Genomic DNA, 55,636 nt, shown 5'->3' on the forward strand with positions numbered 1-55,636 from the left:
CCAGCCGACACCAGGACGATCCTCGGCCTCGCCCTCGAGGTGTGCTCACGTGCGCCATTGCCCGACCCCGGCTTCGGCCTCTTCCGGATGTGAGCCGACCATGACCTCCGTATCGAACGCAGCACCCGCCACCCGCCCCTTCACCTCCGTCCTCGTGGCCAACCGCGGCGAGATCGCCTGCCGCATCATCCGGACACTCCGTGCCCTCGGCATCGAGAGCGTCGCCGTGTACAGCGACGCCGACCGTGACGCTCCGCACGTCCGGCTCGCGGATCGCGCAATCAGACTGGGGCCGGCCGTGGCCGCCGAGAGCTACCTCGACGTGCAAGCGGTCGTGGCTGCAGCCGTCTCCTCCCGCGCTGCAGCAGTGCACCCCGGCTACGGGTTCCTGTCCGAGCAGCCGGCGCTCGCCCGCGCGCTCGCCGCAGCGGACATCGTGTTCATCGGGCCGGACGTCGAGGCCCTCGAACTCATGGGCGACAAGATCCGCGCGAAGGAGCACGTCGCCCTCCACGGGGTGCCGATCATCGAGGGGGTCGCAGACCCGACGCTCGACGATGATGCGCTCGTCGCTGCGGGGGTGGGGATCGGGTTCCCGCTCATCGTCAAGCCGGCGGGCGGTGGTGGCGGGAAGGGCATGCAGTCCGTCGAGCGCGAGGAGGACCTCCCGGCGGCGATCGCATCGGCGCACCGGATCGCCGCAGCCGCGTTCGGCGATCCCACACTGCTCCTCGAACGCCTCGTGACGCGCCCGCGGCACATCGAGGTCCAGGTGCTCGCCGATGCGCACGGCCGAGTGCTGCATCTCGGCGAGCGCGAGTGCTCGCTGCAACGGCGGCATCAGAAGGTCATCGAGGAGTCGCCCTCGCCGCTCATCGACGCCGAGACCCGTGCGCGCCTGGGCGAGGCGGCGTGCACGGTCGCCAGGACGGTCGGGTACCTCGGTGTCGGTACCGTCGAATTCCTGGTCGCGGGCGACCGTCCTGACGAGTTCTCGTTCCTCGAGATGAACACGAGGCTCCAGGTCGAGCACCCGGTCACCGAACTCGTCACGGGCGTCGACCTCGTCGAGTGGCAGTTGCGCGTGGCGGCCGGTGAGGCACTCCCGTTCGCCCAGACGGACATCGTGCTGACCGGCCACGCGGTCGAGGCCCGTCTCTACGCTGAGGACCCGGCGACGGGGTTCCTCCCGCAGACGGGTGTGCTCGAACGGGTTGCACTGCCGAGCGGTGAGGGGATCCGCGTGGACGGCGGGATCGCCGAGGGGCAGCTCGTCGGCCCCTGGTACGACCCGATGCTCGCGAAGGTCATCGCCTGGGCGCCTGACCGCGAGACGGCGATCCGGCGACTCGACACGGCTCTCGCCGACACCGTCGTCTTCGGCGTGCGCACCAACCTGGGGTTCCTCCGACGGCTGCTCGAGGACGCGGACGTGCTCGCGGGGCGACTGCACACGGGCATCATCGCCGAACTGCTCGCCGGAGAGCAGCCTGTCGCCCCGTCCGCTCGGACGCTCACCGCTGCGGCGCTCGTCGACCTCGCCGAACGCGAGGTCGACAGCGCGTCCCGTGCGGGCAGCGCGAGCGGCGAGCTCTGGACCGCTCCGAGCGGTTGGCGGATCGGCAGACCGGCGTCCGACATCTGTCGGCTGCGCGCAGATGACGGCACGACCGTCGAGGTGCGTGTCCAGGGAGCGAGCGGAGACGCCACGGTCACCGTTGGCGTCGACCCGGCACACGCGGCCGCAGTGCTCGCGTCGCCGGATGGGAGCTGGCGGTTCGAGATGGACGGCCAGAGCGTCCGGCTGGCGAGCGTCCGGAGCGGTGACCAACGCTGGATCTCGCTCGACGGTGCTGTGACGGTACTGGAGGTCGTGGGGCGCGAGGCCCGAGTACTCCGTGCGCAAGGCGCAGGAGGCACCGGCGACGATCCTGAGATCAGGACGCCCATGCCGGGAACCGTCACCGCCGTGCACGCGGCGAGTGGCGAGCGGGTGGTCGCAGGCCAAGCGCTCGTCACCATCGAGGCCATGAAGATGGAGCACCTCCTCGAAGCACCCGCCGACGGTGTCCTCACCCTGCATGTCACAGCGGGCGGCACGGTCGCCGCCCGTCAACCGGTCGCGACGATCGTCGCAGACCCCACCGAAGCACCGCAGAACGGAGCATCAGCATGAACACCGAGCTCAGCCCGGAGCACCAGCGGATCGTCGACACCGTCAAGGCCTTCGCCGACGAGGTCGTCGCGCCGGCCGCGTACCAGTACGACACGGAACGTCGGCTGCCGTACGACATCATCGCGCAGATGGGCGAGCTGGGGCTCTTCGGGCTCCCGTTCCCCAAAGAACTCGGCGGCCAGGGCATGGACTACTTCGCACTGTGCCTCGCCGTCGAGCAGCTCGGCCGGGTGGACCAGAGTATCGGGGTCACACTCGAAGCCGGCGTCGGACTCGGAGCGATGCCCATCTACCTGAACGGCACCGAAGCCCAGCGCGAGGAGTGGATCCCGCAGCTCGCGAGCGGGCAGGCGCTCGCCGGCTTCGGACTGACCGAGGCGCGAGCCGGCAGCGACGCAGGCGCCACTGAGACGACAGCAGAACTGGTCGACGGTGAATGGGTCATCAACGGCACCAAGCAGTTCATCACCAATTCGGGCAGCGAGATCACGAGACTCGTCACCGTCACCGCGGTCACGGGCGAGCGTGTACGGTCCGACGGCCGGACCACGAAGGAACTCTCGACGATCCTCGTCCCGGTACCGACACCGGGCTTCACCGCACTTCCGCCGTATGACAAGGTCGGCTGGCACACCTCTGACACGCACCCGCTCGTCTTCGAAGACGTCCGGGTGCCGGAAGCGAACCTGCTGGGCGAACGCGGACGCGGATACGCCAACTTCCTCACCGTGCTCGACGGCGGACGGATCGCCGTTGCGGCGCTCGCCGTCGGGGCAGCGCAGGGGTGCCTCGAGGAGGCGATCCGGTACGCGAAGGAGCGCGTCGTCTTCGGCCGGGCGATCGGCGACAACCAGTGGATCGCCTTCCGTATCGCGAAGATGCAGGCGCGCGTGCACACGGCGCGCCACGCATACTACGACGCGGCATCGCGCATGCTCCGTGGTGCTCCGTACAAGATGGAGGCGTCCATCGCCAAGATGGTCGCCGGAGAGGCGGCGATGGACAACGCGCGCGACGCGACCCAGATCTTCGGCGGGTACGGTTTCCTCAACGAGAACCCGGTCGCCCGGCACTTCCGCGATTCGAAGATCCTCGAGATCGGCGAGGGGACCACCGAGGTGCAGCTCATGATCATCGCCCGCGAACTCGGCTTCGCGTCCTGAGCCGTGACGAGTGAGGAGCGCGACATGAGCGGACAACGAGGGCCCGGTGACGGTCCCGTCATCGAACAGAGAGGTCTCTTCTTTGAGGAGTTCGCGGTGGGGACGATCTACCGACACCGTCCGGGACGCACACTGACGGAGGCCGACAACGTGCTGTTCTCCACGCTCACGATGAACGGACAGTCGTTGCACCTCGATGCAGCGTGGTCGGCGCGACAGCCGTTCGGCGAGCGGCTCGTGAACTCGATGCTGACCCTGTCGACCCTGGTCGGGTTGTCCGTCGCGCAGCTGACCGAGGGCACCATCGTCGCGAACCTCGGCTTCACGAAGGTCGCCTTCCCCCATCCGATGCACCTCGGCGACACGCTCTACGCCGAGACACTCGTGGAGGCCAGACGGCGCTCGTCGTCACGCCCGGGGGAGGGGATCGTGACACTCCTGCACACGGGCCGCAATCAGGACGGTCTGGTCGTCGTGACCGCGGTCCGCAGCACCCTCGTCCACTGCCTGGAGACGTCATGACGGCAGATGCGGGATTCACCCTGGGCCCGGCGATCCTCTTCGTCCCGGCCGATCGGCCTGACCGCTTCGGGAAAGCGGCAGACCGTGCCGACGCGGTCATCCTCGATCTGGAGGACGCGGTCGCCGTGGACGACAAGGCCGCCGGGCGCAGCGCCGTCATGGAGCACGAGCTCGACCCTGCCAGGACCATCGTCAGGGTGAATCCGGCGGGGACGGCGGAGTTCGCCGACGATGTCGCAGCGGTGGTGACGACCGCCTACCGCACCGTGATGCTCGCGAAGACCGAGTCGGCCGCTCAGGTCGACGCACTGGCGCGGGCGGTCGCCGATGTCCGCATCATCGCGCTCTGCGAGACCGCTGCGGGTGTCGTGCGCGCCTCGGAGATCGCCGCGCACCCCTCCGTCGTCGCGCTCATGTGGGGAGCGGAGGACCTCGTCGCATCGCTCGGAGGGTCGAGCAGTCGGCACTCCGACGGCCGGTACCGTGCCGTTGCACAGTACGCCAGGTCCGCGGTGCTGCTCGCCGCAGGGGCCGAAGGCGTCGCCACCATCGACGCCGTGCACCTCGACATCGAGGACCTGGATGCGCTCGCTGCCGAGGCCGAGGATGCGAGCGCGATCGGCTTCTCCGCCACGGCCTGCATCCACCCCGGCCAGGTCGCGACCGTCCGCGCCGCGTACCGCCCTCACCCTGCCCAGCTCGTCGCTGCCCGCGAGCTGCTGGCCGCAGCGGACGACCGACCGGGCGCCTTCCGCCACGACGGTCGGATGATCGACGAGCCGCTCCTGCGTCAGGCCCGTGCCCTCGTCGCCCGGGCGGATGCGGCGGTCGACACCCCCTGAACCAATCCCGGTGCGGAATCGTTACGAATGAGTTGCGTGGACGTCGTGATGTCGTCCTGACGAAGTCACCCGTCTCCTCTAGCCTGGTGAGGAAACACCGAGCTGCGTACTCCCGAGACGCAGTACCCGGCGGTGGACGCGTCATCGGTCAGGCGGACCGAGAGAGGGGCAGCGGATGCCACACCTCTGGCGCTCGTCGAGCACCCGTGGCAGCTCTGTGCTGACGGGCACCGGCGACGGCGCCGACGACCAGCTTCCGCACCCCGAACAGGCCGTCCCGCATCCCTCGTTCCCCATTCCGGTGCAGGATGCCGGCGACGGTCCGCGACGGACGATCGGCGGCTCCGACCTCTCCGTCTTCCCCGTCATCCTCGGCGGAAGCGTCTTCGGCTGGACGGTCGACCCCGACACGACGACCGACATCCTCGACCGCTTCCACGATTCCGGCGGCAACATGGTCGACACCGCCGACAGCTACGCGGGCGGTCGCAGCGAGATCCTCATCGGCAACTGGATGCGGGAACGCGGCAACCGCGACGACATGGTCGTCGCAACGAAGATCGGTCGCCATCCCGACTACCAGGGGCTCGGCGCGGTGAGCATCATCCGGGCGGTCGAGGCCGCGCTGGAGCGACTGCAGACGGACCACATCGACCTCCTCTCCTTCCACGACGACGATCCGCGGGTGCCGCTCGCCGACAGTCTCGGCACCGTCGACTGGCTCATCGAGAGCGGCAAGGTGCGGTACCTGGGCACCTCGAACACGACGCCGGAGCGGCTCATGGAGGCACGTATCCTCTCGGCGAGCGGCTTCACCAAGTTCGTCGCGCTCGAGACCCACTACAGCCTCATGCACCGTGAGCCCTACGAGAGTTCGCTCTCGCTCGTCGCCACGGCCCAGAACATCGGCGTGCTGCCCTACTTCGCGCTCGCGAACGGATTCCTGACGGGCCGCTACCGGAGTCGGTCCGACCTCGACTCGACGACACGGGGCAGTCGTGCCGCGGCGCACCTGCACCGCCGCGGCCTCCGGGTCCTGCACGTCCTCGACGAGATCGCCGCCGAGAACCGGTGCACGATCGCTTCGGCGGCACTGGCCTGGACGATGTCGAGGCCGGGCGTTGTCGCGCCCATCGCGAGCGCCTCGCAACCGGCGCATGTCGACTCGCTCATCACTGCGGCGGACGTACGGCTCAGCCGGGGTCAGATCCTCGAGCTGGACCGGGTCTCCGGGCGTCTGCGCTGACGCCCGGCGGCTGCAGCGGGAACCTCACCCGACCCCGGGCGAGGACATCCTGACGTAAGGTTGGGATGATGAATGCCGCCGTCGACTTTCCGCTCACTCGTCCCGAGCTCGCGTTCACCGCATCCGGAGACGCGCTCGTCCGCCGCACGGTCCTGCCGAACGGCCTCCGCATCCTGAGCGAGCACATGCCGGGCAGCCGCAGCGCGACCATCGGCTACTGGGTCGCCGTCGGTTCGCGCGACGAACTCCCGGCGACGGACAGTCGACCAGCCACCTTCGGCTCGACGCACTTCCTCGAGCATCTGCTCTTCAAGGGCACCGGCACGCGGTCCGCGCTCGACATCGCGATCGCGTTCGACGCGGTCGGCGGCGAGCACAACGCGCTCACCGCCAAGGAACACACCTGCTACTACGCGAAGGTCCGTGATCGCGACCTCCCGATGGCCGTCGAGGTCATCACCGACATGCTCACCTCCTCACTCCTCGACCCGGAGGAGTTCGAGAACGAGCGGGGAGTCATCCTGGAAGAGCTCGCGATGATGGACGACGACCCGGGGGACGTCGCCAACGAGCGGTTCTTCGAGGGTGTCCTCGGCGACCACCCGCTCGGACGCCCGATCGGCGGTCGGCCCCAGTCGATCATCGACGTCAGCCGCGATGCCGTCCTCCAGCACTACCGCGCGAACTACCGCGCGAGCGATGTGATCGTCACAGCGGCCGGAGCGGTCGACCACGACCAGCTCGTCGCCCAGGTGTCGGCAGCGCTCGCGTCCGCCGGATGGCCGGCCGACGCCGTCGCTGCTCCCGTCGAGCGTCGCACGCTCGCAGCGACCGGCATCGTGGCCGGACCCGCGCTCTCCGTCGTCCACCGTCCGATCGAACAGGTCCACCTGCAGATCGGCGGCACCGGTCTCATCGCCGGCGACGACCGCCGATTCGCGATGAGCATGCTCAACTCGATCCTCGGTGGCGGCATGTCCAGCCGTCTGTTCCAGGAGATCCGGGAGAAGCGCGGCCTCGCGTACTCGGTGTACTCGTTCGCGGGAAGCTACTCCGACGCCGGGGTCTTCGGTCTCGCTGCCGCGTGCTCGACGACGAAGGCAGCGACGGTCGCCGAGCTCATGCTCGCCGAACTCCACCGGCTCGCCGAACACGGTGTGACCGACGAGGAGCTCGCGCGTGCACTCGGACAGCTGAGTGGCGCATCGGCGCTCGCGCTCGAGGACTCGGACTCACGGATGAGCCGGCTCGGCCGCGCCGAACTCACGCTCGGCGAGTTCATCGACCTCGACGAGAGCATCCGTCGTCTGCAACTCGTCGGTCCGGGCGACGTCCAGGATCTCGCGCAGTACCTTGCGGCCCAGCCCATCACGGTGTCGGCGGTCGGAGCCGTCGACGAGGACACCTTCGCTCCGATCATCGCGGGGGTGCGTTGAATGTCCCATTATCTCTATCTCGTCAGGCACGGGGAACAGCAGCATGCGGAGCACGGTCTGCCCGATGGCCCGCTGTCGGCCCGCGGCCGACGCCAGGCGCAGCTCCTCGCCGAGCGACTCGGCGGTGTCCCGATGACCGCAGCCTGGCATTCGCCATTGCAGCGTGCGGCGGAGACCGCCCAGATCATCGCCGAGCGCATGCCGGCGGTCACCCCTGAGCCGTCCTCTCTCCTGTTCGACTGCGTTCCGAGCGGTCGCACGCCGGAAACACCGTCGGCCTTCGATCCGTTCTTCGGCTCCATCACCGAGGCCGAGGTCGAGGCCGGCGAGGCACAGATGGCAGATGCCGCCGCCGAGTTCCTGTCACCGAAGCGCGGAGACCATCACGAGTTGTTGATCACCCACAACTTCGTGATCGGCTGGCTCGTCCGCGAGGCGTTGCAGGCTCCCGGCTGGCGCTGGGTGAGTATCAACCAGGCGAACGGCGGGCTCACGGTGTTGCATCAGCGTGCCGGCCGTCCGTGGAGCCTCATCACGCACAACGACCTCGCGCACCTGCCGATGGAACTGCGGACCGGTCTGCCCGAACCACACATCGTCTGAGGGTCAGACCTCTTTCGCGTACCAGTTGGTCGCATTGGGGTTGTCGTTGTAGGGCGCGGTGTCCGCGTACCCGCTGCTGCGGTAGAGCCCGCCCGCGGCTTCGAGCGAAGCGTTCGTGTCGAGCACCAGGCGCGTGGCTCCAAGCAGGACGGCTTGCTCTTCGAGCGCGCTGAGCATGGCGCGTCCGAAACCCTTCCCGCGGGTGGACGGCCGTAACCACAGGTGTTTCACCTCGAACTGCACGGCGCCGTCGGGCGCGTCGGCGATCCGTCGCACGCCGCCGCAGCCCACGGATTCGCCGCCGTCCTCGGCGACGAGGAAGACTCCGGCGGGAGGAGTGAACATCGCGGGATCCGGAGTGAAGACCCGGTAGGAGCCGCCGGTGAACCCGAGCTCGCGGGAGGTGAAGTACTCACCGAGGAGCGTGGCAGCGGGTTCCGAGTCGACGGCGGCGGCGGAGAAGGTCAGCATGCCTTCAGCCTAGGACGAGCCTCGGGCCCAGCACCTAAACTGGGACCATGACGACACGAGTGGCTCTGGCCGGAGCGAGCGGCAAGATGGGGCGGCTCTTCAGCGGCATCATCGACTCGCTCGACGACTTCGAACTGGTGGTGTCGCTCGGCTCCTCCAGCGAACTGAGCGACATGGACGACGCCGATCTCGTGGTCGACGTCACGGTGCCAGGAGTCAGCCAGCGCATCGTCGATCACGCCGTCTCCCGCGGCATCAACGTGCTCGTCGGGACGAGTGGCTGGTCCAGCGACCGCATCCAGAGACTCGAGCGCCGCCTCGCGGACCTCCCCGAGCAGGGCGTCGTCATCATCCCGAACTTCTCGCTCGGATCCGTGCTCGCAACCAGCCTGGCGACCATCGCCGCGCGGTTCTTCGACTCGATCGAGATCATCGAGTCCCACCGCGACACCAAGGTCGATTCCCCATCCGGCACCGCGGTGCGCACCGCAGAGCTCATGATGGCGGCCCGTGGCGACCAGGGGCCGGTCGCGGCGCCGCACACCGATCAGCGTGCCCGCGGCCAGCAGGTCGCGAGCATCCCGATCCACAGCCTGCGGCTCCAGGGCGTCGTGGCCCGACAGCAGGTGGTGTTCGGCGGAACGGATGAACTCGTCACGATCACGCACGACACGATCTCGCCGGCTTCCTACGAACGAGGCATCCGCTTGGCGCTCGACGCCGCGCGCGAGGCGCGCGGCGTCACGGTCGGCCTCGACAGCCTGCTCGATCTCGGGGTGGACCACCCGTCGTCCGGGCGGAAGCCGACGGACGGCGCGCCGGAGCACGTCTCCGGCCAGGCGGCGGCGGCCAGCACACTGTGAAGACCCGCATCATGGTCGCGGTCATGGCGGTCCTGCTCGTCCTCTACATCGTGCTCGTCGGGTATCGAGCCGTCGTCCTCCTCGGGACGGGGGAGCCGGTCGGCATCGCGATGGGGGCTGCGCTCGTCGTCCTGCCGGTGGTCGGCGTGTGGGCGCTGTGGCGAGAGATCGCATTCGGGCTCGGGGCGGAGCGCCTGGGCCTCCAGCTGCAGGCCGAGGGCGGCCTGCCTCCCGAAGAGATCGAGACACGCGAGAGCGGACGCCCGTTGCGCGATGCCGCTGACGCACTGTTCCCGTCCTACCGTGCCGCTGCCGAGGCGGCGCCGGAGGACTGGCGGTTCTGGTACCGCCTGGGCCTCGTCTACGACGGCGCCGGCGACCGCAGGCGAGCCCGCGCCGCGATCCGCCAGGCCATCAAGCTCGCCCGGAGCTGATCCGAGCGGGCCTCACGCCGCGGAGGACCGACCGAGGGCCTCGGCCAGCGCGTCCTCGACGGTCGGCGTGCGGAATTCGAAGCCGTCGTCGAGGAGTCGCTGCGGGACGACCAGTTGGTCGCTGAGCAGGAGACCGTCGGCGGCATCACCGAGCGCGGCGCGCAGCGCGAACTTCGGTGCGCGCAGGAGGTACGGCCGGTTCATGCGGCGGGCGAGTTCGAACATGAGGTCGTCGGCGCGTGCGGCGTTCGGGCCGCAGAGGTTGACGGGTCCGCTGAGGGTGGAGGTCATGAGGTGCGTGATCGCGCGGACCTCGTCCTGGAGTCCGATCCAGGGCCAGTACTGCCGTCCGGAGCCGAGTGGGCCGGCGACGCCGAACCGCGTCAACGGCACGAGGGGCTTCAGGACGCCTTCGGTGTCGACGACGATGCCGTTGCGCAGCAGGACGGTGCGCACCGATTCCGGCGCTGCTGCGGCGTCCTCCCACGCGACGACGACGTCTGCGAGGTAGCCCGAGCCTCGGGATGATCCCTCGGTGAGCGTCACACCGGGTCGGTCGCCGTAATAGCCGACGGCCGATCCGCTCAGGAACGCGGCGGGAGCCTCGTCCGCGCGGCGGATCGCGTCGACGAGGGTCCTGGTCGCGCTCAGGCGCGACCAGAGGATGGTCGACCGGTAGGCGGCCGTCCACGGGAGCTTGCCGAGCGATGCGCCGGAGAGGTTCACGATCGCATCAGCTCCGCTCACCACGTCCGGGTCGAGTGTGCCGGCGAGCGGGTCCCACTCGGCTTCACCCGGCTTCCTCGCCGGGCGCCTGACGAGACGGACGACCTCGTGTCCATCCGTCTCGAGGGAAAGTCCCAGTGCTGTTCCGATGAGGCCGGAGGCCCCTCCGATCACGATGCGCATGTGTGTCGTCTTCCTACTCGTGGCGGGGTCGGAGGTGCCGGGTCAGGCGAGGCTCGCCTCGAGCGTGATAGGGATGCCCGCGAGCGCCTGCGACACCGGGCAGCCATCCTTGGCCGCGGAGGCGATGCGCTCGAAGTCGGCCTCGGAGATGTTCGGCACGACCGCGCTCACGAGGAGGTGGCTGCCGGTGATGCCCGTACCCGGGATGAACGAGACGGCAGCCGTCGCCTGGATCCGCTCGGGCGGGAATCCGGCGGTCGTCAACTCGTTCGCGAACGCCATCGAGTAGCACGAGGCGTGGGCCGCTCCGAGCAGTTCCTCGGGGGTGGTGGTGGTGTTGGAGCCCTCCGACCGCGCCTTCCAGTCCACAGCGAACTCGGCCGCCTCTGAGGAGTCGAGGCTCGTGTGGCCGGAGCCCTCGAACAGTGTGCCGGTCCAGACCGTCGTCGCTTCGCTCGTAACCGCCATGGTGCAGCCTCCATCATCGTCTGGCCGCGCGGGTGTGCTGCGGCGCGTGTACTCGTGGGGTCAGCCTAACCGGGCCGCCCGGTGCGCACACCCGCTTGCGCGCCGTGCTCGGGCGGTTCACCGAGTTGTCTCAGGCGCGGCGACCGATGAGCCGGGTGCGCACCAGCAGGACGTACAGCTGGCAGCCGAGACAGTAGTCGAAGGCCGCGTTGAGGAATGCGGCGACGAACGCTGCGGAGGCGCTGAGGACGAGTGCTCCGGGGACGCCGATGGCGTGGAGTACGAGCCCCACGACGGTCACCAGGAGGCCGACGCCCTGTGCGAAGGTCGGTGGTTCCGGCGCCTCCGGTTCCACCGGAGGAGCGAGTCGCGGCCGGACGACCCTGCGGAAGAGGACACCGTACGGGTGCCGTCGGATGCCGGCGAACGCACCCCAGGCGAACAGGGCGGCGAGGACCAGCAGGAGCAGGGACGCCGGTTGTGTGAGGCGCTCCACGAGCGTCGTCCGCCCTGCGGGCTGCGTCAGCCCTGCGAACACGACGATCAGCAGGAGGGTGGCCGTGATGGAGGCGCCGAACCGCGGGCTGCGCGGATCGATGCCGTCCGTCGTGCGCTGGGTGTCGGTCATGATGGTGCCCTTCCGCGGACGGAGCCGAGTTCGGCTGTGAGGATCGCCCGCGTCGAGGCGCCCGCGATACGACTGCGGACGGCCCCTCCCCGGTCGAGGAGCAGGACGGTCGGCGTCTGCGAGATGGAGAAGCGGTCGGCGAGGTCTGGCCGATGCGCGACGTCGATCTCGATCACCCGCACATCGTCCGTCGGGGTCGCCAGTTCGTCGAGCAGGCGCCTCGTGCCCGGGCAGCTCGAACACCACGGCGTACTGAACTGCACGAGGGTCGCGGAGTCGCCGAGGGCTGGAACGCCGAGGAGGTCGGCTGACACGTCCTCCGTCCCGGACTGCCGACGAGCGCGGCCACGGACCACCCGCATGCGCCAGCCGAGCACGGTCGTCAGGACGACGATCGCGAGGACGACAGCGGAAGCGGTGAGCGGGGGCATGGTGACGTCAGCCTAGGAGCGTTCCTCCCGCGCGAGCGCTGTATGACGCGCGGTGACGCCCGGACGGATGGTGACCCGGGCGGGGGAAACCCGATAGCCTGAGACCGTGTCGCGTCTAGAGAACCCCTTCGGTCAAGTCCTCGTCGCCCTGGTGACGCCGTTCACCGCCGACGGTGAGGTGGACTGGAAGGCCGTCGAGCAGCACATCGACGACGTGGTGAGCGCGGGAGCCGACGGCATCGTCGTGACCGGCACCACCGGCGAGACCTCGACACTGACCGACCCGGAGAAGATCAAGCTCGTCGAGGTCGGCAAGGCCGTCGCGGCAGGCCGCGCGAAGATCATCACCGGAGGCGGCTCGAACGAGACCGCCCACGCCATCGAGCTCGCCAAGAAGAGCGAGCAGGCCGGTGCCGACGGCAACATGATCGTCACGCCGTACTACAACAAGCCGACGCAGGCCGGTGTGCTGACCCACTTCCGCATGATCGCCGATTCCACCGATCTGCCGGTCATCCTGTACGACATCCCCGGCCGCACGGGCATCCCGATCAAGTACGAGACCATCCTGCGCGCCGCGAAGCACCCGAACATCCTCGCCGTGAAGGACGCCAAGGGCGACCTGAGCGAGGTCAGCCGGGTACTCAACCAGACCGACCTCATGTACTTCGCGGGTGACGACGCCAACGCGTTGCCGACGCTCGCGATCGGTGGCACCGGCCTCATCGGCGTCACGGCGAACATCGCCCCGATGCCCTACCGCCACATGGTCGACGCCGTGAACTCCGGCGACCTGGCGGCGGCGACCGCTGCGCACCGCCAGCTCGAACCGCTCGTACGAGCGGTCATGACCCACGTTCCCGGCACCGTCGCCGTCAAATACATCTTGCACGGCCTCGGCCGGATCCAGAGCCCGCGGGTACGTCTTCCGCTGGTCGGTCCGGAAGAGTGGGAGGCCGCGCAGATCGAGGATGAGATCGACCTGGTGAAGGACATCCCAGGCGTCGACTTCCGCAACTTCCGGCCAGACCGCAACGCAGCCGCCGGTGGCGCGTTGCCCAAGGTCGCCGGTACGACTCGCTAGACAACCAGAGGGGGGCTACATGCCCAATATCGTCATCGATCCACCAGCACTCGAGCCGGGGACGCTCCGCGTCATCCCCATCGGAGGGCTCGGTGAGATCGGCAGGAACATGACCTGCTTCGAGATCGACGGCAAGATCCTGATCGTCGACTGCGGCGTGCTCTTCCCCGAAGAGCACCAGCCGGGTGTCGACCTGATCCTGCCGGACTTCACCTCCATCAAGGACCGTCTCGACGACATCGTCGGCGTCGTGCTCACGCACGGCCACGAGGACCACATCGGCGCCGTCCCGTACCTGCTGAAGCTCCGCAAGGACATCCCGCTGATCGGCTCCGGCCTGACGCTCGCGCTCATCGAGGCGAAGCTCAAGGAGCACCGCATCGTGCCGTACACGCTGCCGGTCAAGGAGGGTCAGATCGAGGCGCTCGGTCCGTTCGACCTCGAGTTCGTCGCCGTGAACCACTCCATCCCGGACGCCCTGGCCGTCTTCATCGACACCGATGCCGGAACGGTGCTGGTGACGGGTGACTTCAAGATGGACCAGCTGCCGCTCGACGGGCGCCTGACCGACCTGCGGGCCTTCGCCCGGCTCGGTGAAGAGGGCGTCGACCTGTTCCTGGTCGACTCGACGAACGCCGACGTCCCGGGGTTCACGCCGCTCGAGCGCTCGATCGGCCCGGTCCTCGAGCAGGTCATCGCGAAGTCGGAGCGCCGCGTCATCGTCGCGAGCTTCTCCAGCCACGTGCACCGCGTACAGCAGGTGCTCGACGCGGCCCACGCGCACGGGCGTCGTGTCGCGTTCCTCGGTCGTTCGATGGTGCGCAACATGGGCATCGCCGCCGACCTCGGATACCTCAACGTGCCAGAGGGACTCCTTATCGACTACAAGAAGGCGAAGGACCTCCCCGAGGACAAGATCGTCTACATGTCGACGGGTTCCCAGGGCGAGCCGATGGCCGTCCTCAGCCGCATGGCGAACCTCGACCACGCGATCGAGCCGGGCCCGGGCGACACCGTCATCCTCGCCTCGAGCCTCATCCCGGGCAACGAGAACGCCGTCTACCGCGTGATCGACGGCTTGACGAAGCTCGGCGCGAACGTCGTGCACAAGGGCAACGCGAAGGTGCACGTCTCCGGCCACGCCGCAGCGGGCGAGCTGCTGTACTGCTACAACATCCTGCAGCCGAAGAACGTGCTGCCGGTCCACGGCGAGTACCGTCACCTCGTCGCCAACCAGAAGCTCGCGATCGACTCCGGCGTCCCGGCCGAGAACACCTTCATCGGCGAGGACGGCATCGTCATCGACCTGAAGGACGGCGTCGCGAAGGTCGTCGGCCAGCTCGACGTTGGCCTCGTCTACGTCGACGGCTCGACGGTCGGCGAGATCACCGATGCCGACCTCAAGGACCGCCGCATCCTGGCGGAGGAGGGCTTCATCTCGATCATCGTCGTCGTCGACTCGAAGACGGGGCACATCATCTCCGGGCCCGAGATCCATGCGAAGGGCTTCGCGGAGGACGACAAGGTCTTCGCCGACGTCAAGCCGAAGGTCGCGAAGGCCCTGGCGGAGGCCGCAGAGAACGGCGTCCGCGACACGCACGCGCTCTCGCAGATCATCCGTCGTACGGTCGGCCGATGGGTGAACGCCTCCTACCGTCGTCGCCCCATGATCGTCCCGCTCGTCATCGAGGCCTGATCGGCCGCACGGCCGCTCTGGCCGGCTGCACCATCCGAGGCGGTCGAACATCATTCGCAAGAGTGATGTCCGACCGCCTCGTGCGTTGCTACCTTGGAATCTTCTATGACCGGTGTCACCTTGACGCCGGTGGATTTCGGAGGTCGGCGTGGGCATTGTCCGCACCTGGGTGTTCCCTGTTCTCAAACTGCTCGTCTTCGCTGCGATCGCCGTCGCGCTGGTCAAGGTGGCGTTCTTCCCCGACGCACCGGCCGACGACGTACCGACTGAGCCGACCGGCAGCCTCGTCGAGCCGGAGATCCAGGCGATGATCGGCACCGTGGTCAACACCGTGTCGGTGGAGGGCCAGGTCGTCGCCGATCCCGCGAGCACGGCGAAGTCCACCATCGCCGGGACCGTCGACGAGGTGTTCGCGGGGAAGGGGGCCGTCCTCGCCGAAGGTGACCCCATCCTCGACGTCAAGACGATCGATGAAGCCGGCAAGGAGCGCTACGTGCAGGTCACGGCTCCAGTGGCAGGCACGCTCGGCAACGTGAAGCTCATCCACGGGCAGTCCGTGCAGATCGGCGACGCCGTCGCCCAGGTCTCGCCCGCGACGTTCTCGATCAGTGGAGCGCTGAGCGCGGACAAGCAGTATCGACTCCTCGCCATCCCCGCTGAGGCGACGGTCACGATCAACGGCGGCCCAGCCCCGTTCGTGTGCCCGGCCGTCCGTGTCACGACGCCGAGCACCGGAGACGACGAGCAGGAGCCCGGGGCTGGAACAAGCCAGGGGACGACTGGCGCGGGAACCTCCGTCAGCTGCGCCGTGCCCGGCGACGTCCGGGTGTTCGCCGGGCTGTCGGCGACCATCGACCTTGCCGGCGGTACCGCCGAGAACGTCCTGGTCCTGCCCACGACGGCCGTCAAGGGTTCCGCAGGGACGGGCACCGTCTGGGTGGTCGGCGCCGAGGGTGCATCCGAGGAGCGCCCGGTGACGCTCGGCCTCAACGACGGGACGCAGGTGCAGATCGTCGACGGGCTGGCGGAGGGCGACTCCGTGTTGCAGTTCGTTCCCGGTGCCGTCGCTCCAGCGCCGGAGGGCTGCACGACGATGCCGGACGGCAGCGTCTCCTGCGACGGGTCCGCGGGGTGAGCCTGCTCGAACTCCGCGGCGTGACACGAGTCGTCCAGATCCCGGACGCTCCGCCGCTGACGATCCTCGACGGCGTCGACCTCGAGGTCCAGGAGGGCGATCGGGTGTCAATCGTCGGCCGATCGGGCTCCGGGAAGTCGACGCTCCTCAACCTGCTCGGGCTGCTGGACAAGCCCACGGCAGGCACGCTCGTCTTCGACGGGCGTCCGGCCGAGCGGCTGAGTTCCGGCGCGCGCGACCGGCTCCGCGGAGCGCAGATCGGTTTCGTGTTCCAGCAGTTCAACCTGCTGCCGGGTCGCACCGCGCTGGAGAACGTCACGACGCCCCTGCTGTATGCCAGCGGGCGGTCGTTCTGGCGTCGGCGCGAGATCGCAGCGGCCATGCTCGATCGTGTCGGTCTCGGAGACCGGCTCGACGCCATGCCCGCCAAGTTGTCCGGCGGTGAACAGCAGCGTGTCGCCATCGCACGGTCGCTCGTCCGCGGCCCACGTCTCATCCTGGCTGACGAACCGACCGGAGCCCTCGACGTCGAGACCGGTACGTCCGTGATGTCGCTGCTCGACGAGGTGGCGTCATCGACCGGCGCCGCCCTCGTGACGATCACCCATGACCGCGCGATCGCCCGCCTCGCGACGACGCACCATCGACTCGATCACGGTGTCCTCAGCGCGGATCACGAGCTGGAGGCCTCGGATGTCTAGATTCCTCACCTCGATCGTCGGAGCTGTCGTCGAGGCGGCACAAGAACTCCGTATCCATCGGGGACGCGTCATCCTGTCGCTCATCGGCGTCGGCGTCGCAGTCTGCGCCCTCACGAGCATGGTGGGCATGTCCTCGCTGGCCGCTCAAGCCCAGACGGAGTCGCAGGAGCGCTTCGGTGGTCGGCCGGCGACGCTCATGGCGTCGGCGTACGGCACTGGGAGCGAGCAACCGGACGCCGCCGCCTACATCACCGCAGTGCACGCGCTCGCCGAGCGTTACGGCATCACGTACGTCTCGCAGTCGGGTTTCGGTCAGCAGAACGTGCAGTTCATCGACGGGACGGTCCCCGTCCAGGCGACCACGGTCGACGTCCCGTACGGGGAGATGCATCGCGTCCGCCTCGACGCGGGGACGTGGTTCGAGGCGGACGACGCCCGACGACTCGCGCCCGCGATCGTCGTCAACTCCGCGTTCTGGCAGCGACTCGGATCACCGCCGATCGACACCCATCCGACGGTGACGATCCACGGAGAGTCCGAGATCACCGCGGTGGTCATCGGCGTGTCCGCGAGCAACGAGTGGGACACGGAGCCCCAGTTGTCGATCCTGCCGGAAGGGGCGGCGATGATCGGTCAGGCGGCCGGCGCCGACCAGAACTCCGGCCAGCAGCCCGGCCAGCTGCCGCAGTTCGAGTTCTGGGTACCGAACGCCGATGCGGAGGCGTTCACCGCACGGATCCAGTCCGATCTGCGGGCGGAACTCGGAGACGCATACGGCGTCGACGTCTTCCGCAACGACTTCGGGCAGTCGGGGGAGGACCCGCTGCTCTCGCTGAAGCTCGTCGTCGGCGCGGTCGCGGGCCTCATCCTGCTCCTCGGAGCGCTCGGGCTCATCAACCTCTCACTCGTGACGGTGCGGCAGCGCATCCGCGAGATCGGCATCCGTCGCAGCTTCGGCGCGACGGCGCCACGCGTCTTCTTCGCGGTCATGATGGAGAGTGTCGTCGCGACGTTCGTCGCAGGGGTGATCGGCGTCATGCTGGCCGTGGCCGTGGTCAAGAGTCCGCTGGTCGAGCAGTTCATCGGGCAGGGTCTCGTGACCGAGTTCCCGCCGTTCCCGATCGAGGCCGCGATCCTCGGTCTCGTGAGCGCGACGGCCGTCGGGGCCATCGCCGGGCTCCTGCCCGCGCTCGTCGCAGTCCGGGTCAAGGTGATCGACGCGATCCGATACTGACCGGTGCGGCACCGATGCCGCCGTAATCTCATCGAAACACCGGTGCCGTACCATCCGGTCATGGCGGTCTACTCGATCCGCGAAGCCGCGGCCGGAGATGTACGCGTCCTCACCGACATGACGGTTGAGGCGGCGAACTGGAATGCGCTGGCGCCGAGGACGAGATCGGCGATCCTGGCCGACCCGCTGCACAGCCGGTACGTCCGCGGGTGGCGTCGGCCCGGGGACGCCGGGGTGCTGGCGCTGGAGGCCGAAGGTGCTCCGATCGGTGCCTGCTGGTATCGCCTGTTCCCCGCCAACGCGCCAGGTTTCGGTTTCGTCGCCGCCGGGGTGCCCGAGCTGATCCTCGGTGTGAGCGCACTCCATCGGGCCAAGGGGGTGGGCCGCCAGCTGCTGCGCGCGGTCGTCGCCCAGGCTCGGGGGGCCGGGCACCAGCGAGTGAGCCTGAGCGTCGAACGGGCGAACCACGCCGTCGCCCTGTACCGCACTGAGGGGTTTGTGACGATGGAACGCTCGGGCACCCGCGACACGATGGTCCTCAACCTCCGCTGAGCGCGCTGACGACGCCGAAGGATCGTGGACACCCCGCGTGCTTGCCGGGTTCCGTCGGTGGCGACGAGTACCGTGAACGCATGGCCGCAAGTCCCAAATCGACCAGCCGCTCGGGCAGCGCGACAGCGCGGAGCGGTGCCTCGTCGCGCACCACGAGCACGAAGGCGAGCCCGAAGTCGACATCATCGAGCACCAAGCAGCAGAAGACCGTCGCCTACCCGGCGGCTGACGAGCAGCGGAGCGTCCTCACCTCGATGTGGTTGGGCCTCGCCCACGGCGTCGGGGGAGCGGTCAGAGCGCTCGGCCCCGAGCGGATCGCCAAGGAGGATCGCCGCGACGGCTTCCCCTTCCTGCTGTTCCTGCTGGCCGTCGTCGGCGCGGTCGTGGAGTGGTTCGGCGCGGCCGACCCGATCGCCCAGACCTTCGACGCGTGGTCGTTCGGCGGCCTGTTCGGACGGCTCGCCTTCGTGCTGCCGGTCATCATGATCGTGTTCGCGGTGTGGTTGTTCCGGCATCCTGCCTCGGTGGACGACAACGGGCGCATCAGCATCGGCCTCGGTCTCCTCCTCATCGGCATCTCCGCGCTGTGCCACATCCACGGCGGCGAGCCGAATCCCAGTCAGGGTCTGCCGGCGCTCGCCCAGGCGGGCGGTCTGCTCGGCTGGATCCTCGGTGCGCCGCTCGCGGCGATCATCACTCCGATCGGCGCCACCGTCGTCATCTCGTTGCTCATCCTGCTCAGCCTGTTCATCGTCACGAAGACACCTCCGAACCGCATCGGCGCGCGCGTCCGACAGTTCTCGGCGTGGATGTTCGGCGAGCAGCCCGGCTCCGACCCCGACCGCGCCGAGGCGAAGGACACCAGGACCAAGCGTCTCGACGACCTCGACGACGAACCCGAGGAGCCCGCGGCGCTGCCCTGGTGGCGCCGCAACACGAGCCGGCGCGAGGAGGATCCGAGCTTCGAGGATCCGCTCATGGGCGACAACATGACCGAGCTCCTCGGGCTCGACAAGCCCACCGGCGGATTCGACTCACCCCTCGAGCCGGTGGCGAAGCCGTCTGCCGCCGCTGCAGCACCCGTCCACGACTCCTTCGGGACCGAGCTGATCGGTGACCTCGAGGCAGCGGAGAACGCCGTCAAGCGGTTCAACACCGGCGAGATCAAACCGCAGACGGGTCTGCACGACGACAGCATCCCCGGTGCCACCGAGGTCATCGAGGATCTCGATCCTGCGCTCCTCGGCGCTCCCGACCAGATCGACTTCTCGGCCCGTCCGCTGGCCCAGGGGCAGCCGGAGGCTCCGTACCGCCTGCCGTCAGCCTCGACGCTCGCCGCCGGTGAGCCGGCGAAGACGCACAGCGCCGCCAACGACGAGGCCGTCGCCGCCATCACGAGCGTGCTCGACCAGTTCGGCGTCGACGCGAAGGTCACCGGATTCTCCCGCGGCCCGACGGTGACGCAGTACGAGATCGAGCTCGGCCCGGGCGTGAAGGTCGAGCGGGTCACCGCGCTCAGCAAGAACCTCTCGTATGCGGTGGCCTCCAACGAGGTCCGTATCCTCTCACCCATCCCCGGCAAGAGCGCGATCGGTATCGAGATCCCGAACACGGACCGCGAGATCGTCACCCTCGGCGACATCCTCCGCTCGACGGCGGCGACGAACAGCAACCACCCGATGACCATCGGTGTCGGCAAGGACGTCGGCGGCGGGTATGTCGTCGCGAACCTCGCGAAGATGCCGCACCTGCTCGTCGCAGGGTCCACGGGCTCGGGCAAGTCCGTGTTCGTGAACTCCATGATCACCTCGTTGCTCATGCGTGCGAAGCCGAGCGAGGTCCGAATGGTCCTCATCGACCCCAAGCGCGTGGAACTCGCTCCGTACGCCGGCGTCCCGCACCTCATCACGCCCATCATCACGAACCCGAAGAAGGCGGCGGAAGCGCTGCAGTGGGTCGTGAAGGAGATGGACATGCGCTACGACGACCTGGCCAGCTTCGGATTCCGCCACATCGACGACTTCAACAAGGCCGTCGTCGCGGGTGAACTCGTCCTGCCGCAGGGGAGCGAGCGCGTCCTGAAGCCGTACCCGTACCTCCTGGTCGTGGTCGACGAGCTCGCCGACCTCATGATGGTGGCGCCCCGCGACGTCGAGGACTCCATCGTCCGTATCACGCAGCTGGCCCGTGCATCGGGTATCCACCTGGTGCTCGCCACCCAGCGTCCGTCCGTCGACGTCGTGACCGGCCTCATCAAGGCGAACGTGCCGTCTCGACTGGCGTTCGCCGTGACGAGCGTCACGGACTCGCGGGTCATCCTCGACCAGCCCGGAGCCGACAAGCTGATCGGCCAGGGCGACGCCCTCTTCCTGCCGATGGGGGCGAACAAGTCCCTTCGGGTCCAGGGTGCCTGGGTCGGCGAGAACGAGATCCAGCGGGTCGTCGAGCACGTGACCAATCAGGCGCGTCCCGAGTACCGCAAGGACGTCCAAGCGGTCGCGGAGCGCAAAGAGATCGATGCTGACATCGGCGACGACCTCGAACTCCTCCTCGCCGCAGCCGAGCTCGTGGTGTCGAGTCAGTTCGGATCGACGTCGATGCTGCAGCGAAAGCTCCGCGTCGGTTTCGCGAAGGCCGGGCGACTCATGGACCTCATGGAGTCGCGTGAGATCGTCGGTCCCTCGGAGGGGTCGAAGGCCCGCGACGTGCTGGTCACGGTCGAACAGCTTGCAGGCGTCCTCGGCCGTCTGCGCGGCGAGGACGTCGTCGCCCCCGCTCCGTCCGCCACATCGGCGGTCTCCGCTGCTGCGGTGCCGCCCGCTCCCGTGACCACGGCCCAGTCGGGCGAGACGGACCGTTACAGTACGGACCCCGTCGAGGCCCAGTTCCAGGACTATCCTGAGGTCGAGGGCGGTTCTGACGAAGACGCCTGGAGTCTCACCGGGCGGGAGGAGACATGACGGCATCAGACTCGTCGCCGGCACCGCTACGCACCTCGAACTGGAACCTTCCGAACGCCATCACGGTGGCGCGTATCGTGCTCGCGCCGGTGTTCATGTGGATGCTGCTGGCAGACGGCGGGACCGACGGAGCGCTGCGCTGGTGGGCGGCACTCCTGTTCGTCGTCGCGATCGCGAGTGACGGCATCGACGGCCACATCGCGCGGAGCCGCGGACTCGTGACCGACCTCGGGAAGATCCTCGACCCGCTCGCCGACAAGATCCTGACCGGCGGTGCGCTCGTCGCTCTGTCGATCCTCGCCGAACTGCCCTGGTGGGTGACGATCGTCGTGCTCGTGCGCGAGGTCGGCATCACGGTGCACCGCTTCGTCGTCATCTCCGACCACGTGGTCGCGGCCGCCTGGATGGGCAAGCTCAAGACCCTCGCCCAGGCCATCGCGATCTCGCTGGCGCTCGCCCCCTTCTGGGTGCTGTTCGGTCCGTGGGTGTACTGGGTGAACGGGGTCTTCATGACCATCGCCGTCCTGCTCACGATCGCCAGTGGCATCGACTACGTGATCACCGCGGTGCGAGGAGCGCGAGCCGATCGGTCGGTGACGCAGTGACCGGAGACCGCTCGGAGGTGTCGCTCGTCGCAGCTCGGGTGATCGATGCGCTGGTCGCTGCGCGTCTCACGATCGGGGTGGCGGAGTCGCTCACCGGCGGGCTCCTCGCTGCGGCACTGATCGGTGTGCCCGGGGCGTCCGCGGCCGTCAGAGGTGGCGTGGTGGCGTACGACACCCGCGTGAAGCACTCCCTGCTCGACGTCGACGCAGGTCTCCTCGCGCTCCGCGGCGCGGTGCACCCCGAGGTCGCGCTACAGATGGCCGACGGCGTGAGACGCGCCCTCCAGGTCGATGGACGACCGGCGGACGTCGGCGTCGCGACGACGGGCGTCGCCGGGCCCGATCCGCAGGACGGACAGGACGTCGGCACGGTGTTCGTCGCCGTCGTGACGCGAGCCGGCGGGCGCGTCGTGCCGCTCCGCCTCGACGGCGGACGACAGGAGATCCGCGACCGGACCGTGGAACTCGCGCTCGAAGCAGTCCTGCAAGAGCTCACGGCGCTGGATTGAACCACGATCCCGATCAGCGGAATAGTCCTGGTTTCCATCGCGTTACAGATCCATGATTCACAAGAAAAGCCCAGTGATTCTGGTTAGAGTTCGGCACATGGTGGTTGTAATGTTGGCCATCCACGAACGAGACGGCGATCAGCTGGGATGACGTGAATCCGCGTTGGACAAGCAGAGCGCTGTACGGCATCGAGTCGTAGCGCACAGAGGGAGGGTCACGTGGTTCTAGTCCGTCAAGAGATCGGCGACGTGCTGAGGGACTTCCGGTTGCAGAAGGGTCGCACGCTGCGCCAGGTCGCCAGCAAAGCGAGCGTCGCACTCGGATATCTGAGCGAGGTCGAACGAGGCCAGAAAGAGGCTTCGAGCGAGATCCTCGCGTCGGTGGCAGACGCCCTCGACACCCCCATCTCCGTCATCATGCGGGAGGTCGGAGATCGCCTCGCGATCATCGAGGGCCTCTCCCCGAACATCCCGGACACTGTTCCGGACGAACTGGTCAACGAGTTGGACGAACTCGTCGCTCGCTGATCGAGGCAACACGGTTCAAGGCAACACAGCAGGTGAACGCCCCGGGATCCCTCTCCCGGGGCGTTTCCGCGTCCGAGGACAGGAAGGGAACGCGGGTACAGGAATGAAGCTCAGCGAGTTCAGGACGGCGGTGTCCGATGAGTTCGGCGCGGCGTACGGTGCGGTGCTCACGAATGATCTCGGGCTCACCGAGTTCGGGTCGAAGACGGCGGAGGAGGCCTTGCGCTCCGGGGCGGCCCCGCGGGAGGTCTGGATCGCGCTGTGCTCAGCGACGGACGTGCCGGAGGATCGGCGCCATGGAGTCGGTCGACTGCAGCCCTGACCCACCGGCCGGAACGCCGTTCGGATGGAAGGGATCTTCGACACGCCGCATCGGCCGCTTCGAACATCCGTTCTAGGGGTGCTAGTCTCCTCCACAAGATCATTCGTGAGTGCGTTCTGCACAGACCGGGTCGTTCGCCGATGCATGTCGGTGGCGGCCCGTAGCGTCGAAGACACCACGAACGGTCAACGCCTTGTCGCCGTCTCGGACTCGAGCTTCAGCAGAAGACGACCCGGAACATGCGGCGACAGCCTATAGGCAACCGACACCGAGCAGAGAGAAGCACACCATGCCCAGTCCAGCTGAACGCGAGAAGTCCCTCGAAACCGCCCTCGCCCAGATCGACCGTCAGTTCGGCAAGGGCTCGGTGATGCGCCTCGGAAGCGATGAGCGCGCTCCGGTCGAGGTCGTGCCCACCGGCTCGATCGCGTTGGACGTCGCACTCGGTATCGGAGGACTGCCGCGCGGCCGAATCGTCGAGATCTACGGGCCGGAGTCCTCCGGTAAGACGACACTGACGCTTCACGCGATCGCGAATGCACAGGCTGCCGGTGGTATCGCGGCCTTCATCGACGCAGAGCACGCCCTCGATCCCGAGTACGCCAAGAAGCTCGGCGTCGACATCGATGCGCTGCTCGTCTCCCAGCCCGACACGGGGGAGCAGGCGCTCGAGATCGCGGACATGCTCGTCCGTTCCGGCTCCATCGACCTGATCGTGATCGACTCCGTGGCGGCGCTCGTGCCCCGCGCGGAGATCGAAGGCGACATGGGCGATTCCCATGTCGGTCTGCAGGCCCGCCTCATGTCGCAGGCGCTCCGCAAGCTGACCGGTGGTCTCAGCCAGACGAACACGACCATGATCTTCATCAACCAGCTGCGCGAGAAGATCGGTGTCATGTTCGGTAGCCCGGAGACGACCGCCGGTGGTAAGGCGCTCAAGTTCTACGCCTCCGTCCGACTCGACATCCGTCGCATCGAGACCCTGAAGGACGGCACCGAGGCGGTCGGCAACCGGACCCGGGTCAAGGTCGTCAAGAACAAGATGGCGCCACCCTTCCGTCAGGCCGAGTTCGACATCCTGTACGGCGTCGGCATCTCCCGTGAGGGTTCACTGATCGACTTCGGTGTCGAGCACATGATCGTCAAGAAGGCCGGAGCCTGGTACACCTACGAGGGCGATCAGCTGGGTCAGGGCAAGGAGAACGCCCGCAACTTCCTGCTGAAGAACCCCGACGTCGCCGCAGAGATCGAGCGCCGGATCCTCGGCAAGCTCGGTGTGGGCGCCGAGGGTGCTGCCACGAAGAAGGCCGCCGACGCCGCCGCTGCTGAGATCGCAGCGGCCGAGGCAGCGGCGCTGGAAGCTGCGGGCGGCGCTCCGCAGCTTGCTGCGGCCGGCGCACCGAAGGCCGCTGCCAAGCGCAGCGCCTAGAACCCAGGACAGCGAGGTCACCATGGTCGTCTCCTTCCCTCCCGCCGATCCGGCGGCAGAGTCGTCGGAGACGCTCGCTCCGGTGACCTCGCTGTTCGGTCGTCGTGCTGCTCCGGCAGCGGCAACCGAGCAGGACGCGTGGTTCGCGGGAGAACCCGTGCCCAAGATTGACGAACCGGCTCAGATCGAGCGGCCGATCGCGCCGTTGCGTCGGTTGGCGACGACCGGTCCGGTACCGGCAGAGGCCGTCGACGAGGAGACGCAGAACGTCGTGACGCCGCAGGAGCCAGCTGCGACGACGCCGCGGATCGCGTGGACGCCCACTCCAGGATCGAGTCGGAACGACACGGACGATGCAGATGACGACATCGACGAGCCGGTCGACGCAGAGGTCCGCCTGGCCGAACTCGATCTCCTCGCCGTCCGACGACTCGCTCGTCGTGGATGCTCGGAATGGGAGATCGCCGAGCTGCTGCGCGGTCACGATGCCGAGCCCCACGAGGTCGAGCACGTGCTCACCGAGCTGCGGCGTCGAGGCTATCTGGACGACGCCGAACTCGCGCGTCAGCTCGTCGAGTCGCTCCACACACGCAAAGGTCAGTCCCGTGCCGTCATCGGCCGAGAGCTCTCCTCGCGGCGGATCGACCCCTCCGTCGCTGCGGAAGCGCTCGAGGCGATCGACGACGACGACGAACTCAGACGCGCACTCGTCGTCGCCGAGAAACGAGCCGGTCAGTTGCGCTCGCTCGACCAGGCGACCGCCGAACGCCGGCTCTCCGCCTACCTCGCCCGTCGAGGGTACGGCTCGGCGATCATCCGGGAAGCGTGTACGCGGGCTCTGTCCGGCTCGAAGCGCTCCGGTGTCACCTTCCGCTGACGGCCGGGTCGGGCACCGCGCGTAGACTTGCGGCCATGAGCAGTATCGTCGAGACGCCAACCGTCATCACCCCCTCAACGGCCGCGATCGACTCCTCCGGACGCGTGCGCAGCTACGAGGTGCGCACCTACGGCTGCCAGATGAACGTGCACGACTCCGAGCGTCTCAGCGGCTCTCTCGAAGCGGCAGGCTACGTGAAGGCCGAGGGCGAGCAGGCGGACATCGTCGTCATCAACACGTGTGCCGTGCGGGAGAACGCCGACAACAAGTTGTACGGCAACCTCGGGCATCTGGCGTCGATCAAGAAGCGCCATGACGGCATGCAGATCGCGGTCGGCGGCTGCCTCGCGCAGAAGGACAAGGAGGTCATCCTCCAGAAGGCGCCCTGGGTCGACGTCGTGTTCGGCACGCACAACATGGGCTCGTTGCCGAGCCTGCTCGAACGCGCGCGGCACAACGAGGAAGCGCAGCTGGAGATCCTCGAATCGCTCGACACCTTCCCGTCCACGCTGCCGACCAGACGAGACTCGAGCTACAGCGGTTGGGTGTCCATCTCAGTCGGTTGCAACAACACCTGCACCTTCTGCATCGTGCCGTCGCTCCGCGGGAAGGAGAAGGATCGACGTCCGGGGGAGATCCTCGGCGAACTCCGTGCGCTCGTCGAGGACGGCGCGATCGAAGTGACGCTCCTCGGCCAGAACGTGAACTCCTACGGCGTCGAGTTCGGCGACCGTCAAGCGTTCGGGAAGTTGCTGCGCGCGGCGGGCGAGATCGACGGGCTGGAGCGCGTGCGTTTCACCAGCCCTCACCCGGCGGCGTTCACCGATGACGTGATCGATGCGATGGCTGAGACGCCCAACGTCATGCCGCAACTGCACATGCCGCTGCAGTCGGGTTCGGACCGCATCCTGAAGGCCATGCGTCGCTCCTACCGGTCCGAGCGGTTCCTCGGGATCCTCGATCGGGTCAGAGCGAGGATCCCGCACGCGGCGATCTCGACCGACATCATCGTCGGGTTCCCCGGCGAGACCGAGGAGGACTTCCAGGAGACGCTGCGGGTCGTCGAGGCGGCCCGGTTCGCAAGCGCGTTCACCTTCCAGTATTCGATCCGCGCCGGTACTCCTGCAGCGACCATGCCGGACCAGGTACCGAAGGACGTCGTGCAGGAGCGCTACGAGCGACTGATGGCGCTCCAAGACCGCATCAGCCTCGAAGAGAACCAGCGTCAGATCGGTCGTGACGTCCAGCTGCTCGTCGCGGTGGGCGAGGGGAAGAAGAACGCCACCACTCACCGGTTGAGCGGACGTGCCGAGGATTCTCGGCTGGTGCACTTCGAGGTCCCGGAAGGTTCCGATGTACCGAGGCCCGGGGACGTCGTCAGCGTCACGATCACCTCGGCGGCCTCGTTCCACCTGATCGCCGACGCGCCGGACCGCGCGCCGCTGCGGATCCGGCGCACCCGGGCGGGAGACGCCTGGGATCGCGCGCAGGCCGAGTCCTGCGGGGTGCCGGCACCCGCCGCGAGTGGCGCCGAACCCGGACGTGTGTCGCTCGGCCTCCCCGTCATCCGGATCGGTGCGCCGACTGCCGGCGTCGCGACCATGCCGATCTACGATCCGAGCGACGGCGAACGACGGTGACGACGCTGCTCGCGGTCGTCGGAGCGACCGGGACGGGCAAGTCGGCGCTGTCACTCGCCATCGCCACAGCGCTGGGTGACGCCGGTCGACCGGCGGAGATTGTGAACGCCGACGCGATGCAGTTGTACCGCGGCATGGACATCGGCACGGCCAAGCTCCCCGCCGATGAGCGACAGGGCATCACACACCACCTGTTCGATGTGCTCGACGTCACAGAGGAGGCGTCGGTCGCCTGGTACCAGCCGACCGCCAGGGCCGTGATCGACGACCTGTCGGCACGTGGTGTCACGCCGATCCTCGTCGGCGGCTCGGGCCTCTACGTCTCGAGCGTCATCCACGACTTCCGGTTCCCCGCTCGCGACCAGGCGCTCCGCGAGCGGCTGGAGCAGGAGCTCGAGCGCGAGGGTCTGTCCGCACTCGTCGGACGGCTGCAGCGGCTCGATCCCGCGACCGCGTCGAGGATCGACGCGGCGAACGCGAGACGGGTCGTCCGCGCGCTCGAAGTCCACGAGCTCGCGGAGCAGGGCCACGGTGCCGCGCTGCCCGCGCGCCCGACGCCGTGGCGACCGGTCGAGGTCATCGGTGTGTCGACCCCGCGGGAGGCGCTCGTGGAACGGCTCGATCGTCGGGTCCAGCAGATGTGGGACGACGGCATCGTGGAGGAGACCGCGAGCCTGCTCGACGCCGGCCTCGAGCGGGGCGTGACCGCGAGCCGGGCGATCGGGTATGCGCAGGCCACGGCGCAGCTCCGTGGGGAGTCCACTGCGCCCGAGGCGATCGCCGAGACACAACGGCTCACGAGGCGGTACGCCCGGCGGCAGGTGAGCTGGTTCAAGCGGTATCCGGAGATCACCTGGGTCGAGGGCGGCAGTGCCGAGGCGAGCTCGCTCGCTCGTCTTCCCCGCCCGTAGACTGGTCGGATGGCGTCGACACTCTCCTTCACGAAGGGCCACGGCACGGGCAACGACTTCGTGCTGTTCACCGATCCCGACGGGCTCGAACCACTCGATCCCGGACAGATCGCGGCCCTCTGCGATCGTCACTTCGGCATCGGCGCGGACGGCGTCATCCGCGCGGTCCGGTCCGCGAACCTCGACGCGGGGGCCGCGGCCTTGGCGGAGGATGCGTCGGCCGAATGGTTCATGGACTACCACAACGCCGACGGCTCGGTCGCCGAGATGTGTGGCAACGGAATCCGAGTATTCCTCCACTACCTGCTCGAGAGCTCCCTCGTCACGCTGGCCCCCGGTGAGCGTCTTGCGATCGGCACGCGTGCAGGCGTCCGTCGGGTCGGTTACGACGCCCTGGGCTACTCCGTCGACCTCGGTCGTTGGACGCTCGACGAGCGCGAGACGCTGGTCCGGGTCAAAGGTCTGCCTGTCGCACGACCCGGCATCGGGATCGACGTGGGCAACCCGCACATCGTCGTGGCCGTCGCCGACGCCGCAGAACTCGACGGCGCCGAGCTGGAGTACATCCCTCAGCTCGATCCGGTCCCGCCCCACGGAGCCAACGTGGAACTCGTCGTCCCGGGGGAGCCGCTGATCGCGGACGGCGTCGCCCGGATCCGTATGCGTGTGCACGAACGAGGGAGCGGCGAGACCCTGAGCTGCGGAACCGGCACGGCTGCCGCGGCGCTCGCGTTCCGGTTCTGGGCCGGCGCTGCAGCGCCGAACGACTGGCGGGTCGAGGTACCGGGTGGCGAACTGGGCGTGAGCATGGTTCAGGAAGCGGACGGTGAGCACGTGGTCCTGGCCGGACCCGCGACGCTCGTCTACGCCGGAACGATCGCGCTCGCCTGATCGACGACCGGGCTACCGCTGTTCGCGGCGGCGGGTGTGCAGGACCCGGAAGCCCTTGGCCATCGCGGCACGGCCGACATGGAAGGTCGAGGGCAGCTGTTCCTGCAGCCAGTGCTGCAGTGAGTCCGAGCCGAGGTTCTTCTGCACGACGAGCCAGGCGTCACCCTCGTCCTCGAGGCGGGGTAGCCAGTGCATGAGTAGACGGTGCAGCTCATCCTTGCCGACTCGGATGGGCGGATTGGACCATATCGTGCTGAACCGGACGTCGTCCGGGACCTCTTCGGGGAGCACGGCGCGGATGTTCGCCAGCCCGAGCCGCTCGGCGTTCAGCCGGGTGAGCTGGAGTGCCCGCTGGTTGACGTCCACCGCCCAGACGGTGGCTTCGGGTGACGCGAGGGCGAGCGACAGGGCGATCGGACCCCAGCCGGAGCCGATGTCGAGGAGGTCGCCTGTTGGCGGCGGGGGCGGGGTGTTCGCGAGGAGGACCATCGTTCCCTGATCGAGATGGCCGGGACTGAAGATCCCGCCGGCCGAGACGAGCGCTCGCTCCTCGCCCCCCAGTCGCGCCGTGATCGGTTTGAGCTGCAACTCGCTCGCGGGTTCGGCGGTGAAGTAGTGCTCGTTCGACATACAGGAACGGTACCGGACCCGGAGGAAGTAGGGTTAACGCGATGAGTAGACCACCAGCGGACGCACCCCAGGACCACGCAGACGACGACGCAGTCGACTTCGAGGAGGCGTCGGACGCCGTCTCGACACCGGACGACGATGATGTCGTGGCCCGGGTGCTCTCCAGCGCAACGTCGCGATCGAGCGGGTACACGTTGTTCGGCAGCGGTGCAGCTGCACTCCAGTCGGCGAGCACCGCCGGCGGCACGTCCGACGACGGCGAGCAGTTCGACCGCGAGGATCGCCAGGCACTCCGCCGGGTCGCCGGTCTGTCGACGGAACTCGAGGATGTCACCGAGGTCGAGTATCGGCAACTGCGGCTGGAGAACGTCGTCATCATCGGCGTGTACCCGCAGGGTGCGCTCCACGACGCGGAGAACTCCCTCCGCGAACTCGCGGCCCTCGCCGAGACGGCCGGTGCCGTCGTGCTCGACGGCCTCCTGCAGCGCAAGCCCCACCCGGACCCGAGCACCTATCTCGGTCGCGGTAAGGCCCAGGAACTGAAGTCGATCGTGCAGGCGCTCGGCGCCGACACCGTCATCGCCGACACCGAGCTCGCTCCGAGCCAGCGTCGAGCGCTCGAGGACGCCGTGGGTGTCAAGGTGATCGACCGCACGGCCGTCATCCTCGACATCTTCAGCCAGCACGCGAAGAGCCGCGAGGGCAAAGCCCAGGTCGAGCTGGCGCAGCTCGAGTACCTGCTGCCACGTCTGCGTGGCTGGGGTGAGTCGATGAGCCGTCAGGCCGGCGGTCAGGTGGGTGGCGCTGGCGCCGGTATGGGATCGAGGGGCCCCGGTGAGACGAAGATCGAACTCGACCGTCGGCGGATCCACACCCGTATGGCGAAGCTCCGGAAGTCGATCACGGCCATGAAGCCCGCTCGTGAGGCCAAGCGCGCGAACCGCCGCCGGAACACGGTGCCGTCCGTCGCCATCGCGGGGTACACGAACGCCGGGAAGTCGAGCCTGCTGAACCGCATCACGAAGGCGGGAGTGCTCGTGGAGAACTCGCTCTTCGCGACGCTCGACGCCACCGTGCGCCGGAACGTCACCTCGGACGGCCGCGAGTACACCCTCGCAGACACGGTCGGTTTCGTCCGCAACCTGCCGCACCAGCTCGTCGAGGCCTTCCGCTCCACGCTCGAGGAGGTCGCGGACAGCGACGTCATCGTGCACGTGGTCGATGCGGCGCACCCGGATCCCGCAGGGCAGATCGCCACCGTGCACGACGTCATCGGTGAGGTGGGCGCCCGGCATCTACCCGAGGTGGTCGTCTTCAACAAGGCCGACCTCGTCGACGACGGTCAGCTGCTCGTCCTCCGCGGGCTCGTGCCGGACGCGGTCTTCGTCTCGGCGAGGACCGGTGCCGGCATCGATGAGCTCATGGAGCGCATCGAGTCGCTCATCCCGTCGCCGAGCAACGAGGTGCACGTCGTGGTCCCGTTCGATCGCGGCGATCTCGTGACGTTGCTGCACGAGCGCGGCAAGGTCCTGTCGACCTCCTATGACGAACGCGGCACGGTCGTGCATGCGCTGGTCGGTGCCGAGCTCGCGGCAGCCCTCGCGCCGTTCGCGGAGATCGTCACGCCGGCGGCGATCACCTCAGCCTGAGCGCGGGCTTCGCTCGGCACGGACCGGCGCCTCGGGTAGCTCACGCACAGGCGAGCCTGACAGCTGCCTTCAGCGCGTCGGCTGTGCCTGGCGGCAGCGGCAGGGTGAGCAGCGCCTCCTCGTCGTCATCGACGCGTACCACGAGCGGGAACAGGGTTCCGACCTTGTCCTCTGCCAGTGCATGGGGATCGCAACGGCTCGGCACGATCCGGACGTCGATCGTCCTGGTCCCGGTCGAGGCGTCCACGACGATCCCGAGCGGCCATTCCTCGGGGGCGGCACTGCCGTCGGAGGGCGGTGCGGGTTGCAGCAGGACCGTGGACCGCAAGGACACGAGTTCGAGGCGTCCGGGCGCCCCGGTCGGTGTCGCCGTGATCGTCAGCACGGCGACCGTGCGCGCCCCGGCGCCCTCGAGTCGCACCTCTGGTGCGGCCGACACGGTGGCGATGCCGGCGACGCCGGCTGCGGTGCAATCGGCAGCGTGGATGCGTGGCAGGGCGTGCGTGGGATCGGGGAGGTCGTCCGCGTGCACGGTCCGTCCGTCGTCGAGCTCCACCTCCGCCTCGGCTCGCAGCTCATGGGCGGTGGCGTCGCAGTCCGCCCGCGGGATGTCGACTGCGAGATCCTTCGTCTGACCTGCGGGGATCGCCGAGGTGCGCTCGCGGGTCGTCCTGGTCTCGAAGGCGGAGCCGGACAGTTCGACCCGTTCCACCACCACGTCGTCGCCGCTCGTGTTCGACACCCGGATGATCGCCAGGTGGGTGGCGTACTGGTCCCGGTTCTGACGCAACTCGATGTCGAGCCCGACCGCGGATGGGTCATCAGCCGTCGTCGTCGGAGAGAGCCCGGTCGGCGCGGCGCACCCGGAGAGCAGCGCGAGGAAGGCGAGCGCGCAGCTGAGGGTGAGGCGCGCCGTCGGCCTGCCCCGACGACTGCGCGCGCTGGCGCTCTGTTCCATGGCCTCAGCGTACGACCAAGCGACGGATGGGGGAATGTGTCGCAGCATGACGGGATCCGCCGATCGACCATCGCCATCCGGCCCCTGGGTTGCTATCGTCGTCCGCATCGTAGCCGCCCGATCGGGTGGCGTTGGAGCGACAGCCGAGCCCGGCATCCGCCCACGACGCACCGAGCGGAGTCCGCTGCGGGGCGCGTGGTCGCCGGCTCCGCACCCGCTGCAATCGAGACGAGACCACATGACCATCGCGGACCCCGCCTGTCTGGGCCGGACCCCGTTCTCCTTCGAGCTCTACCCGCCCAAGACGCTCGACGGAGGCATCGCGCTCACACACACGGTCGAGCAGCTCGCCGCTGCCGGTCCGGAGTTCATCTCCGTGACCTTCGGCGCCGGCGGCTCGTCGCGCACGGCCAGTCTCGACGTGCTCCGGAGCATCCGCTCATCGACCTCGGTCGATCCGATGGCGCACCTCACGTGTGTCGGCTCCACGCATGCGCAGGCGAGTGAGTTGATCAAGCAGTTCCTCGACGGAGGCGTCCAGAGCTTCCTCGCGCTCCGGGGCGATCCGCCGGAGGGTTCGGTCGAGGGCGATGCCTTCCTCGGCGACCTCGGGAGTGCGGCCGAGCTGGTGCAGCTCATCGGTCGGGTGAGCGCTGAGCACGAGCCGTATGCCGAGGGCCGTCTGCACGGGCTTCCGGGAGCGGTGCAGCTCGGACGGCGCCATCGGCCGAGGATCGCCGTCGCCGCCTTTCCGAACGGCCATCCCCGGTCCAGATCGACCACCCAGGACCTCGACACACTGCTTGCGAAGCAGGCGGCCGGAGCGACCCTCGCGATCACGCAGCTGTTCTTCCATGCGGACGACTACCTCGCGTTCGCGGAGCGCGCCAGGCGTCACGGCGTCACGATGCCCATCCTCCCGGGTGTCATGCCGATCACGAGTGCGGCGAGGCTCCGCAGGGTCCTCCAACTGAGCGGCGAAGAGCTGCCGAGCGATCTGGCCATCGCGCTCGAGGTCGAGCCCGACGAAGCAGGGCGCATCGAGATCGGTACCGAGTACTCGGCCCGGCTCATCCGCGACATCGTCGCGGGCGGTGCGCCAGGCGTCCACCTCTATGCCTTCAACCAGCACCGGACGGTCCTCGACGTGCTCACACGCGCCGGGATCCCGCTCCAGACCGACACCCCGACCCCTCCCGTCCCAGCACGACTCACGAGCAAGGAAGCACAATGAACGCCACTCCAGCATTCCCCGTCGGTACCGTCCTCGGCTACCCGCGTATCGGTCCGAACCGCGAGCTGAAGCGCGCCGTCGAAGCCTTCTGGTCCGGCCGCACCGATGCCGCAGCGCTCGAGGCCACGGCGGCACAGCTGCGTTCCGACACCCGGAACCGCCTCGCTGAACTCGGTCTGGACCGCAGCGGCGGGGCGATTCCCGAGAGCTTCTCCTTCTACGACCAGGTGCTCGACGCCGCAGGGACGGTCGGTGCGGTGCCCGCGCGTTTCGCGTCGCTGCTCGGGGACGACGGTCGGCTGGACCTCGCCGGGTACTTCACGATCGCCCGTGGCGCGGGAGACCTCGCTCCGCTGGAGATGACGAAGTGGTTCGACTCGAACTACCACTACCTGGTTCCAGAGATCGGTGCCGACACGGTCTTCTCGCTCGCGAGTGACCGTGTGGTCGAGCAGTACTTGGAGGGTGTCGCCGAGGGGTTCGTCACGAGACCCGTCATCGTCGGTCCGGTGACGTTCCTGCTGCTCTCCAAGGCCGCTGACGGCGCGCCGGAGGGCTTCTCGCCCCTCGATCGCCTGGATGAGCTGCTCCCGGTGTACGCCGAGCTGTTGCAGGGTCTGGCGGCGGCTGGTGCCCCCTGGGTGCAGTTCGACGAGCCGGCGCTCGTGTCCGAGACGTTCGATGTACCGCGGTCGACCGTGCTCGCCGCGATCGAGCGGGCGACCGCGGTCCTCGCGTCGACTGCCGCCCGCCCGTCCATCTTCGTGGCGGCACCGTACGGTGCGCTCGGGGATGCGCTTCCGATCCTCGCCGCATCCGACGTGGAAGCGATCGGCATCGATCTCGTGAAGGGCTGGCTCCCCGAGAGCGTTCCCGGTCTCGAGACGAAGACGGTCGTCGCGGGTGTGATCGACGGCCACAACGTCTGGCGCGGTGACCTTGCAGCCGCAGCCGATCTCGTGGATGCAGCGACAGAGCGCTTCACCACCGTGACGGTGTCGACATCGACATCCCTGCTGCATGTCCCGTACACCGTCGAGGTCGAGAAGAAACTCGATCCCAGGCTCCGGAGCTGGCTCGCCTTCGCCGAGCAGAAGGTCGGCCAGGTGGCGACACTCGCCCGTGGTGTCGTGAACGGCAGGGCGGTCATCGCCGCGGAGCTGGACGCGGCGTCGACGGCCCTGGCCGATCGCCTCACAGCACCCGGCGTGGTCGACCCTGCGGTCCGGTCGCGAGCGGCGGCTCTCGTCCCCGCGGACTTCTCCCGCGACGACTATCGAGTCCGGGCCGATGCTCAGGAAGCGGCCCTCGGGCTGCCCTTCCTGCCGACGACGACGATCGGGTCCTTCCCGCAGACGGGCGACATCCGCAGGGCGAGGGCTCAGCGCGCAGCGGGCACGCTGAGCGAGGCCGACTACGTGGCCGCCATGCGGGCTGAGATCTCGCGGGTCGTCGCGCTCCAGGAGGAGATCGGGATCGACGTCATCGTGCACGGTGAGCCGGAGCGCAACGACATGGTCCAGTACTTCGCGGAACACCTGGACGGCTTCGCCGTCACCGAGCACGGTTGGGTCCAGTCGTACGGGTCGCGCTGCACACGTCCGTCGCTGCTCTGGGGCGACGTCTCGCGTCCGGCTCCCATCACCGTCGACTGGTCGACGTACACGCAATCGCTGACGACCAAACCGGTGAAGGGGATGCTCACCGGGCCGGTGACGATCCTCGCGTGGTCCTTCGTGCGTGACGATCAGCCGCTCGGGGCGACGGCCAATCAGGTGGCGCTCGCGCTCCGGGACGAGATCGTCGATCTCGAGCAGTCGGGCATCGGCATCATCCAGGTCGACGAGCCGGCGCTCCGGGAGCTGCTGCCGCTGCGCCGAGCTGACCAGGAGCAGTACCTCGACTGGTCGGTTGGATCGTTCCGCCTCGCGACCGCAGGAGTGCGCGACGAGACCCAGATCCACACGCACCTCTGCTACTCGGAGTTCGGGGTCGTGATCGACGCCATCCGTCGGCTCGATGCCGATGTGACCAGCATCGAGGCCGCGAGGTCGAGGATGGAGGTCGTCGCGGACATCGAGGCGAGTGGCTTCGATCACGGCATCGGCCCAGGTGTCTACGACATCCACTCGCCGCGCGTGCCCAGTGTGTCGGAGGTCAGCGCACTCTTGGAGACCGCACTCGCGGGCATCCCTGACCGCCAGGTGTGGGTGAACCCGGACTGCGGGCTCAAGACACGCGGCTACGAGGAGACCGTCACCTCGCTGTCGAACATCGTGGAGGCCACCCGGCTCGTTCGGGAGCGCGTGAGCGCGAGCGCCTGACCTCGCCCGAATCGGGGAAGGCCGGGAGGATCATCACGATCGTCCCGGCCTTCCTCGTGCGTTGTGCGGCTCAGACCGCGCGCATGACGGCGACGACCTTGCCGAGCACCTCGGCGTGATCGCCCAGGATGGGCTCGAACGCTGAGTTGCGGGGGAGGAGCCAGGTGTGCCCGTCGCGCTGACGGAAGACCTTCACCGTCACCTCCTCGTCGAGCATGGCCGCGACGATCTCGCCGTTCTCCGCGGTCTTCTGCTCGCGGATGACGACCCAGTCGCCGTCGCAGATCGCCGCGTCGATCATGGAGTCGCCGACGACCTTCAACATGAACAGGCTGCCCTTGCCGACGAGTTGGCGGGGCAGCGGGAAGATCTCCTCAACCTGTTGCTCGGCCGTGATGGGGATGCCCGCGGCGATGCGGCCGACGAGCGGGACCATCGCGGCATCGCCGACGGGCGGGGCGGTGTCCGGGTCGCTGCCCTCGACGGCAGTCGGAAGGTCGATGAGGATCTCGATGGCGCGCGGGCGGTTCGGATCACGGCGGAGGTACCCGCTGAGTTCGAGTTGACCGAGCTGGTGGGTCACGCTCGACAGTGAGGCGAGGCCGACGGCGTCGCCGATCTCGCGCATGCTCGGTGGATAGCCACGCTGGGAGACCGAGCGCTGGATGACGTCGAGGATGGCCAACTGCTTGTCACTCAGGCTCTTGCGCCGCCTGGTGCCGCCGACCTGGCGTTCCCGGGCGCCGTCGCCCGCTGTGTTCGCTGCCATCTTCGCTCCTGCCCTGATCGGTTGTCGGAGACCGATGTCGGTGGGTGGTGGTGTACTGCTTCCAACACTCGAAACTGTATCCGTACCGACTCGTCCAGACAAACATCTGTTCGAGCGTGTCGCCGAACCCGTGCGTCAGAGGTACGAAGACAAGGGTTGAGTATTCGAACAATCGAAGATATATTCGGAACATAGTTTCGTACCCGGTACTCCCGGCCGAGTGCCGGGTACGAATCCTCGTCACCATGGTGAGCACACTCTTGGAGGGTTGACATGAGCGCAGCACTGATCGGGTCACACGCATCGATCCCCGTCCGCACGACGCGGGTGGCGGAAGCGTCCTCGCGTCCCTCCGGGCGGCTTCGTCTCACTCGCCGCGGGCGCGTCGTCTTCACGACGCTCGCGGCGATCCCGCTCGTCGTCGCGGTGGCGGTCGTCGGATTGTCGGCGGGCGGTGCTGCGGCGAACAACGCTGCTTCGGCCACGTCGTTCACGTACGTCACGGTGGATCCGGGGGAGTCGCTCTGGCAACTCGCCGAGTCGATCGCTCCCGATGCCGACCCGCGCGATGTCATCGCCGAGATCATGAACCTGAACCAGTTGCGCACGTCGGGCGTCGAGCCCGGGCAGCGGCTCGCAGTGCCCCAGCGGTACGTCGCAGAGTGAGTCGGGGGTCGCCCGACCTCGATACGATTGTCGCGTGACCGACCTCGATGACCTCCCCATCCGCGACGACCTCCGGGGGCTGAAGCCCTACGGTGCTCCGCAGGCCCACGTGGCCGTGGCCTTGAACGTCAATGAGAACAGCCACCCCATTCCCGAGGCCGTTGCACACGACATCGTGGCCTCACTCGCGACGGCAGTCCTGTCCGTGAACCGGTATCCCGATCGGGAGTTCACCGAACTGCGCGGATCGCTCGCGGCCTACCTCGGGCATGGCATCACCCCCGAGCAGATCTGGGCGGGGAACGGGTCGAACGAGGTCTTGCAGCACATCCTGCAGGCGTTCGGTGGCCCCGGGCGCTCACTGCTCGGGTTCACGCCCACCTACTCGATGTATCCGTTGTTGGCAGGCGGCGTGGGTACGAGGTGGATCGCCGGGTCCCGCGACGCCGAGTTCGAGCTCTCGGCCGAGACCGCCGCGCGTCAGGTCACCGAGACCGACCCCGATCTGATCTTCCTCTGTTCGCCCAACAACCCCACGGGCACGCCGTTGTCGATCGAGACGATCACGGCCGTGTACGAGGCGTCCAGGGGCATCGTCGTCGTCGACGAGGCGTATGCGGAGTTCGCTCCAGACGACGAGTCCAGCGCGCTCACCCTGCTCGAGGGGCGTCCGCGCTTGATCGTCTCTCGGACCATGAGCAAGGCCTTCGCCTTCGCAGGCGTGCGCCTGGGATACCTCGCTGCCGACCCTGCGGTGGTCGACGCCCTGCGGCTCGTCCGTCTGCCGTATCACCTGAGCGCCCTGACGCAGGCCGCGGCGACGGCCGCACTGCGTCACTCGGCCGAGATGCTCGCCATGGTCGACGACATCCGGACGCAGCGTGATCGGCTCGTGGTCGAACTTGGCCGTCTGGGCTACGAGCCCAGACGCAGTGGCGCGAACTTCGTCCTGTTCGGTGGCGTCCAGGACCCGAACGCGGCCTTCGAAGCCCTCTTCGAGCGCGGCATCCTCATCCGTGACGTCGGGATCCCGAACCACCTCAGGGTCACGGCGGGAACCGAAGCGGAGACGACGATGTTCCTCGACGCGCTGGCAGCGATCAGCCCGGCCTGATCGTCAATCGGTCGCGACAGACGACCCCGGTCGGGCGATGCTCAGCCGAGGCGGGAGATCGCCTCTTCCGCGGCGACCCAGGGGAGCATGGCGCACTTCACACGGGCGATGTATCGCGAGACGCCGCTGAACGCCGCGGCGTCGCCGAACCGCTCCTCGTCGAACTCCAGCGCTCCGCGTGACCGGATGACCGTGCGGAACTCGTCGGCGAGTTGCTGGAGCTCGGTCGTGGTGAGTCCGGCCGCCAGGTCGCTCAGGCAGGAGGTCGAGGCCTGCGAGATCGAACAGCCGTGACCCTCCCAGGCGACGGCACGGATGTGCAGACCGTCGGGATCGAGGTGAACCTGCAACGTCACCTCGTCGCCGCAGGTCGGGTTCAGCTGGTGGGATTCGGCTGCGGCTCCCTCCTGGAGACCGAACCCGTGGCGTTCGCGGGCATGGTCGAGGATGAGCTCCTGATACAAGCTCTCGAGGCCGCTCACCGCGCGCCGCCGAAGAACGGTCCGACGAGTGCTGCCGCGTCGAGGAACGCGTCGATGTCCTCGTTGCTCGTGTAGAGGTAGCTGCTGGCTCTCGTCGATGCCGTCAGGCCGAGTCGACGGTGCAGCGGCTGGGCGCAGTGGTGGCCCACCCGGACGGCGATGCCTCGGTCGTCGAAGAACTGGCCGACGTCATGTGCGTGGACGCCCGCGAGGTCGAAGCTCGCGAGACCCGCGCGCTCGGCGCCTGGTCGCGGCCCGATGAGCCGGACGCCCGGGATCTCCGCGAGACCGCTCGCGAGGCGCTGGCCGGCGGCAGCCTCGGTGGCGTGGATGCGCTCCATGCCGACGCCCTGGAGGAAGCGGACTGCGCTCGCGAGCGCGATCGCCTGCGAGACGGGCTGGGTGCCTGCTTCGAATCGTTGCGGCGCTGGCAGGAACTCGGCGGTGTCGAGCGTGACCGTCGTGATCATCGAACCACCTGTGAGGAACGGCGGCAGCGCATCGAGGAGCTCGCGCCGACCCCACAGGGCGCCGATGCCGTTCGGTCCGAGCATCTTGTGGCCGGAGAAGACGAGGAAGTCGACGCCGAGTGCGTGGACGTCGACGGGGAGGTGCGGCACCGACTGGCAGGCGTCGAGCACGGTCAGCGCGCCGACACGTCCGGCGAGGGCGACGAGTTCGGCCACCGGGGCGATCGCGCCGGTCACGTTCGACACGTGCGCGAACGCGAGCACCCTGGTGCGCTCGCCGATGATGTCGTCCGCGGCATCGAGGAGCAGCACGCCGTCGTCATCCACTGGGAGGTGGCGCAGGGTGGCGCCGGTGCGGGCGGCCAGCTGCTGCCACGGGATGAGGTTCGCGTGGTGTTCGAGCTCGGTGACGACGATCTCATCGCCGGGGCCGAGCCGGAAGCGTTCGGCCCCGGCGCCTCCGAGACCGGCGCTCGCGTTGCCGAGCGAACCGGCGACGAGGTTCAGGGCTGCGGTGGCTCCGGAAGTCCAGACGAGTTCGCGCTCGTCGGCGCCGATGAACCCTGCGACCGTCGCGCGCGCATCCTCGAAGAGTTCGGTGGCTTCGGCAGCGAGGAGATGGGCGCCGCGGTGGACTGCCGCGTTGCTCTGGCTCGCGTAGTCGCGCTCAGCCTCGATGACGTCCACGGGACGTTGTGACGTCGCGCCCGAGTCGAGGTAGACGAGCGGGTGCCCGTTCATCTGTCGCGAGAGGATCGGGAAGCGCGCGCGCAGGGCGGCGATCTCGGTCTGATCGAGCGCATGGGACGGTGCGATGCTGAGTGAGGAGGTCATGACCCATCAACGATAGGCGCAGACTGCGCGTCATGCTCCTCTATGACGGCTGGCGCGGCGCCCTCGAGCGGTGGCTGGATAGACTGGACGCCATGACCACCCAGCAGCGCACGGCCCGACTCCAGCGGGAGACGAGCGAGTCCAGCATCGAGCTGGAACTGAACCTCGACGGCACCGGCACGAGCAGCATCGAGACGTCCGTCCCGTTCTACGACCACCTGCTCACGGCGTTCGCGAAGCACTCGCTGACCGACCTCACCGTGCGGGCCAAGGGAGACGTCGAGATCGACGTCCACCACACGGTCGAAGACATCGGCATCGTGCTGGGGCAGGCCATCAAGCAGGCGCTCGGTGACAAGTCCGGCATCTCCCGCTACGGCGACGCACTGGTCCCGCTCGACGAGGCGCTGGTCCAGGCGGTCGTCGACATCTCCGGGCGTCCTTACCTCGTGCACACGGGAGAGCCCACCGGCTTCGAGTTCCACCTCATCGGCGGACACTTCACCGGATCGATGGTGCGGCACGTGTTCGAGGCGATCACGTTCAACGCCGGCCTGACCGTGCACGTCACCGTGCTCGGCGGCCGCGACCCGCACCACATCGCCGAGGCCGAGTTCAAGGCGTTCGCGCGTGCGTTCCGTCAGGCGAAGGCGCTCGACCCGCTCGTGCAGGGGATCCCGTCCACCAAGGGTGCGCTGTGACCGCTCGTCCGTCGGTCGTCGTCCTCGACTACGGTTCCGGCAACGTCCACTCGGCCGTCAAAGCGCTCGAGCTGGCCGGCGCCGACGTGGTGCTCACCGGTGACCGCAAGGCAGCCCTCGCAGCCGATGGGCTCGTCGTCCCAGGGGTCGGCGCGTTCGACGCCGTCATCGGCGCCCTGAGGTCCTCGCACGGCGACGAGGTGATCGACCTCCGTCTCGCCGGAGGACGACCGGTCCTCGGGATCTGCGTGGGGATGCAGGTCATGTTCGAGCGCGGTGTCGAACGCGGCTCGGAGGCCGAGGGCCTCGGCGAGTGGCCTGGCACGGTCACCGAACTGGTCGCTCCGGTCCTCCCGCACATGGGGTGGAACACCGTCTCGCCCGACGCGGACTCCGTCCTGTTCGACGGCCTGGCCGACGAGCGCTTCTACTTCGTGCACTCATACGCCGCACAGGACTGGACGCTCGACGTGATGCCGCCGTTCCCTGCTCCACGGCTCACCTGGGCGACCCACGGGGGCCCCTTCCTCGCGGCGGTCGAGAACGGACCGCTGTCCGCCACGCAGTTCCACCCGGAGAAGTCGGGCGACGCCGGCATCCGCCTCCTGACGAACTGGCTCGGCACCCTGTAGCCGACTAAGCTCTGGTGCTTGTGCCGCGACGCATGCTCCGCTCCAGCACCCGATGAGCCTGCGGCTCCCGAAGAGACTGTGATTCATGAACGAGTTCAACACGACGCCCGGCCTGGTCCTCCTTCCCGCGATCGACATCGTCGGCGGCAAAGCGGTCCGTCTCACGCGCGGTGAGGCCGGTTCCGAGACGAACTACGGCGAGCCGGTCGACGCAGCCATCGACTGGGCGGGCCAGGGCGCCGAGTGGATCCACCTCGTCGACCTCGACGCGGCGTTCGGGCGCGGGCACAACCGGGCTGTCATCAAGAAGGTCATCGCGAAGACCCGCGGGGTGAACATCGAGCTCTCCGGCGGCATCCGGGACGACGCGTCGCTCGAGCAGGCGCTCGAGACGGGCGTCAAGCGTGTCAACCTCGGCACGGCGGCGCTCGAGAACCCCGAGTGGGCGGCGAGCGTCATCTCGCAGTACGGTGACGCGATCGCCGTCGGGCTGGACGTTCGCGGCACGACGCTCGCAGCCCGTGGCTGGACCCAGGACGCCGGCGACCTGTGGACCGTGCTCGCGCGTCTCGAAGAGGCGGGTTGCGCGCGCTACGTGGTCACCGACGTGACGAAGGACGGCACGCTGCAGGGTCCGAACCTCGAGCTGCTGCGTCAGGTCATGGAGCGCACCGAGCGTCCCGTCGTCGCCTCCGGAGGAATCTCGAGCCTCGACGACCTCGTAGCACTGCGCGAGCTCGTTCCGCTGGGCCTCGAGGGCGCGATCATCGGGAAGGCCCTCTACAACGGCGAGTTCACCCTGGCCGAGGCGCTGGATGTCTCCGGCAACTGACGGGCCCGCGGCCCATGCGCACGGTGGGAGCACCGACTCCGCCGGCCAGCCGTGGGCTGGACGGAGCTTCCAGGCGAACACGAGCTCCAGCGACGACGGGAGCGCTCCGGAACGTCTGATCGAGGCGCTGCGCAGGTTCCGGTCGCTCGAGGTCGGTGAAGCCGAGGTGGTCGACGCCTTCCGTGAATCGCGGCTCCTCATCCCGCTCGTCGCCCACCTCGGTGAGGTCGGCGAGAACGAGCACGGTCAGGCGATCGACAAGTCGCAGGAGCTCTCGATCGTCACGGTCACGGGCCCCGACGGTCGCACGGTGCTGCCGGTGTTCAGTTCCGTGTCCGCCATGTCCGCATGGAACCGGACCGCGAGGCCGATTCCAGCCGACGGCGTCCGAGTAGCGCTCGCCGCCGCCAGCGAGCAGACGGACGTCGTGGTGCTCGACCCCACTTCGGAGACCGAGTTCGCGATCCGTCGGCCGGCGCTCTGGGCCATCGCGCAGTCGCAGCGGTGGCTTCCGAGCTTCAGCGATCCGGCGGTACTGCAGGCGTTCGAGGCGTCGATCGAGTCTGAACTCGCCGTCGTGACGGTGCGGCTGCGTGCCGGCGATCCCGGCGCGAAGCTCGTCGGCTCGGAACTGGTGGTCGAACTCGGCCTCATCGCGGGCCTGACGCAGCAGGAGCTCGATGCCGCGCTTGCTCGTCTCGCGCAGCGCTGGGCAGCCGACGAGGTCATCGCGACGCGCGTCGACTCCCTGGCGGTCTCGATTCGGCCGGCCGACTGACCGTCGACCGGCGAAGCGGGCCAGGCTGTCCGATCAGGTGACGGGGCCGGTCCACTTCTCTCCGGGCCCCTTGCCGATCGGGTCCTCGATGGTCGAGGCCTCACGGAAGGCGAGCTGAAGAGAGCGGAGGCCGTCACGCAGTGAGCGTGCATGCATGTCGCTGATCTCCGGAGCGCCGGCGGTGATGAGGCCGGCGAGTGCGTTGATGAGTTTGCGTGCCTCGTCGAGGTCGAGCTGCGACTCCGGGTCGTCGGCCAGGCCGCACTTGACCGCGGCTGCGCTCATGAGGTGCACCGCTGCGGTCGTGATGACCTCGACGGCCGGTACCTCTGCGATGTCGCGCGTGGCCTGATTCGCCTGCTCGTCTTCGTCGTATGGGCTGGTGGTGTTGTTCACGTGGATCCTCTGTTAGACTCGTGCGGTGCTCCGAGACATGTCTCGGTACGAAAGAGGAGATTCTCCCACCCGCGCTTGACCGCTTCATTAGGTTACCGGGTTGTCACGCTCCGCCTGTCGCTTCACGGCTGCAGGTAGCAAGGGCGTGGTGCCTTCCGGCTCTGTGTTTTCGAACTCGGCGGAGGGTATGGGTGTGTGGTGAACCGATTTCGTCGCGTTGCAGGTATTCGATCTGCGCGTGTGGCCACCCACCCAGTCAGAGGAGTTCCGCATCAGCGATCCCCGTACCAATGACCGTATCCGCGTCCCGGAGGTCCGACTCGTCGGTCCCGGCGGAGAACAGGTCGGCGTCGTCAAAATCGAGGTCGCCCTTCGCCTCGCGCAGGAAGCGGATCTCGACCTCGTCGAGGTCGCACCCAACTCCAAGCCGCCCGTCGCGAAGATCATGGACTACGGCAAGTTCAAGTACGAGGCTGCGCAGAAGGCCAAAGAGGCCAGGCGCAACCAGGCGAACACGATCCTCAAAGAGGTCCGGTTCCGCCTCAAGATCGATCAGCACGACTACGAGACCAAGCGCAAGCGCGCTGAGGGCTTCCTCAAGGCCGGCGACAAGGTGAAAGCCATGATCCAGTTCCGCGGCCGCGAGCAGTCCCGTCCAGAGCAGGGCGTCCGTCTGCTCCAGAAGTTCGCCGAGGACGTGTCCGAGTGGGGCACCGTCGAGTCCACCCCCATGGTCGACGGACGCAACATGGTGATGGTCGTCGGCCCCCTGAAGAACAAGTCCGAGGCGAAAGCCGAGGCCAACGCACAACGTGCGGCATCGAAGGCACGTCCGGCAGACGCCGGCGACGACGCCGACGAGGCTGCTCCGGCGGAGTCATCCGCCGATGAGAACCGATAAGAAACGAGGAATCCCATGCCGAAGCAGAAGACCCACTCCGGGGCCAAGAAGCGATTCAAGGTCACCGGCAGCGGCAAGCTGATGAAGCAGCAGGCCGGTATGCGACACAACCTGGAGAGCAAGTCCAGCCGTCGTACCCGTCGCCTGAACCAGGACCAGGTGCTGGCGCCCGCCGACGCCAAGGTCATGAAGAAGCTGCTCGGTCGCTAGACCGTTTACCCGTAAGGAACTAGGAACATGGCAAGAGTCAAAAGGGCGGTCAACGCTCACAAGAAGCGTCGCGTCATTCTCGAGCGCGCCGCGGGTTACCGCGGTCAGCGTTCGCGTCTGTACCGGAAGGCCAAGGAGCAGGTCACTCACTCCCTCGTCTACTCGTACCGTGACCGTCGTGCGCGCAAGGGTGACTTCCGTCGCCTCTGGATCCAGCGCATCAACGCGGCTTCGCGTGCCAACGGCATGACGTACAACCGCTTCATCCAGGGCCTCGGCCTCGCCGGCATCGAGGTCGACCGTCGTATGCTCGCCGAGCTCGCCGTGCACGAGCCCGCCACGTTCGCGGCCCTCGTGAAGTCGGCCAAGGCTGCTCTCCCGGCCGACACCTCCGCACCGAAGGTCTCCGCGTAAGCCGACCGCTCCGTGCGTCGGATTCCGACGTGTTCGAACGGCCCGATCCCTCCAAGGATCGGGCCGTTTCGTCTGTCGGGGCCGCCCGGCCATAGGATGGGTCCGTGCTTGACAATCCGCGGTCACCGCGTGTCCGATCCGTCGCCAAACTCGCCAAACGCCCGGCGAGGCAGGAGACAGGCCTGTTCCTCCTCGAAGGACCTCAGGCGGTTTCCGAGGCCCTCCAGTTCCGGCCCGACCTCATCCTCGAGTTGTACGCGACGCCGACGGCGCTCGAGCGCTACGGTGACGTCGCGGCGGCTGCCGCAGATGCAGGCCTCGACGTCGAGTTCGTGACCGAGCAGGTCTTGGAATCGATGGCCGACACCGTCACGCCGCAAGGCTTCATCGCTGTCGCGCAGCAGTTCCCGACGTCTATCAAGGACATCTTCGCGGGGGACCCCAAGCTCGTCGTCATCCTCGAAGAGGTCCGCGACCCCGGCAACCTCGGCACGATCATCCGTGCAGCCGATGCTGCAGGCGCTGACGCCGTGGTGCTGAGTGGTCGCACGGTCGACCTCTACAATCCGAAGGTCGTCCGGTCCACGACCGGTTCGTTGTTCCACCTGCCCGTTGCGGTGGGAGTCGAGTTGCCCGCGGTGCTGGAACGTGCTCGCGGCGCCGGCCTGCAGGTGCTGGCTGCCGACATCAAGGGCGACGACCTGCTGGCCGCCCGAGCCGAGGGTGTCCTTGCGCAGCCGACCGCGTGGGTGTTCGGCAACGAGGCCCGTGGTCTGGAGGATGCCCACCTCGAGATCGTCGACCGCGCACTTACGGTGCCGATCTATGGTCGCGCAGAGAGCATGAACCTCGCGACGGCCGCTTCGGTGTGCCTGTTCGAAAGCGCGTTCGCGCAGCACGCCTGAGTGTTTCCGGCGCGGGGCGTCAAGGTTACGAAACGGTAACCGTAGCGTTCCCGTCATGCGCGTGAAACACGGCGTCGCCTAGTTTGGGTACATGGAGCCAACAGCGTCCCCGAACGCCGAACCATCGAACCCGATTTCCGACGGCCAGCCCGCAGGATCCGCAGGCGCGTTCGAGACCACGAGCAATCCGATCCAGGCCGGAACGGGGGAGCCGCTGGTCGTCGTCGAGAACGTCGAGAAGCACTACGGCGACTTCCACGCATTGAAGAACATCAACCTCACCGTCAACAAGGGAGAGGTCGTCGTCGTGATCGGGCCGTCCGGCTCCGGGAAGTCGACGCTGTGTCGCACCATCAACCGCCTCGAGACGATCACGTCCGGCGAGATCCGGATCGACGGCAAGAAGCTCCCCGAGGAGGGAAAGCAGCTCGCTGAACTCCGTGCCGATGTCGGCATGGTCTTCCAATCGTTCAACCTCTTTGCACACAAGACCATCCGCGAGAACGTGACCCTCGGTCCCATCAAGGTCCGTAAGCAGAAGAAGACGGACGCGGACAAAGCAGCGGCCGTCCTCCTCGAGCGGGTCGGCATCGGCGTGCAGGCGGACAAGTTGCCCGCGCAGCTCTCCGGCGGACAGCAGCAGCGCGTCGCGATCGCCCGTGCCCTCGCGATGAAGCCGAAGGTGATGCTGTTCGACGAGCCGACTTCCGCGCTCGACCCCGAGATGATCAACGAGGTGTTGGACGTCATGGTCCAGCTCGCGAGCGAGGGCATGACGATGGTCGTCGTCACGCACGAGATGGGGTTCGCCCGGAAGGCTGCCGACCGTGTGGTCTTCATGGCCGACGGCGAGATCCTCGAAGACACCGACCCCGAGTCGTTCTTCACCAATCCGCAGTCCGAGCGCGCGAAGGACTTCCTCTCGAAGCTCCTCACCCACTGACCCACGGACTCACTGACCCCGGATCGCGCGACCCGCGCGGCGGCCCGGCACTGACCAACCGATCGGCCCGTCCCGGGCACCAAGGAAGGAAGGAAAACATGCGCAAGAGGCTCATGTTCATCACCGCGGGAGTCGCTGCGGCAGCGCTCGCGCTCAGCGGGTGCAGCGGCGGCGACGCCGGCACCGGATCGACCGAGGGGGCGGCCGACAGCGGCGCGCTCTTCGAGGTCGCCACAGATGTCACGCTCGAGGGCAGCCCCACCTACGACGCGATGGTGAAGGCCGACAAGGTCCGCATCGGTGTCAAGGAGGACCAGCCGGGTCTCGGCTACCTGGACGCGGCCACCGGCGAACGCTCCGGCTTCGACATCGAGGTCGCGACATGGATCGCGGCGTCGCTCGGTTTCGATGCCGACAAGATCGAGTTCAAGGCGATCCCGAGCGCGAACCGCGAGTCGGCCATCGTGAACGGCGACATCGACTACTACGTCGGTACCTACTCGATCACGGACAAGCGCAAGGAGCAGATCGACTTCGCCGGTCCGTACTTCGAGACCGGTCAGGGCCTGCTCGTCGCTGCCGACAACGACGAGATCAAGGGCGAGGACGACCTCGCGGGCAAGACCGTGTGTTCCGCGACCGGTTCAACGCCGATCCAGAACATCAAGGACAACTTCCCCGACACCAAGACGGAGGAGTTCGACACCTACTCACAGTGTGTCGATGCGCTGAAGGACGGGAAGGTCGATGCAGTCACGACCGACCAGGCAATCCTGATCGGCTACGCCGCGCTCGAGCCGGACGTCCTCAAGGTCGTCGGCGAACCGTTCAGCACTGAGCTGTACGGCATCGGTCTGCCGAAGGGCGACGATGCGCTGCGCCACTTCATCAACACGATGTTCACGGACGGTGGCGACACCTGGACCGCGATCTACGACGCGACCCTGGGCCTCTCCGGCACCAAGGTGTCGCAGCCGGCGGTCGACGACTACTAAGCAGCGCCCCGGGCGGCCGCGCACCTGCGGCCGTCCGGGGGAGCTGTCCCGTCGACCCAGCCAAGGCGTCAGCCTCGGTACCCCCGCTCCGGAAAGGCGCGCTCGGCATGAACGTCCTGCTCGACAACCTCGATCTCTTCGTGATCGGCTTCCGCAACACTCTGCTCCTGTTCGTGGTGTCGGGCTTCTTCGCGCTGATCCTCGGCACCATCGTCGGCGCCATGCGGGTCTCGCCCGTGCCGGCCATGCGCGTGTTCGGCACCCTGTACGTCAACACGGTCCGCAACACGCCACTGACACTCATCCTCTTCTTCTTCGCGTTCGGGTATCCGAAACTCGGTCTTCCCGAGGTCAGCTACACGACCCTCGCCATCATCGGCCTCAGTCTCTACACGGCGACCTATATCGCGGAGGTGCTGCGTTCCGGGGTGAACACCGTACCCATCGGTCAGGCCGAGGCGGCCCGTGCGATCGGGCTCCCGTTCGGTCAGACGATGACGCTCGTCATCCTGCCTCAGGCGTTCCGAGCCGTGCTCCCGCCCCTCTTCAGCGTCCTCATCGCCCTCCTGAAGAACACCACCGTCGCCGCCGGCTTCTCGGTGGCGGAGGCCGGCGCCATTCGCGCGAACCTCTCGGAGCGTGGTGAGCCGCTCCTCATCGGTCTGCTCTGGGTGGCGTTGATCTTCGTCGCCCTGGTGTCCTTGCTGTCCCTCGCCCAACGGGCCTTCGAGAAGAAGTGGAGGATCGCGCGATGAGCTCCGTCCTGTTCGACACCCCGGGCCCGAAGGCCATCGTCCGATACCGCTGGATCGGTGCGGCCACCATCCTGATCGTCGCTGCCGCGCTCGCGTTCATCGTCTTCCGCTTCATCGAGACCGGGCAGTTCACCGAGTCCAAGTGGAAGCTGTACACGTTCCCGCGCGTCTGGGAGCAGATCCTGCAAGCGACCGGCGCGACGCTCTCCGCGTTTGCGGTCGCGGCGGCGTGCAGCATCATCCTCGGACTACTGCTCGCCATCGGACGTCTCTCCGATCACCGGATCATCAGCGTGCCGGTCACGATCTTCATCGAGTTCTTCCGTGCCGTGCCGGTGCTCATCCTCATGATGCTCATGTACTACGGCCTACCGCCTCTCGGCCTGACGTTCGTGACCCCGTTCGTCTCGGTCGTCGTCGCGCTGACGCTCTACAACGGTGCGGTGTTCTCGGAGATCTTCAGGGCCGGCATCGAGTCGCTGCCGAAGGGCCAGGGTGAGGCTGCATACGCGATCGGTCTCCGGAAGTCCGGCGTCATGCGATTGATCCTCTTCCCGCAGGCGATCCGTGCGATGCTGCCCGTCATCATCGCGCAGCTCGTCGTCGCGCTGAAGGACACCGCGCTCGGCTTCCTGATCACCTACCAGGAGCTCTTGTACCTCGCGAAGCAGTTCGGTTCGCAGGCACTGTACGGCAGCCCCATCATCCCGTCGATCATCGTCATGGGATCGATCTACATCGTGCTCTGCCTGATCCTCTCCGGCGTGGCGAAGATCGTCGAAGTCCGGACGCGCCGTTCACCGCGCTCTCCCAAGGAGGAGGTCGCGCCTGAGGTGACGACGACCCAGCTGCTCGGTGTCCAGTTCGGCGACCAGTCGGGGCGCCAGACGCTCTGACGAGCGGACGCCCTGCGAGAAACACTCCCTCCGGGGCGGCCGAGGGGTCGCCCCGGGTGGCGAGTGCCTGGGTAGACTTGGCTCTCGTGTCCGACGCATCCCCAATCTCCGAATCAGCGGTGAACGCTGCGGTCGAGGCAGCCCTTGCGGCCCTCGCCACAGCCACCGACTCGGCCGCCCTCAAAGCGGTCCGATCAGCCCACGCCGGTGAGGCTTCAGCTCTCGCCGCCCTCAACGGATCGCTCCGCAGCGTGCCGAACGACCAGAAGGCCGCACTCGGCAAGCTGGTCGGTCAGGCTCGTGGCCGAGTCACGCAGGCCATCGCGGCCCGCGAGACGGAGATCGTCGCCGCGGAGACGGAGGCACGTCTCGCGGCTGAGGCCGTCGATGTCACCGCTGTGCCGTTGCGCCGAACCGTCGGCGCGAGGCACCCGCTCACCCTGCTCCAGGACCGTGTGTCCGACATCTTCGTCGGCATGGGGTGGGAGATCGCCGAAGGCCCCGAGGTCGAGAGCGAGTGGTTCAACTTCGACGCGTTGAACTTCGACGCTGACCACCCGGCGCGGGCGATGCAGGACACCTTCTTCGTCGAGCCGCTCGAATCGCACCTCGTGCTGCGCACCCACACTTCGCCAGTGCAGGTGCGGTCGCTGCTCGGACGTGAGCTGCCGGTGTACGTGCTCGCGCCGGGCCGGGTCTACCGGACCGACGAGCTCGACGCGACGCACACGCCGGTCTTCATGCAGTTCGAGGGCCTCGCGGTCGACAAGGGCCTGACGATGGCCCACCTGCGCGGAACGCTCGACCACTTCGTGAAGAGCGTCTTCGGCGATGACGCCAAGGTGCGTCTGCGTCCCAGCTATTTCCCCTTCACCGAGCCGAGCGCCGAGCTCGACTTCTGGCACCCGACCTTCAAGGACGGGCCGCGCTGGATCGAGTGGGGTGGCTGCGGCATGATCAACCCGAACGTGCTGCGTTCGGCCGGCATCGACCCGGACGTCTACTCGGGCTTCGCTTTCGGCATGGGCGTCGAGCGTGGGTTGATGCTGCGCGACGGCGTGCAGGACATGAGAGAGATGGTGGAGGGCGACGTCCGCTTCTCCCAGCAGTTCGGGATGGTGGTGTAGTCGTGCGTGTTCCATTGAGCTGGCTCGGGGAGTTCGTCGAACTCGCCCCGGGGACCACCCCCGACGACGTCCACGCTGCGCTCGTGCGTGTGGGCCTCGAGGAGGAGGACATCCACACCTTCGAGCTGACCGGGCCGATCGTGGTCGGCGAGGTCCTCGAGTTCGTCGAGGAGCCGCAGTCCAACGGCAAGACCATCCGCTGGTGTCAGGTCCGCGTGGCCGAAGGCGACGGAGACGACGCCATCCGCGGCATCGTCTGCGGTGCGGGCAACTTCTTCGTCGGCGACCAGGTCGTCGTCACCCTCCCGGGAGCCGTGCTGCCCGGACCGTTCCCGATCGCCGCACGCAAAACCTACGGGCATGTCTCGGACGGCATGATCGCCTCCGCGCGCGAGCTCGGCCTGGGGGAGGACCACGACGGCATCCTGCGTCTGTCGACGATCGGCGTCGAGGCCCCCGTGGGCACCGACGCGATCGCGCTGCTCGGTCTCGACGACGCGGCGGTCGAGCTGAACGTCACTCCCGACCGCGGGTACGCGTTCTCGATCCGTGGCGTGGCCCGTGAGTACTCCCACGCCACCGGGGCCGTGTTCCGCGATCCTGCGGCGAGCGTTCCCGAGTCGTACACCGGTGCGCTCGAGGGCTTCTCCGTGTCGATCGACGATGCGGCACCGATCCGCGGCCGCGTCGGCTCGAGCGTGTTCGTCACCCGGGTCGTGCGCGATGTCGACCCGACCCGCCCGACGCCGCCGTGGATGGTCTCGCGTCTGAAGCTCGCCGGCATCCGCTCGCTGTCGCTCGTGGTCGACATCACGAACTACGTCATGCTCGAACTCGGGCAGCCGCTGCACGGCTACGACCTCGACAAACTCTCCGGCGGCATCTCGGTCCGCCGCGCGACGCACGGCGAGACCTTCGTGACTCTCGACGGCCAGCGGCGCACGCTCCACGGCGAAGACCTCCTCATCACCGACGACTCGGGTCCCATCGGGCTCGCGGGCGTCATGGGCGGTCTCGACACCGAGATCACCGACACGACCCGCAACGTCCTCATCGAGGCGGCGAACTTCGACCAGGTGTCCATCGCCCGCAGCGCCCGCCGGCACAAGCTGTCGAGCGAGGCCTCCAAGCGCTTCGAACGCGGTGTCGACCCGCAGGTCGCCGTCGCTGCCGCGGGGCGGGTGGCGCAGCTGCTCGTCGACCTCGCGGGCGGCACGGCGGACGCCCTCGGTTCGACCTTCTCCGACGCGCCCGACCGCGAGGCGATCCTGCTCCCGGACGGCTACATCACCGGCCTCGTCGGCGTGGAGTTCGGCGAGGAGGAGACCCGGTCCGCGCTCGCCGAGATCGGCGCGAGCATCTCGGACACGGAGGACGGTCTGCTCGTCACGCCGCCGACCTGGCGCCACGACGTCACCGGCAAGGAGGACCTCGCGGAAGAGGTCGCCCGGATCCTCGGGTACGACCGTATCCCGTCCGTGCTTCCGGTCGCCCCGCCAGGACGCGGCCTCACCCGCTCGCAGCGGCTCCGGCGCGGTGCCTCCGACGCCCTGGCCTACGCCGGGTCGACCGAGGTCCTCTCGTACCCGTTCGTGTCCGCAGCGGACAACGCGCTCTTCGGCGCACCACAGCCTGGCGACGTCCCAGCGGTCAAGCTCGCGAACCCGCTCGACGCGAAGGCGGCGTTCCTGCGCACATCGTTGCTGCCGGGCCTCCTCGGCGTCGCGCACCGCAACGTCTCGCGCGGACTGACGGACCTCTCCATCTTCGAGCTCGGTTCGGTGTTCCGTCCCTCCCGCCACGGTGCGTTCGGCCAGGCCGAGCTGCCCGCGGGTGGGGCTCGTCCGAGTGACGAGCAGCTTGAGGAGCTCGAAGCCGGTGTGCCCGCGCAACCGCAGTACATCAGCTTCCTCGCGGTGGGCAACACCGTCGCCAAGCAGCCCGGTCAGCCGGCCGTCGCCGCGGGCATCGCTGATGCCCTCGAGGCCGTCCAGGCGATCGCCGCAGCCACCGGGGTCGAGATCACAGTGTCGCAAGGCGCTCACCAGGCCCTGCATCCTGGCCGCGCCGCCGCCCTGCGCGTCGGCGACGTCCTCGTCGGCTATGCGGGTGAGTTGCACCCGGCGGTCGCCGAGGAGGCCAACCTGCCGCGCGTCGTCGCGGTCGCAGAGGTCGATCTCGGTGCGCTCATCGCCCTGGGCGACGTGCTGCCGGAGGCCGTCGGCATCGGGACGTTCCCGGCCGCGACGCAGGACCTGTCCCTGCTGGTCCCGTTGACCGTTTCGGCGGGCGATGTCCTGGCAGCTGTCCGCGACGGTGCCGGGGAACTCCTGGAGCAGATCCGCCTGGTCGACGACTACCGCGGACAGGGTGTTCCGGAGGGCGGCAAGAGCCTGACCTTCGCGCTGCGGTTCCGGGCATCGGACCGCACGCTGACAGCGGCTGAGGCGAGTGACGCGAAGCTCGCCGGTGCGGCAGTCGCCGCCGAGCGCTTCGGAGCGGGCATCCGCGACTGACTTGCGCATCGCAGACGGCTGCGGCCCCGAGGATCGATGATCAGCGGGGCCGCAGCCGTCTGTCGTCCGGTCAGTCGCGGAAGGTCTCGATCGACGCTCCCAGCGAGATGAGTCGTTCCTGCAGCTGCTCGTAGCCGCGGGCGATGATGTCGACGTTGCGCAGCTCGCTCGTGCCCTTCGCGGCGAGCATCGCGAGGAGGATGACGACGGCCGGCCGAAGCGCCGGGGGACAGCTGACCTCAGCGCCCGACCAGTGGGTCGGGCCTGAGACGTCGATGCGGTGCGGGTCGCGGAGGCGGACGTTCGCCCCGAGACGGGTGAGGTCCGTGAGGTGGATCGCGCGACCCTCGTAGACCCAGTCGTGGATGAGGGTGTCGCCTTCGGCGCACGCCGCGATGACGGCGAAGAACGGCAGGTTGTCGATGTTCAGCCCGGGGAACGGCATCGGGTGGATCTTGTCGATCGGGGCGTGCAGCTTCGACGGGTGCACGGTCACGTCGACGAGTCTCGTCCGGCCGTTGGCCGCGGCGTACTCGGGGGAGCGGGTGTGGCGCAGCCCCATCTCGCTGAGGGTCGCGAGCTCGATCTCCATGAACTCGATCGGCACGCGCGTGACGGTGATCTCGGAGTCCGTGACGATTCCCGCTGTCAGGAGACTCATCGCCTCCACCGGGTCCTCACTCGGCCAGTAGTCCACGTCCTCGTCGATGACGCTCCGTCCCGTGATCCGAAGCGTCGTGCTGCCGATGCCCTCGATGCGGATGCCGAGGAGTTCGAGGTAGAAGCAGAGGTCCTGGACCATGTAGTTCGGGCTGGCGTTCCGGATGACGGTGACGCCGTCGCGCACGGCGGCGGCCATGATCGCGTTCTCGGTCACGGTGTCGCCTCGCTCGGTGAGCACGACGCTCAATTCGGACGGTACGTCGGGGGAGACGGTCGCCTGGTACCAACCGGCGGTCGCCTCGATCGAGAGCCCGAACGGACGGAGGGCGATGAGGTGCGGTTCGACGGTGCGCGTGCCGAGGTCGCAGCCACCGGCGTACGGCAGCGAGAAGCTGTCATAGCGGCCGAGGAGCGGGCCGAGGAACATCAGCACACTGCGAGTACGTCGGCCGGCGTCCTCGTCGATGCTGTCGAGCGAGAGGTCTGCGGGCACGTGGATCTCGACGTCCTGACCGTCGGCCGACCACACGACGGACACCCCGAGGCTGCGCAGGACGTCGATGATGCGGTCCACCTCGACGATGCGGGCGATGCCGTGGAGGGTCGTGCGGCCGCGGTTCATGAGTGCCGCGCACAGCAGTGCGACGGAGGCGTTCTTGCTCGAGCGCACCGCGATGCTGCCGTGGAGCTTCCGACCGCCCTGTACCCGGAGGTGGGAGTTCTTCTTCTGTTCACCGAAACTGACGATCTCGCTGTCGAGAGCCGTGCTGATGCGGCTGAGGAGGTCGATGCTGATGTTCTGGCTGCCCTGCTCGATGCGGTTGATCGCGCTCTGGCTGGTGCCGACGCGTTCAGCGAGCTGCGCTTGGGTGAGTTTGCGTCCTTGTCGTGCGCCGCGGATGAGTGCGCCGACCTGACGCAGCGGAGCTGCGGGATCTGTTCGTTCGAACGTCGAAGTGTCTACCATGACGTCACTCTATCTCAGATATGAGATAGCGCCTCCCTATGGACGGGCTTCATGCGTCTGAATCGAGTCAGAAACCCGCTCCGTGGTGTCAGCAGGCGGGCTGGCCTTGAAGAACGTGGCATACACCGGGCCGGCCACGAGCCAGATACCTGCGATCATCGCGAGGCGGATCATCATGCTCCACACGACGTCCTCGTTCGCCTGCGCGAAGGACGTCGGTACTGCCCATCCCACCATCGCCTGCATCGCGAGGAGGCCGCCGACCGCGATCGCGACGGCGACGACGACCCGTCGCCACTCGAGCCACGCCGCACGGACGTGCTCGGGGCCGGACTTGGGGCGCTTCACGGGCGCCGGCCCACCCGCGAACCGGTGTGAGAACCAGGCATCGGCCTTGGCGATGAGCGAGTGCCCGAACGCGACCGTGAAGCCGAGGTAGATGGTCGCCAGTGTGTGCGTCAGGTTCGGCTTCTCGCCACCGGCGAGGTCGACGGCGGTCAGGATCAGGAGGAGGAGGTCCACCACCGGTACACCGATGAGCATGATCGTGCTGAGGCATCGCTGCCGCAGGAGGTAGCGGACGGCGAGACCACCGAACAGCAGGATCCA

Annotated in this window: 58 protein-coding genes (2 of these 58 only partly in view); 45 read left to right on the forward strand and 13 right to left on the reverse strand. The window is 68.2% G+C overall.

What is annotated here, in order from left to right; translation table 11 throughout:
* From ABMA10_RS09800 to ABMA10_RS09835, 8 genes are all read left to right on the forward strand, one after another.
* Positions 1-93: the end of a carboxyl transferase domain-containing protein gene (locus ABMA10_RS09800; RefSeq protein ID WP_347868247.1), read on the forward strand. Its footprint begins 1,515 nt before the window's first position; the window shows 93 of its 1,608 coding nt (coding positions 1,516-1,608); its start codon lies beyond the left edge, outside the window; it ends in the stop codon at positions 91-93.
* Between the two features lie 7 nt (positions 94-100).
* A complete protein-coding gene (locus tag ABMA10_RS09805; protein ID WP_347868246.1) occupies positions 101-2,176 on the forward strand; it encodes an acetyl/propionyl/methylcrotonyl-CoA carboxylase subunit alpha in 2,076 nt (691 codons plus the stop codon).
* Positions 2,173-3,339 carry an acyl-CoA dehydrogenase family protein gene (locus ABMA10_RS09810; RefSeq protein WP_347868245.1) on the forward strand — a complete coding sequence of 389 codons (1,167 nt, stop codon included), beginning with the start codon at positions 2,173-2,175 and terminating at the stop codon, positions 3,337-3,339. Before ABMA10_RS09805 ends, ABMA10_RS09810 begins: the two co-directional genes overlap by 4 nt.
* Before the next feature lie 24 nt (positions 3,340-3,363).
* A complete protein-coding gene (locus tag ABMA10_RS09815; RefSeq protein ID WP_347868244.1) occupies positions 3,364-3,861 on the forward strand; it encodes a MaoC family dehydratase in 498 nt (165 codons plus the stop codon).
* Entirely contained in the window at positions 3,858-4,703 is an 846-nt protein-coding gene (locus ABMA10_RS09820; RefSeq protein ID WP_347868243.1) for an HpcH/HpaI aldolase/citrate lyase family protein, read from the forward strand. Before ABMA10_RS09815 ends, ABMA10_RS09820 begins: the two co-directional genes overlap by 4 nt.
* A gap of 175 nt (positions 4,704-4,878) precedes the next feature.
* Positions 4,879-5,949, forward strand: coding sequence for an aldo/keto reductase (locus ABMA10_RS09825; protein WP_431031462.1), 1,071 nt, complete (start codon positions 4,879-4,881; stop codon positions 5,947-5,949).
* Between the two features lie 68 nt (positions 5,950-6,017).
* On the forward strand, positions 6,018-7,385 hold the full coding sequence (locus ABMA10_RS09830; RefSeq protein WP_347868241.1) for a M16 family metallopeptidase: 1,368 nt from the start codon (positions 6,018-6,020) through the stop codon (positions 7,383-7,385).
* Positions 7,386-7,988 carry a histidine phosphatase family protein gene (locus ABMA10_RS09835; RefSeq protein ID WP_347868240.1) on the forward strand — a complete coding sequence of 201 codons (603 nt, stop codon included), beginning with the start codon at positions 7,386-7,388 and terminating at the stop codon, positions 7,986-7,988.
* A 3-nt stretch (positions 7,989-7,991) separates the two neighbouring features.
* Here ABMA10_RS09835 and ABMA10_RS09840 read toward each other — a convergent pair whose 3' ends face one another.
* Entirely contained in the window at positions 7,992-8,459 is a 468-nt protein-coding gene (locus tag ABMA10_RS09840; protein ID WP_347868239.1) for a GNAT family N-acetyltransferase, read from the reverse strand.
* Between the two features lie 47 nt (positions 8,460-8,506).
* Between ABMA10_RS09840 and dapB the strand changes: the two genes are divergently transcribed.
* Both dapB and ABMA10_RS09850 read left to right on the forward strand, forming a co-directional pair.
* Entirely contained in the window at positions 8,507-9,322 is an 816-nt protein-coding gene (dapB, locus tag ABMA10_RS09845) for a 4-hydroxy-tetrahydrodipicolinate reductase (RefSeq protein WP_347868238.1), read from the forward strand.
* A complete protein-coding gene (locus tag ABMA10_RS09850) occupies positions 9,319-9,756 on the forward strand; it encodes a hypothetical protein (RefSeq protein WP_347868237.1) in 438 nt (145 codons plus the stop codon). Before dapB ends, ABMA10_RS09850 begins: the two co-directional genes overlap by 4 nt.
* 12 nt (positions 9,757-9,768) lie before the next feature.
* Here ABMA10_RS09850 and ABMA10_RS09855 read toward each other — a convergent pair whose 3' ends face one another.
* The 4 genes from ABMA10_RS09855 to ABMA10_RS09870 all read right to left on the reverse strand — a co-directional run bounded on the left by ABMA10_RS09855 (position 9,769) and on the right by ABMA10_RS09870 (position 12,192).
* Positions 9,769-10,665 carry a TIGR01777 family oxidoreductase gene (locus tag ABMA10_RS09855; protein ID WP_347868236.1) on the reverse strand — a complete coding sequence of 299 codons (897 nt, stop codon included), beginning with the start codon at positions 10,663-10,665 and terminating at the stop codon, positions 9,769-9,771.
* Positions 10,666-10,707: 42 nt separating this feature from the next.
* Entirely contained in the window at positions 10,708-11,133 is a 426-nt protein-coding gene (locus ABMA10_RS09860) for an OsmC family peroxiredoxin (protein WP_431031463.1), read from the reverse strand.
* Between the two features lie 130 nt (positions 11,134-11,263).
* A complete protein-coding gene (locus ABMA10_RS09865; protein WP_347868234.1) occupies positions 11,264-11,761 on the reverse strand; it encodes a DUF4395 family protein in 498 nt (165 codons plus the stop codon).
* Positions 11,758-12,192 carry a thioredoxin family protein gene (locus ABMA10_RS09870; RefSeq protein ID WP_347868233.1) on the reverse strand — a complete coding sequence of 145 codons (435 nt, stop codon included), beginning with the start codon at positions 12,190-12,192 and terminating at the stop codon, positions 11,758-11,760. Before ABMA10_RS09870 ends, ABMA10_RS09865 begins: the two co-directional genes overlap by 4 nt.
* Before the next feature lie 106 nt (positions 12,193-12,298).
* Between ABMA10_RS09870 and dapA the strand changes: the two genes are divergently transcribed.
* The 16 genes from dapA to dapF all read left to right on the forward strand — a co-directional run bounded on the left by dapA (position 12,299) and on the right by dapF (position 29,266).
* Complete coding sequence (gene dapA, locus ABMA10_RS09875; RefSeq protein ID WP_347868232.1) at positions 12,299-13,276, forward strand: 4-hydroxy-tetrahydrodipicolinate synthase; 978 nt, start codon at positions 12,299-12,301, stop codon at positions 13,274-13,276.
* 19 nt (positions 13,277-13,295) lie between these two features.
* Positions 13,296-14,972, forward strand: coding sequence for a ribonuclease J (locus ABMA10_RS09880; RefSeq protein WP_347868231.1), 1,677 nt, complete (start codon positions 13,296-13,298; stop codon positions 14,970-14,972).
* A 148-nt stretch (positions 14,973-15,120) separates the two neighbouring features.
* The gene (locus ABMA10_RS09885; protein WP_347868230.1) at positions 15,121-16,107 is read left to right on the forward strand and encodes an efflux RND transporter periplasmic adaptor subunit; all 987 of its coding nucleotides are present in this window, start codon (positions 15,121-15,123) and stop codon (positions 16,105-16,107) included.
* Positions 16,104-16,808 (forward strand): ABC transporter ATP-binding protein, encoded by a 705-nt coding sequence (locus ABMA10_RS09890; RefSeq protein ID WP_347868229.1) that lies wholly within the window; start codon positions 16,104-16,106, stop codon positions 16,806-16,808. The genes ABMA10_RS09885 and ABMA10_RS09890 overlap by 4 nt, the downstream gene beginning before the upstream one ends.
* A complete protein-coding gene (locus ABMA10_RS09895; protein WP_431031464.1) occupies positions 16,801-18,042 on the forward strand; it encodes an ABC transporter permease in 1,242 nt (413 codons plus the stop codon). Before ABMA10_RS09890 ends, ABMA10_RS09895 begins: the two co-directional genes overlap by 8 nt.
* A 60-nt stretch (positions 18,043-18,102) precedes the next feature.
* Positions 18,103-18,594: a GNAT family N-acetyltransferase gene (locus tag ABMA10_RS09900; RefSeq protein WP_431031465.1), complete on the forward strand. Its 492-nt coding sequence runs from the start codon at positions 18,103-18,105 to the stop codon at positions 18,592-18,594.
* 80 nt (positions 18,595-18,674) lie between these two features.
* Positions 18,675-21,554, forward strand: a complete 2,880-nt coding sequence (locus tag ABMA10_RS09905; protein ID WP_347868226.1) for a DNA translocase FtsK — start codon at positions 18,675-18,677, stop codon at positions 21,552-21,554.
* Complete coding sequence (gene pgsA, locus ABMA10_RS09910) at positions 21,551-22,159, forward strand: CDP-diacylglycerol--glycerol-3-phosphate 3-phosphatidyltransferase (RefSeq protein WP_347868225.1); 609 nt, start codon at positions 21,551-21,553, stop codon at positions 22,157-22,159. Before ABMA10_RS09905 ends, pgsA begins: the two co-directional genes overlap by 4 nt.
* On the forward strand, positions 22,156-22,668 hold the full coding sequence (locus ABMA10_RS09915; protein ID WP_347868224.1) for a CinA family protein: 513 nt from the start codon (positions 22,156-22,158) through the stop codon (positions 22,666-22,668). Before pgsA ends, ABMA10_RS09915 begins: the two co-directional genes overlap by 4 nt.
* A gap of 219 nt (positions 22,669-22,887) precedes the next feature.
* The gene (locus tag ABMA10_RS09920; protein WP_347868223.1) at positions 22,888-23,196 is read left to right on the forward strand and encodes a helix-turn-helix domain-containing protein; all 309 of its coding nucleotides are present in this window, start codon (positions 22,888-22,890) and stop codon (positions 23,194-23,196) included.
* Between the two features lie 103 nt (positions 23,197-23,299).
* On the forward strand, positions 23,300-23,518 hold the full coding sequence (locus tag ABMA10_RS09925) for a DUF3046 domain-containing protein (RefSeq protein WP_347868222.1): 219 nt from the start codon (positions 23,300-23,302) through the stop codon (positions 23,516-23,518).
* Positions 23,519-23,807: 289 nt separating this feature from the next.
* Entirely contained in the window at positions 23,808-24,947 is a 1,140-nt protein-coding gene (gene recA / locus ABMA10_RS09930; protein ID WP_347868221.1) for a recombinase RecA, read from the forward strand.
* A 22-nt stretch (positions 24,948-24,969) separates the two neighbouring features.
* Entirely contained in the window at positions 24,970-25,824 is an 855-nt protein-coding gene (locus tag ABMA10_RS09935; RefSeq protein WP_347868220.1) for a regulatory protein RecX, read from the forward strand.
* Positions 25,825-25,859: 35 nt separating this feature from the next.
* Complete coding sequence (gene miaB / locus ABMA10_RS09940; RefSeq protein WP_347868219.1) at positions 25,860-27,464, forward strand: tRNA (N6-isopentenyl adenosine(37)-C2)-methylthiotransferase MiaB; 1,605 nt, start codon at positions 25,860-25,862, stop codon at positions 27,462-27,464.
* Positions 27,461-28,375, forward strand: coding sequence for a tRNA (adenosine(37)-N6)-dimethylallyltransferase MiaA (miaA, locus tag ABMA10_RS09945; RefSeq protein WP_431031466.1), 915 nt, complete (start codon positions 27,461-27,463; stop codon positions 28,373-28,375). The genes miaB and miaA overlap by 4 nt, the downstream gene beginning before the upstream one ends.
* Positions 28,376-28,384: 9 nt before the next feature.
* Positions 28,385-29,266: a diaminopimelate epimerase gene (dapF, locus tag ABMA10_RS09950; RefSeq protein WP_347868217.1), complete on the forward strand. Its 882-nt coding sequence runs from the start codon at positions 28,385-28,387 to the stop codon at positions 29,264-29,266.
* 12 nt (positions 29,267-29,278) lie between these two features.
* Here dapF and ABMA10_RS09955 read toward each other — a convergent pair whose 3' ends face one another.
* Entirely contained in the window at positions 29,279-29,896 is a 618-nt protein-coding gene (locus ABMA10_RS09955; RefSeq protein WP_347868216.1) for a class I SAM-dependent methyltransferase, read from the reverse strand.
* 41 nt (positions 29,897-29,937) lie between these two features.
* Between ABMA10_RS09955 and hflX the strand changes: the two genes are divergently transcribed.
* Positions 29,938-31,545, forward strand: a complete 1,608-nt coding sequence (gene hflX / locus ABMA10_RS09960) for a GTPase HflX (RefSeq protein WP_347868215.1) — start codon at positions 29,938-29,940, stop codon at positions 31,543-31,545.
* Between the two features lie 40 nt (positions 31,546-31,585).
* Here the strand turns inward: hflX and ABMA10_RS09965 are convergent, their stop codons facing one another.
* The gene (locus ABMA10_RS09965; RefSeq protein WP_347868214.1) at positions 31,586-32,503 is read right to left on the reverse strand and encodes a hypothetical protein; all 918 of its coding nucleotides are present in this window, start codon (positions 32,501-32,503) and stop codon (positions 31,586-31,588) included.
* A 238-nt stretch (positions 32,504-32,741) separates the two neighbouring features.
* Here ABMA10_RS09965 and ABMA10_RS09970 point away from each other — a divergent pair, with 238 nt between their 5' ends.
* Both ABMA10_RS09970 and metE read left to right on the forward strand, forming a co-directional pair.
* On the forward strand, positions 32,742-33,737 hold the full coding sequence (locus tag ABMA10_RS09970) for a methylenetetrahydrofolate reductase (protein ID WP_347868213.1): 996 nt from the start codon (positions 32,742-32,744) through the stop codon (positions 33,735-33,737).
* The gene (gene metE / locus ABMA10_RS09975; protein ID WP_347868212.1) at positions 33,734-36,061 is read left to right on the forward strand and encodes a 5-methyltetrahydropteroyltriglutamate--homocysteine S-methyltransferase; all 2,328 of its coding nucleotides are present in this window, start codon (positions 33,734-33,736) and stop codon (positions 36,059-36,061) included. Before ABMA10_RS09970 ends, metE begins: the two co-directional genes overlap by 4 nt.
* A 70-nt stretch (positions 36,062-36,131) precedes the next feature.
* Here metE and lexA read toward each other — a convergent pair whose 3' ends face one another.
* Positions 36,132-36,830: a transcriptional repressor LexA gene (gene lexA / locus ABMA10_RS09980; protein WP_431031467.1), complete on the reverse strand. Its 699-nt coding sequence runs from the start codon at positions 36,828-36,830 to the stop codon at positions 36,132-36,134.
* A gap of 273 nt (positions 36,831-37,103) precedes the next feature.
* Between lexA and ABMA10_RS09985 the strand changes: the two genes are divergently transcribed.
* Both ABMA10_RS09985 and ABMA10_RS09990 read left to right on the forward strand, forming a co-directional pair.
* Positions 37,104-37,496 carry a LysM peptidoglycan-binding domain-containing protein gene (locus ABMA10_RS09985; protein ID WP_347868210.1) on the forward strand — a complete coding sequence of 131 codons (393 nt, stop codon included), beginning with the start codon at positions 37,104-37,106 and terminating at the stop codon, positions 37,494-37,496.
* 34 nt (positions 37,497-37,530) lie between these two features.
* Positions 37,531-38,610, forward strand: a complete 1,080-nt coding sequence (locus tag ABMA10_RS09990; RefSeq protein WP_347868209.1) for a histidinol-phosphate transaminase — start codon at positions 37,531-37,533, stop codon at positions 38,608-38,610.
* Between the two features lie 41 nt (positions 38,611-38,651).
* On the opposite strand, the gene sufU is transcribed toward ABMA10_RS09990, so the two are convergent.
* Positions 38,652-39,092 carry a Fe-S cluster assembly sulfur transfer protein SufU gene (gene sufU / locus ABMA10_RS09995; RefSeq protein WP_347868208.1) on the reverse strand — a complete coding sequence of 147 codons (441 nt, stop codon included), beginning with the start codon at positions 39,090-39,092 and terminating at the stop codon, positions 38,652-38,654.
* The gene (locus ABMA10_RS10000) at positions 39,089-40,396 is read right to left on the reverse strand and encodes a SufS family cysteine desulfurase (protein WP_347868207.1); all 1,308 of its coding nucleotides are present in this window, start codon (positions 40,394-40,396) and stop codon (positions 39,089-39,091) included. The genes sufU and ABMA10_RS10000 overlap by 4 nt, the downstream gene beginning before the upstream one ends.
* Before the next feature lie 92 nt (positions 40,397-40,488).
* Between ABMA10_RS10000 and hisB the strand changes: the two genes are divergently transcribed.
* From hisB to ABMA10_RS10020, 4 genes are all read left to right on the forward strand, one after another.
* Positions 40,489-41,097: an imidazoleglycerol-phosphate dehydratase HisB gene (hisB, locus tag ABMA10_RS10005; RefSeq protein ID WP_347868206.1), complete on the forward strand. Its 609-nt coding sequence runs from the start codon at positions 40,489-40,491 to the stop codon at positions 41,095-41,097.
* The gene (hisH, locus tag ABMA10_RS10010; protein ID WP_347868205.1) at positions 41,094-41,729 is read left to right on the forward strand and encodes an imidazole glycerol phosphate synthase subunit HisH; all 636 of its coding nucleotides are present in this window, start codon (positions 41,094-41,096) and stop codon (positions 41,727-41,729) included. The genes hisB and hisH overlap by 4 nt, the downstream gene beginning before the upstream one ends.
* A gap of 85 nt (positions 41,730-41,814) precedes the next feature.
* Positions 41,815-42,561 (forward strand): bifunctional 1-(5-phosphoribosyl)-5-((5-phosphoribosylamino)methylideneamino)imidazole-4-carboxamide isomerase/phosphoribosylanthranilate isomerase PriA, encoded by a 747-nt coding sequence (gene priA / locus ABMA10_RS10015; RefSeq protein ID WP_347868204.1) that lies wholly within the window; start codon positions 41,815-41,817, stop codon positions 42,559-42,561.
* On the forward strand, positions 42,545-43,339 hold the full coding sequence (locus ABMA10_RS10020) for an SseB family protein (protein ID WP_347868203.1): 795 nt from the start codon (positions 42,545-42,547) through the stop codon (positions 43,337-43,339). Before priA ends, ABMA10_RS10020 begins: the two co-directional genes overlap by 17 nt.
* A 33-nt stretch (positions 43,340-43,372) precedes the next feature.
* Here ABMA10_RS10020 and ABMA10_RS10025 read toward each other — a convergent pair whose 3' ends face one another.
* Positions 43,373-43,735 carry a DUF1844 domain-containing protein gene (locus ABMA10_RS10025; protein ID WP_347868202.1) on the reverse strand — a complete coding sequence of 121 codons (363 nt, stop codon included), beginning with the start codon at positions 43,733-43,735 and terminating at the stop codon, positions 43,373-43,375.
* 238 nt (positions 43,736-43,973) lie between these two features.
* Between ABMA10_RS10025 and infC the strand changes: the two genes are divergently transcribed.
* The 10 genes from infC to pheT all read left to right on the forward strand — a co-directional run bounded on the left by infC (position 43,974) and on the right by pheT (position 53,397).
* Positions 43,974-44,636, forward strand: coding sequence for a translation initiation factor IF-3 (gene infC, locus ABMA10_RS10030; RefSeq protein ID WP_347868201.1), 663 nt, complete (start codon positions 43,974-43,976; stop codon positions 44,634-44,636).
* Positions 44,637-44,651: 15 nt separating this feature from the next.
* Positions 44,652-44,846 (forward strand): 50S ribosomal protein L35, encoded by a 195-nt coding sequence (gene rpmI, locus ABMA10_RS10035; RefSeq protein WP_056012069.1) that lies wholly within the window; start codon positions 44,652-44,654, stop codon positions 44,844-44,846.
* Between the two features lie 27 nt (positions 44,847-44,873).
* On the forward strand, positions 44,874-45,260 hold the full coding sequence (gene rplT / locus ABMA10_RS10040; protein WP_347868200.1) for a 50S ribosomal protein L20: 387 nt from the start codon (positions 44,874-44,876) through the stop codon (positions 45,258-45,260).
* A 104-nt stretch (positions 45,261-45,364) separates the two neighbouring features.
* A complete protein-coding gene (locus tag ABMA10_RS10045; protein ID WP_347868199.1) occupies positions 45,365-46,165 on the forward strand; it encodes a TrmH family RNA methyltransferase in 801 nt (266 codons plus the stop codon).
* 91 nt (positions 46,166-46,256) lie between these two features.
* Positions 46,257-47,108: an amino acid ABC transporter ATP-binding protein gene (locus tag ABMA10_RS10050; protein ID WP_347868198.1), complete on the forward strand. Its 852-nt coding sequence runs from the start codon at positions 46,257-46,259 to the stop codon at positions 47,106-47,108.
* Positions 47,109-47,206: 98 nt separating this feature from the next.
* Entirely contained in the window at positions 47,207-48,103 is an 897-nt protein-coding gene (locus ABMA10_RS10055) for a glutamate ABC transporter substrate-binding protein (protein ID WP_347868197.1), read from the forward strand.
* A 107-nt stretch (positions 48,104-48,210) separates the two neighbouring features.
* Positions 48,211-48,858, forward strand: a complete 648-nt coding sequence (locus tag ABMA10_RS10060; RefSeq protein WP_347868196.1) for an amino acid ABC transporter permease — start codon at positions 48,211-48,213, stop codon at positions 48,856-48,858.
* Entirely contained in the window at positions 48,855-49,754 is a 900-nt protein-coding gene (locus ABMA10_RS10065; protein ID WP_347868195.1) for an amino acid ABC transporter permease, read from the forward strand. The genes ABMA10_RS10060 and ABMA10_RS10065 overlap by 4 nt, the downstream gene beginning before the upstream one ends.
* Before the next feature lie 86 nt (positions 49,755-49,840).
* A complete protein-coding gene (pheS, locus tag ABMA10_RS10070) occupies positions 49,841-50,881 on the forward strand; it encodes a phenylalanine--tRNA ligase subunit alpha (protein WP_347868194.1) in 1,041 nt (346 codons plus the stop codon).
* 2 nt (positions 50,882-50,883) lie between these two features.
* Positions 50,884-53,397, forward strand: coding sequence for a phenylalanine--tRNA ligase subunit beta (gene pheT, locus ABMA10_RS10075; RefSeq protein ID WP_347868193.1), 2,514 nt, complete (start codon positions 50,884-50,886; stop codon positions 53,395-53,397).
* 70 nt (positions 53,398-53,467) lie between these two features.
* Here pheT and ABMA10_RS10080 read toward each other — a convergent pair whose 3' ends face one another.
* Together ABMA10_RS10080 and ABMA10_RS10085 are read right to left on the reverse strand one after the other, a co-directional pair.
* Positions 53,468-55,027, reverse strand: a complete 1,560-nt coding sequence (locus tag ABMA10_RS10080) for a helix-turn-helix domain-containing protein (protein ID WP_347868192.1) — start codon at positions 55,025-55,027, stop codon at positions 53,468-53,470.
* A gap of 36 nt (positions 55,028-55,063) precedes the next feature.
* On the reverse strand, positions 55,064-55,636 hold the 3' portion of the coding sequence (locus tag ABMA10_RS10085) for a hypothetical protein (protein ID WP_347868191.1). 72 nt of this gene lie beyond the right edge of the window; the window shows 573 of its 645 coding nt (coding positions 73-645); the start codon falls outside the window, past its right edge; it ends in the stop codon at positions 55,064-55,066.

This window comes from Plantibacter sp. RU18 (assembly GCF_050613355.1).
Taxonomy (GTDB): Bacteria; Actinomycetota; Actinomycetes; order Actinomycetales; family Microbacteriaceae; genus Plantibacter.

What these genes read in the sequence shown, in the direction of transcription:
- ABMA10_RS09965 (WP_347868214.1), bottom strand. Translation starts at nt 32,503, where the DNA reads ATGGAACAGAGCGCCAGCGCGCGCAGTCGTCGGGGCAGGCCGACGGCG.
- ABMA10_RS10055 (WP_347868197.1), top strand. Translation starts at nt 47,207, where the DNA reads ATGCGCAAGAGGCTCATGTTCATCACCGCGGGAGTCGCTGCGGCAGCG.
- ABMA10_RS10020 (WP_347868203.1), top strand. Translation starts at nt 42,545, where the DNA reads ATGTCTCCGGCAACTGACGGGCCCGCGGCCCATGCGCACGGTGGGAGC.
- ABMA10_RS09900 (WP_431031465.1), top strand. Translation starts at nt 18,103, where the DNA reads ATGGCGGTCTACTCGATCCGCGAAGCCGCGGCCGGAGATGTACGCGTC.
- ABMA10_RS09970 (WP_347868213.1), top strand. Translation starts at nt 32,742, where the DNA reads ATGACCATCGCGGACCCCGCCTGTCTGGGCCGGACCCCGTTCTCCTTC.
- recA (WP_347868221.1), top strand. Translation starts at nt 23,808, where the DNA reads ATGCCCAGTCCAGCTGAACGCGAGAAGTCCCTCGAAACCGCCCTCGCC.
- ABMA10_RS09820 (WP_347868243.1), top strand. Translation starts at nt 3,858, where the DNA reads ATGACGGCAGATGCGGGATTCACCCTGGGCCCGGCGATCCTCTTCGTC.
- ABMA10_RS10000 (WP_347868207.1), bottom strand. Translation starts at nt 40,396, where the DNA reads ATGACCTCCTCACTCAGCATCGCACCGTCCCATGCGCTCGATCAGACC.
- ABMA10_RS09860 (WP_431031463.1), bottom strand. Translation starts at nt 11,133, where the DNA reads ATGGCGGTTACGAGCGAAGCGACGACGGTCTGGACCGGCACACTGTTC.
- metE (WP_347868212.1), top strand. Translation starts at nt 33,734, where the DNA reads ATGAACGCCACTCCAGCATTCCCCGTCGGTACCGTCCTCGGCTACCCG.
- ABMA10_RS09805 (WP_347868246.1), top strand. Translation starts at nt 101, where the DNA reads ATGACCTCCGTATCGAACGCAGCACCCGCCACCCGCCCCTTCACCTCC.
- ABMA10_RS09855 (WP_347868236.1), bottom strand. Translation starts at nt 10,665, where the DNA reads ATGCGCATCGTGATCGGAGGGGCCTCCGGCCTCATCGGAACAGCACTG.
- pgsA (WP_347868225.1), top strand. Translation starts at nt 21,551, where the DNA reads ATGACGGCATCAGACTCGTCGCCGGCACCGCTACGCACCTCGAACTGG.
- ABMA10_RS10060 (WP_347868196.1), top strand. Translation starts at nt 48,211, where the DNA reads ATGAACGTCCTGCTCGACAACCTCGATCTCTTCGTGATCGGCTTCCGC.
- rpmI (WP_056012069.1), top strand. Translation starts at nt 44,652, where the DNA reads ATGCCGAAGCAGAAGACCCACTCCGGGGCCAAGAAGCGATTCAAGGTC.
- ABMA10_RS09925 (WP_347868222.1), top strand. Translation starts at nt 23,300, where the DNA reads ATGAAGCTCAGCGAGTTCAGGACGGCGGTGTCCGATGAGTTCGGCGCG.
- ABMA10_RS09895 (WP_431031464.1), top strand. Translation starts at nt 16,801, where the DNA reads ATGTCTAGATTCCTCACCTCGATCGTCGGAGCTGTCGTCGAGGCGGCA.
- ABMA10_RS09935 (WP_347868220.1), top strand. Translation starts at nt 24,970, where the DNA reads ATGGTCGTCTCCTTCCCTCCCGCCGATCCGGCGGCAGAGTCGTCGGAG.
- miaB (WP_347868219.1), top strand. Translation starts at nt 25,860, where the DNA reads ATGAGCAGTATCGTCGAGACGCCAACCGTCATCACCCCCTCAACGGCC.
- ABMA10_RS09810 (WP_347868245.1), top strand. Translation starts at nt 2,173, where the DNA reads ATGAACACCGAGCTCAGCCCGGAGCACCAGCGGATCGTCGACACCGTC.
- lexA (WP_431031467.1), bottom strand. Translation starts at nt 36,830, where the DNA reads ATGGCAGCGAACACAGCGGGCGACGGCGCCCGGGAACGCCAGGTCGGC.
- ABMA10_RS09880 (WP_347868231.1), top strand. Translation starts at nt 13,296, where the DNA reads ATGCCCAATATCGTCATCGATCCACCAGCACTCGAGCCGGGGACGCTC.
- ABMA10_RS09870 (WP_347868233.1), bottom strand. Translation starts at nt 12,192, where the DNA reads ATGCCCCCGCTCACCGCTTCCGCTGTCGTCCTCGCGATCGTCGTCCTG.
- ABMA10_RS09865 (WP_347868234.1), bottom strand. Translation starts at nt 11,761, where the DNA reads ATGACCGACACCCAGCGCACGACGGACGGCATCGATCCGCGCAGCCCG.
- hflX (WP_347868215.1), top strand. Translation starts at nt 29,938, where the DNA reads ATGAGTAGACCACCAGCGGACGCACCCCAGGACCACGCAGACGACGAC.
- ABMA10_RS10050 (WP_347868198.1), top strand. Translation starts at nt 46,257, where the DNA reads ATGGAGCCAACAGCGTCCCCGAACGCCGAACCATCGAACCCGATTTCC.
- ABMA10_RS09835 (WP_347868240.1), top strand. Translation starts at nt 7,386, where the DNA reads ATGTCCCATTATCTCTATCTCGTCAGGCACGGGGAACAGCAGCATGCG.
- ABMA10_RS10065 (WP_347868195.1), top strand. Translation starts at nt 48,855, where the DNA reads ATGAGCTCCGTCCTGTTCGACACCCCGGGCCCGAAGGCCATCGTCCGA.
- ABMA10_RS09985 (WP_347868210.1), top strand. Translation starts at nt 37,104, where the DNA reads ATGAGCGCAGCACTGATCGGGTCACACGCATCGATCCCCGTCCGCACG.
- ABMA10_RS09830 (WP_347868241.1), top strand. Translation starts at nt 6,018, where the DNA reads ATGAATGCCGCCGTCGACTTTCCGCTCACTCGTCCCGAGCTCGCGTTC.
- hisB (WP_347868206.1), top strand. Translation starts at nt 40,489, where the DNA reads ATGACCACCCAGCAGCGCACGGCCCGACTCCAGCGGGAGACGAGCGAG.
- ABMA10_RS10080 (WP_347868192.1), bottom strand. Translation starts at nt 55,027, where the DNA reads ATGGTAGACACTTCGACGTTCGAACGAACAGATCCCGCAGCTCCGCTG.
- rplT (WP_347868200.1), top strand. Translation starts at nt 44,874, where the DNA reads ATGGCAAGAGTCAAAAGGGCGGTCAACGCTCACAAGAAGCGTCGCGTC.
- ABMA10_RS09905 (WP_347868226.1), top strand. Translation starts at nt 18,675, where the DNA reads ATGGCCGCAAGTCCCAAATCGACCAGCCGCTCGGGCAGCGCGACAGCG.
- priA (WP_347868204.1), top strand. Translation starts at nt 41,815, where the DNA reads ATGAACGAGTTCAACACGACGCCCGGCCTGGTCCTCCTTCCCGCGATC.
- dapB (WP_347868238.1), top strand. Translation starts at nt 8,507, where the DNA reads ATGACGACACGAGTGGCTCTGGCCGGAGCGAGCGGCAAGATGGGGCGG.
- ABMA10_RS09840 (WP_347868239.1), bottom strand. Translation starts at nt 8,459, where the DNA reads ATGCTGACCTTCTCCGCCGCCGCCGTCGACTCGGAACCCGCTGCCACG.
- ABMA10_RS09825 (WP_431031462.1), top strand. Translation starts at nt 4,879, where the DNA reads ATGCCACACCTCTGGCGCTCGTCGAGCACCCGTGGCAGCTCTGTGCTG.
- ABMA10_RS09955 (WP_347868216.1), bottom strand. Translation starts at nt 29,896, where the DNA reads ATGTCGAACGAGCACTACTTCACCGCCGAACCCGCGAGCGAGTTGCAG.
- ABMA10_RS09815 (WP_347868244.1), top strand. Translation starts at nt 3,364, where the DNA reads ATGAGCGGACAACGAGGGCCCGGTGACGGTCCCGTCATCGAACAGAGA.
- dapF (WP_347868217.1), top strand. Translation starts at nt 28,385, where the DNA reads ATGGCGTCGACACTCTCCTTCACGAAGGGCCACGGCACGGGCAACGAC.